The organism is Acidimicrobiia bacterium (assembly GCA_040902765.1).
Taxonomy (GTDB): Bacteria; Actinomycetota; Acidimicrobiia; order Spongiisociales; family UBA11373; genus DATKBG01.
Map to the genome: position 1 here is coordinate 1 of JBBDWO010000003.1, position 51,356 is coordinate 51,356.

52 protein-coding genes and 1 pseudogene are annotated in these 51,356 nt (G+C 68.1%); 18 read left to right on the forward strand and 35 right to left on the reverse strand.

The genetic code is table 11. The annotated features are described in order from the left end of the window. Positions 1-81 precede the first annotated feature (81 nt). From WEA29_01350 to WEA29_01380, 7 genes are all read left to right on the forward strand, one after another. On the forward strand, positions 82-1,083 hold the full coding sequence (locus tag WEA29_01350; protein MEX2322400.1) for a CapA family protein: 1,002 nt from the start codon (positions 82-84) through the stop codon (positions 1,081-1,083). Positions 1,084-1,297: 214 nt separating this feature from the next. Further along, positions 1,298-2,452, forward strand: a complete 1,155-nt coding sequence (locus WEA29_01355) for a peptidoglycan-binding protein (protein ID MEX2322401.1) — start codon at positions 1,298-1,300, stop codon at positions 2,450-2,452. Positions 2,453-2,494: 42 nt separating this feature from the next. Then, positions 2,495-2,950, forward strand: coding sequence for a hypothetical protein (locus tag WEA29_01360; protein MEX2322402.1), 456 nt, complete (start codon positions 2,495-2,497; stop codon positions 2,948-2,950). A 40-nt stretch (positions 2,951-2,990) separates the two neighbouring features. Then, the gene (locus tag WEA29_01365; protein ID MEX2322403.1) at positions 2,991-6,224 is read left to right on the forward strand and encodes a hypothetical protein; all 3,234 of its coding nucleotides are present in this window, start codon (positions 2,991-2,993) and stop codon (positions 6,222-6,224) included. 142 nt (positions 6,225-6,366) lie between these two features. Then, a complete protein-coding gene (locus WEA29_01370; GenBank protein MEX2322404.1) occupies positions 6,367-7,659 on the forward strand; it encodes an extracellular solute-binding protein in 1,293 nt (430 codons plus the stop codon). A 110-nt stretch (positions 7,660-7,769) separates the two neighbouring features. After that, positions 7,770-9,062: an ABC transporter permease subunit gene (locus WEA29_01375; GenBank protein ID MEX2322405.1), complete on the forward strand. Its 1,293-nt coding sequence runs from the start codon at positions 7,770-7,772 to the stop codon at positions 9,060-9,062. Beyond that, positions 9,059-9,928, forward strand: coding sequence for a carbohydrate ABC transporter permease (locus WEA29_01380; protein MEX2322406.1), 870 nt, complete (start codon positions 9,059-9,061; stop codon positions 9,926-9,928). Before WEA29_01375 ends, WEA29_01380 begins: the two co-directional genes overlap by 4 nt. Positions 9,929-10,040: 112 nt before the next feature. On the opposite strand, the gene ugpC is transcribed toward WEA29_01380, so the two are convergent. Beyond that, the gene (ugpC, locus tag WEA29_01385; GenBank protein MEX2322407.1) at positions 10,041-11,249 is read right to left on the reverse strand and encodes a sn-glycerol-3-phosphate ABC transporter ATP-binding protein UgpC; all 1,209 of its coding nucleotides are present in this window, start codon (positions 11,247-11,249) and stop codon (positions 10,041-10,043) included. Positions 11,250-11,465: 216 nt separating this feature from the next. On the opposite strand from ugpC, the gene WEA29_01390 reads away from it, so the two are divergent. Further along, positions 11,466-14,624: an HAD-IA family hydrolase gene (locus WEA29_01390; GenBank protein ID MEX2322408.1), complete on the forward strand. Its 3,159-nt coding sequence runs from the start codon at positions 11,466-11,468 to the stop codon at positions 14,622-14,624. A gap of 528 nt (positions 14,625-15,152) precedes the next feature. Here WEA29_01390 and WEA29_01395 read toward each other — a convergent pair. The 11 genes from WEA29_01395 to glyA form a co-directional block, all read right to left on the reverse strand. Beyond that, positions 15,153-15,482, reverse strand: a complete 330-nt coding sequence (locus WEA29_01395) for a F0F1 ATP synthase subunit epsilon (protein ID MEX2322409.1) — start codon at positions 15,480-15,482, stop codon at positions 15,153-15,155. A gap of 129 nt (positions 15,483-15,611) precedes the next feature. Continuing rightward, complete coding sequence (atpD, locus tag WEA29_01400; protein ID MEX2322410.1) at positions 15,612-17,033, reverse strand: F0F1 ATP synthase subunit beta; 1,422 nt, start codon at positions 17,031-17,033, stop codon at positions 15,612-15,614. Positions 17,034-17,052: 19 nt separating this feature from the next. Then, positions 17,053-17,934 carry a F0F1 ATP synthase subunit gamma gene (locus WEA29_01405; protein ID MEX2322411.1) on the reverse strand — a complete coding sequence of 294 codons (882 nt, stop codon included), beginning with the start codon at positions 17,932-17,934 and terminating at the stop codon, positions 17,053-17,055. A gap of 94 nt (positions 17,935-18,028) precedes the next feature. Next, entirely contained in the window at positions 18,029-19,543 is a 1,515-nt protein-coding gene (gene atpA / locus WEA29_01410) for a F0F1 ATP synthase subunit alpha (GenBank protein MEX2322412.1), read from the reverse strand. A gap of 8 nt (positions 19,544-19,551) precedes the next feature. Continuing rightward, positions 19,552-20,091: an ATP synthase F1 subunit delta gene (atpH, locus tag WEA29_01415; protein MEX2322413.1), complete on the reverse strand. Its 540-nt coding sequence runs from the start codon at positions 20,089-20,091 to the stop codon at positions 19,552-19,554. Positions 20,092-20,254: 163 nt separating this feature from the next. Further along, complete coding sequence (atpF, locus tag WEA29_01420) at positions 20,255-20,824, reverse strand: F0F1 ATP synthase subunit B (GenBank protein ID MEX2322414.1); 570 nt, start codon at positions 20,822-20,824, stop codon at positions 20,255-20,257. Positions 20,825-20,836: 12 nt separating this feature from the next. Then, positions 20,837-21,049 carry an ATP synthase F0 subunit C gene (atpE, locus tag WEA29_01425; protein MEX2322415.1) on the reverse strand — a complete coding sequence of 71 codons (213 nt, stop codon included), beginning with the start codon at positions 21,047-21,049 and terminating at the stop codon, positions 20,837-20,839. A 14-nt stretch (positions 21,050-21,063) separates the two neighbouring features. Further along, positions 21,064-21,879 carry a F0F1 ATP synthase subunit A gene (atpB, locus tag WEA29_01430; GenBank protein ID MEX2322416.1) on the reverse strand — a complete coding sequence of 272 codons (816 nt, stop codon included), beginning with the start codon at positions 21,877-21,879 and terminating at the stop codon, positions 21,064-21,066. After that, complete coding sequence (locus tag WEA29_01435) at positions 21,867-22,268, reverse strand: hypothetical protein (protein ID MEX2322417.1); 402 nt, start codon at positions 22,266-22,268, stop codon at positions 21,867-21,869. The genes atpB and WEA29_01435 overlap by 13 nt, the downstream gene beginning before the upstream one ends. Continuing rightward, on the reverse strand, positions 22,258-22,476 hold the full coding sequence (locus tag WEA29_01440) for an AtpZ/AtpI family protein (GenBank protein ID MEX2322418.1): 219 nt from the start codon (positions 22,474-22,476) through the stop codon (positions 22,258-22,260). Before WEA29_01440 ends, WEA29_01435 begins: the two co-directional genes overlap by 11 nt. A gap of 77 nt (positions 22,477-22,553) precedes the next feature. Next, the gene (gene glyA / locus WEA29_01445; GenBank protein MEX2322419.1) at positions 22,554-23,828 is read right to left on the reverse strand and encodes a serine hydroxymethyltransferase; all 1,275 of its coding nucleotides are present in this window, start codon (positions 23,826-23,828) and stop codon (positions 22,554-22,556) included. 351 nt (positions 23,829-24,179) lie between these two features. Here glyA and WEA29_01450 point away from each other — a divergent pair, with 351 nt between their 5' ends. Then, a complete protein-coding gene (locus WEA29_01450; protein MEX2322420.1) occupies positions 24,180-24,551 on the forward strand; it encodes a DUF559 domain-containing protein in 372 nt (123 codons plus the stop codon). Between the two features lie 168 nt (positions 24,552-24,719). Here WEA29_01450 and WEA29_01455 read toward each other — a convergent pair whose 3' ends face one another. From WEA29_01455 to prmC, 5 genes are all read right to left on the reverse strand, one after another. Then, positions 24,720-25,136: a type II toxin-antitoxin system HicA family toxin gene (locus tag WEA29_01455; protein MEX2322421.1), complete on the reverse strand. Its 417-nt coding sequence runs from the start codon at positions 25,134-25,136 to the stop codon at positions 24,720-24,722. A gap of 4 nt (positions 25,137-25,140) precedes the next feature. Then, positions 25,141-25,575 (reverse strand): prevent-host-death protein, encoded by a 435-nt coding sequence (locus WEA29_01460; GenBank protein MEX2322422.1) that lies wholly within the window; start codon positions 25,573-25,575, stop codon positions 25,141-25,143. Positions 25,576-25,622: 47 nt separating this feature from the next. Next, positions 25,623-26,324: a hypothetical protein gene (locus tag WEA29_01465; protein MEX2322423.1), complete on the reverse strand. Its 702-nt coding sequence runs from the start codon at positions 26,322-26,324 to the stop codon at positions 25,623-25,625. Further along, positions 26,321-26,899 (reverse strand): L-threonylcarbamoyladenylate synthase, encoded by a 579-nt coding sequence (locus WEA29_01470; protein ID MEX2322424.1) that lies wholly within the window; start codon positions 26,897-26,899, stop codon positions 26,321-26,323. The genes WEA29_01465 and WEA29_01470 overlap by 4 nt, the downstream gene beginning before the upstream one ends. A gap of 277 nt (positions 26,900-27,176) precedes the next feature. Then, positions 27,177-27,965 (reverse strand): peptide chain release factor N(5)-glutamine methyltransferase, encoded by a 789-nt coding sequence (gene prmC / locus WEA29_01475; GenBank protein ID MEX2322425.1) that lies wholly within the window; start codon positions 27,963-27,965, stop codon positions 27,177-27,179. Positions 27,966-28,026: 61 nt separating this feature from the next. On the opposite strand from prmC, the gene WEA29_01480 reads away from it, so the two are divergent. From WEA29_01480 to WEA29_01505, 6 genes are all read left to right on the forward strand, one after another. Then, positions 28,027-28,290: a ribbon-helix-helix protein, CopG family gene (locus WEA29_01480; GenBank protein ID MEX2322426.1), complete on the forward strand. Its 264-nt coding sequence runs from the start codon at positions 28,027-28,029 to the stop codon at positions 28,288-28,290. Positions 28,291-28,293: 3 nt separating this feature from the next. Then, positions 28,294-28,677 carry a PIN domain-containing protein gene (locus WEA29_01485; GenBank protein ID MEX2322427.1) on the forward strand — a complete coding sequence of 128 codons (384 nt, stop codon included), beginning with the start codon at positions 28,294-28,296 and terminating at the stop codon, positions 28,675-28,677. A gap of 80 nt (positions 28,678-28,757) precedes the next feature. Next, positions 28,758-28,991, forward strand: a complete 234-nt coding sequence (locus WEA29_01490; GenBank protein MEX2322428.1) for a hypothetical protein — start codon at positions 28,758-28,760, stop codon at positions 28,989-28,991. A gap of 49 nt (positions 28,992-29,040) precedes the next feature. Next, on the forward strand, positions 29,041-29,784 hold the full coding sequence (locus tag WEA29_01495; GenBank protein ID MEX2322429.1) for a type IV toxin-antitoxin system AbiEi family antitoxin domain-containing protein: 744 nt from the start codon (positions 29,041-29,043) through the stop codon (positions 29,782-29,784). Next, a complete protein-coding gene (locus WEA29_01500) occupies positions 29,781-30,524 on the forward strand; it encodes a nucleotidyl transferase AbiEii/AbiGii toxin family protein (protein MEX2322430.1) in 744 nt (247 codons plus the stop codon). The genes WEA29_01495 and WEA29_01500 overlap by 4 nt, the downstream gene beginning before the upstream one ends. 115 nt (positions 30,525-30,639) lie before the next feature. After that, on the forward strand, positions 30,640-31,350 hold the full coding sequence (locus WEA29_01505; protein MEX2322431.1) for a hypothetical protein: 711 nt from the start codon (positions 30,640-30,642) through the stop codon (positions 31,348-31,350). Between the two features lie 66 nt (positions 31,351-31,416). Here the strand turns inward: WEA29_01505 and WEA29_01510 are convergent, their stop codons facing one another. The 3 genes from WEA29_01510 to WEA29_01520 are packed head-to-tail and all read right to left on the reverse strand — an operon-like array spanning position 31,417 to position 33,323. Further along, complete coding sequence (locus WEA29_01510; GenBank protein ID MEX2322432.1) at positions 31,417-32,616, reverse strand: hypothetical protein; 1,200 nt, start codon at positions 32,614-32,616, stop codon at positions 31,417-31,419. Positions 32,617-32,638: 22 nt separating this feature from the next. Then, complete coding sequence (locus tag WEA29_01515) at positions 32,639-32,986, reverse strand: ADP-ribosylglycohydrolase family protein (GenBank protein ID MEX2322433.1); 348 nt, start codon at positions 32,984-32,986, stop codon at positions 32,639-32,641. Next, positions 32,919-33,323 carry a transposase gene (locus tag WEA29_01520; GenBank protein ID MEX2322434.1) on the reverse strand — a complete coding sequence of 135 codons (405 nt, stop codon included), beginning with the start codon at positions 33,321-33,323 and terminating at the stop codon, positions 32,919-32,921. Before WEA29_01520 ends, WEA29_01515 begins: the two co-directional genes overlap by 68 nt. Positions 33,324-33,428: 105 nt before the next feature. On the opposite strand from WEA29_01520, the gene WEA29_01525 reads away from it, so the two are divergent. Further along, on the forward strand, positions 33,429-34,073 hold the full coding sequence (locus tag WEA29_01525; GenBank protein MEX2322435.1) for a hypothetical protein: 645 nt from the start codon (positions 33,429-33,431) through the stop codon (positions 34,071-34,073). Between the two features lie 317 nt (positions 34,074-34,390). Here the strand turns inward: WEA29_01525 and WEA29_01530 are convergent, their stop codons facing one another. The 8 genes from WEA29_01530 to WEA29_01565 all read right to left on the reverse strand — a co-directional run bounded on the left by WEA29_01530 (position 34,391) and on the right by WEA29_01565 (position 42,997). Continuing rightward, positions 34,391-34,639, reverse strand: coding sequence for an EF-Tu/IF-2/RF-3 family GTPase (locus tag WEA29_01530; GenBank protein MEX2322436.1), 249 nt, complete (start codon positions 34,637-34,639; stop codon positions 34,391-34,393). Positions 34,640-34,987: 348 nt separating this feature from the next. Continuing rightward, positions 34,988-36,007 (reverse strand): oligopeptide/dipeptide ABC transporter ATP-binding protein, encoded by a 1,020-nt coding sequence (locus WEA29_01535; GenBank protein ID MEX2322437.1) that lies wholly within the window; start codon positions 36,005-36,007, stop codon positions 34,988-34,990. Then, positions 36,004-36,999, reverse strand: coding sequence for an ABC transporter ATP-binding protein (locus WEA29_01540; GenBank protein MEX2322438.1), 996 nt, complete (start codon positions 36,997-36,999; stop codon positions 36,004-36,006). The genes WEA29_01535 and WEA29_01540 overlap by 4 nt, the downstream gene beginning before the upstream one ends. Beyond that, positions 36,996-37,946 (reverse strand): ABC transporter permease, encoded by a 951-nt coding sequence (locus WEA29_01545; GenBank protein MEX2322439.1) that lies wholly within the window; start codon positions 37,944-37,946, stop codon positions 36,996-36,998. Before WEA29_01545 ends, WEA29_01540 begins: the two co-directional genes overlap by 4 nt. Before the next feature lie 4 nt (positions 37,947-37,950). Beyond that, on the reverse strand, positions 37,951-39,030 hold the full coding sequence (locus WEA29_01550) for an ABC transporter permease (GenBank protein MEX2322440.1): 1,080 nt from the start codon (positions 39,028-39,030) through the stop codon (positions 37,951-37,953). 126 nt (positions 39,031-39,156) lie between these two features. Further along, positions 39,157-40,836: an ABC transporter substrate-binding protein gene (locus tag WEA29_01555; GenBank protein ID MEX2322441.1), complete on the reverse strand. Its 1,680-nt coding sequence runs from the start codon at positions 40,834-40,836 to the stop codon at positions 39,157-39,159. Positions 40,837-40,972: 136 nt separating this feature from the next. Then, complete coding sequence (locus WEA29_01560; GenBank protein MEX2322442.1) at positions 40,973-42,730, reverse strand: ATP-binding protein; 1,758 nt, start codon at positions 42,728-42,730, stop codon at positions 40,973-40,975. A gap of 99 nt (positions 42,731-42,829) precedes the next feature. After that, positions 42,830-42,997: a hypothetical protein gene (locus tag WEA29_01565; protein MEX2322443.1), complete on the reverse strand. Its 168-nt coding sequence runs from the start codon at positions 42,995-42,997 to the stop codon at positions 42,830-42,832. 490 nt (positions 42,998-43,487) lie between these two features. On the opposite strand from WEA29_01565, the gene WEA29_01570 reads away from it, so the two are divergent. After that, positions 43,488-45,410, forward strand: coding sequence for a prolyl oligopeptidase family serine peptidase (locus WEA29_01570; GenBank protein ID MEX2322444.1), 1,923 nt, complete (start codon positions 43,488-43,490; stop codon positions 45,408-45,410). A gap of 1 nt (position 45,411) precedes the next feature. Here WEA29_01570 and WEA29_01575 read toward each other — a convergent pair whose 3' ends face one another. Together WEA29_01575 and WEA29_01580 are read right to left on the reverse strand one after the other, a co-directional pair. Beyond that, entirely contained in the window at positions 45,412-45,822 is a 411-nt protein-coding gene (locus WEA29_01575; GenBank protein ID MEX2322445.1) for a type II toxin-antitoxin system VapC family toxin, read from the reverse strand. Further along, positions 45,819-46,049, reverse strand: a complete 231-nt coding sequence (locus tag WEA29_01580; protein ID MEX2322446.1) for a hypothetical protein — start codon at positions 46,047-46,049, stop codon at positions 45,819-45,821. The genes WEA29_01575 and WEA29_01580 overlap by 4 nt, the downstream gene beginning before the upstream one ends. A 40-nt stretch (positions 46,050-46,089) precedes the next feature. Between WEA29_01580 and WEA29_01585 the strand changes: the two are divergent. Continuing rightward, positions 46,090-46,188 (forward strand): annotated as a pseudogene (locus WEA29_01585) (DUF2191 domain-containing protein). 394 nt (positions 46,189-46,582) lie between these two features. Here WEA29_01585 and prfA read toward each other — a convergent pair. From prfA to fsa, 5 genes are read right to left on the reverse strand one after another with little or no spacing between them, the layout of a single operon-like run. Then, positions 46,583-47,659, reverse strand: a complete 1,077-nt coding sequence (gene prfA / locus WEA29_01590) for a peptide chain release factor 1 (protein MEX2322447.1) — start codon at positions 47,657-47,659, stop codon at positions 46,583-46,585. After that, positions 47,659-48,594, reverse strand: a complete 936-nt coding sequence (locus tag WEA29_01595; protein MEX2322448.1) for a DUF1385 domain-containing protein — start codon at positions 48,592-48,594, stop codon at positions 47,659-47,661. The genes prfA and WEA29_01595 overlap by 1 nt, the downstream gene beginning before the upstream one ends. Next, positions 48,594-48,875 carry a type B 50S ribosomal protein L31 gene (locus WEA29_01600; GenBank protein ID MEX2322449.1) on the reverse strand — a complete coding sequence of 94 codons (282 nt, stop codon included), beginning with the start codon at positions 48,873-48,875 and terminating at the stop codon, positions 48,594-48,596. Before WEA29_01600 ends, WEA29_01595 begins: the two co-directional genes overlap by 1 nt. Positions 48,876-48,917: 42 nt before the next feature. Next, entirely contained in the window at positions 48,918-50,432 is a 1,515-nt protein-coding gene (gene rho / locus WEA29_01605) for a transcription termination factor Rho (protein MEX2322450.1), read from the reverse strand. 13 nt (positions 50,433-50,445) lie between these two features. Next, positions 50,446-51,114, reverse strand: coding sequence for a fructose-6-phosphate aldolase (fsa, locus tag WEA29_01610; GenBank protein ID MEX2322451.1), 669 nt, complete (start codon positions 51,112-51,114; stop codon positions 50,446-50,448). Positions 51,115-51,356 lie beyond the last annotated feature (242 nt).

Genomic DNA, 51,356 nt, shown 5'->3' on the forward strand with positions numbered 1-51,356 from the left:
AAGGATGTCTACGCACACCTGTAAAGGATGTCCCCGGTCCGCACACGGGGGAGGAAAGAGCACAGGTACCCTCTCCACTCCATGGGAGCACCCTCCCGTTCGCTCGTCGTGGTAGTCGCCGCAGCCGTCGCCGTCGCTCTGTTGGGTCCGCCGGCACTCGGCGACACGGGCCGCCAGCGACTCGTCATCCATGGGACCGGCGACGTCGACGTCAGCCCGACGCTGACCAATCGCTTCCGCGTCGAGGGCTACGAGGTGGCCTGGCAGCGCCTCGACGGACTCTTCCTTCGGGACCACTTGACCATCATCAACCTGGAGTGTGTCCCGTCGACGCTCGGCTTCCCGATCCCGAAGGAGACGAACCTGCGCTGCGACCTCGACGCTCTCCCGGCGATGCGCACCGCCGGCGTCGACGTGGTCAGTCAGGCGAACAACCATGCGGGCGACTACGGACCTAGCGCCCTGGTCGACGGGATCGCCAACCTGAGGGCAGCAGGCCTGGTCACGGTCGGGTCAGGGGCGAATCTCGTCGAGGCGATGGCTCCAGGCATCGTCGACGTGGGCGGATGGCGGATCGCCATCGTCGGCCTCACGACGGTGTCGGGATACGCGGTCGGCGAGCCGGGCGGAGCGTGGTTCGCCTCATCCGATCAGCCGGGCGTCGCCTACGCCTCCATGGAGAACATCGCCACGGCCGTCGGCGCCGCAAGGGAAGCGGCCGACATCGTCATCGTGACCGTCCACTGGGGGAACGAGGGCGTGGGGTATCCCGATCACGGCGATCGGTTGCGAGCCGGGGCCATGATCGCCGCCGGTGCCGATGTGATCCTCGGCCACCACTCACACCGTCTCCAGCCCTTGGAGGTCATCGGCGGCGTCCCGGTGTTCTGGAGCCTCGGGAACTTCGTGTGGCCCGACATGGGCCCGGCGAGCTCCACCACCGGAATCGCCGAGATCATCGTCGAACCAGACGGGACCATCCACGCGCGAATCATCCCCGCCTACATCGAGTCCCACGGCCAGCCGGTCCTCCGCGGCCACCCCGACTGGACCCTGCGAGCCGATCGCGCCCTCATCCGGTAGCCCACTGCCGTTCGCCCCGGCCGTACTCACTGCAGGCTGCACGCTGCACGCTGCACGCGTGGTGCGACGGAGTCGCACCACATAAATCGCTACCTGTGTCACCATCGGGTCAAGGACCGAGAGTCGTAGCCGTAGAGTTGATATTCGCGATCTACTCGCTAGGGTGCCCCACCCGATATGGCTCTCTCCGGGCCGAAGACCGGACGAAAGCAGGATGACGACCATGACCTCGCAGATCACCGGACGCCGCATCGCCAGCGCGGTGGTGGCGATCGCCCTCCTCGCGAGCACCGCGCCCGCCGCCCTCGCCAACCATCAGGGTCCTCGGGACGGCTCCCGCCACAAGTACGGCGACATGATCGCTTGGGATATGACCTTCCCCGTCGCCGGCGAGTACCACTACAGCGACTCCTTCTGGGCGAACCGCGGCGGCGGCCTCCACCACGCCCAGGACGTGATGGCCGCCAAGATGGTCCCGGTCGTCGCTGCCAACGCCGGCACCATCATCCGCATCAACGGCAGCAGCGTCTCCGGATCGACCGGCCCCTCCAACCGCTGCTGCACCCTGGCCATCCGCCACGACGACGGATGGGAGACCGTTTACATCCACCTCAACAACGACACCCCCGGCACCAACGACAACCAGGGCTGGGGCATTGCTCCGGGCCTCGCCGTCGGGCAGCGGGTCAGTGCCGGCCAGCACATCGCCTGGGTCGGCGACAGTGGTAACGCCGAGAACGGTTCGCCCCACCTGCACTTCGAGCTGTGGACCGACGAGAAGGTCGCCGTCAACCCGTTCAACGCGATGCGCACCGCCGAAGGTCGCGCCCCCGCCGCCGTCGCATGCACCGTCGCCAGCGCCGGGGATCTGAGCAGCCTGTTCAACGCGTCGAGCTCGCTCCGTGAGGGTGCCCGAGGCGACGCGGTGCTAGCACTCCAACGGTTCCTCAAGGCGATCGGTGCGCCCGTCGGCAGCGTCGACGGGGTCTACGGTCCGAACACTGCCAGCGCGGTGCGCCACTTCCAGACGGTGCGTGGCCTGACCGTGGACGGCATCGTCGGATCGCAGTCGAGGTCTGAGATCTCGGCGCTGAACTCGATCCTGCCCGCCACCTCGGCCCTGGCTACCACCTCGAGGACGCTCCGACCGGGCGATCGTGGTGCCGACGTCAAGAACCTCCAGCAGCTGCTCCACGTGGCCGGGAACAGCCCGGGCACTGCCGACGGCGTCTACGGACCGAAGACCGAAGCCGCGGTGAGCGCCTTCCAGCGGGAGCGCAACATAACCGCCGACGGCAAGGTGGGTCCGCAGACCCGAAGCGCCCTGTCGGCGTTCCTCGGCCTCGACGGCATCACCCCCTGCACCTAACGGACGGCAAGCGGCAGACGGCAGACGCATACAGTGGTTGACATGCGTGGCGTGCTCGCTCTGATGGCCTCGGCAGCCCTGCTGGTCGTGAGTTGCTCCGCTGATGGATCTCGCGCCTACCTGGAGACGGTCGCCGACATCAACGCCCGGATGGAGGCAGGTACCTTCGCCGCACTCCCCCGCGATGCCGAGCCGACCTGGAGAGCGATCACCGCCGTGGTCGCAGTGCGGGAGGCTGCCGTAGCTGAGCTGCGGGCCCTGGAGCCACCGGAGAGCCTGGAGATCGAGCACGAGGTGTACACCATATCGCTGCAGGTGCTGGTGGCAGAGAGCCGTCGGTTCCTCGACAGCACTGCCGACCTCGACGACACCGGGTTCCTCGTCGCCCTGGGTGAGTCGGTGGATCTCGAGGTGCTCGCCGGCGCCGTGGCCCGGGCGTGCTCGGCGCTCCAGTCGGCCGCCACCACCACGGGCCACGACACCTACGTTGGGTGCTGAGCCAGGGGGCGGGCTCACGCTCCCGACTACGCTCACGCCGGTGAGTGGGCACCCGAAGGTCCGGTACTCGCTTGACTCCGAGACGTCGACCTTCACCATCGACGGCTACAACCGGGCACCGGCGTTCTCGAATTTCCTCCCGGGTATCGCGGGTCCGATCGGTATCCCCGCGTGGACCTACTGGGTGAACCGCGGTCAGGCGATCATGGGTCTGGGTGTAGGAGACCGCGACAACCAGATCCTCGAGTTCTACTCCTTCAACAAGGCGTGCCTCCGCGTCGAGTCCGAGGGCTTCCGCACCTTCGTCCGGGTCGACGATGGCCCGATCTGGGAGCCTTTCCGCCGGGTCGACGACCCGGCGGTGTCGCAGCGCCTCGACATGAACCCGAGCGGGCTGTGCCTCGTCGACGAGAATCCGGCGGTCGGCCTGCGCTGTGAGGTCCGATACTTCGAGCTGACCGGCCACCGGACCGCCGGCCTGGTACGGCATGTGACGCTGACCGATCTCACCGGGCGGACCCGCAACGTCGATTGGATCGACGGCGTCCCGCGGATCCTTCCCAAAGGAATCGACCAGCACGGGATCAAGAGGTCCGCCCGCCACATCGAGGCCATGATCGAGGTCGTACGACACGAGGACGTGCCGCTGTTCCGGCTGCGGCAGAGTGCGAGCGACGACGCCGACATCGGCGCGGTCCAGGCGGGCAACGTGTACCTGGTGACCCCGCGGACCGAAGTGGTAACCGACCCGCTGGTCGTGTTCGGCGATCGCTTCTCGCTCGGGCCCGCGGCGCGGTTCGCCGCAGGCGGAGCCGCGGCCGTCCTCGGCGGCAACCAGGCCACCCGGGGCATCACGCCGTGCGCCCTGGCGGTCCATCGCGGGACCCTCGACGGCGCCGGGAGCATGCAGGCGACGTCGTTCATCGGGCGAGCCGAGGAGCTCGGCCACCTGACCGACCTCCGTGAGGACATGGACACGGCCGGATTCGCCGACCGTGCCGAGCAGGTGGCGCGCCGGGCCGTCGATGCCGTGGCCGACCATGCCTTCACGGTGTCGGCCGTTCCCGAGCTCGACGCGTACGTTCGCCAGACGTTTCTCGACAACGTACTGCGCGGTGGCCTCCCGGTCACCATCGACGCCGACCCGCCGCAGCGGATCAACCTCTACTGGCGCCAAAACGCCGACCTCGAGCGCGATTACCACGACTTCGTGCTCGAACCGACCTACCTGTCCCAGGGGATGGGGCACTACCGCAACGTCCTCCAGAATCGACGCAACGACCCGTGGTTCGCCGGGCTGTCCGATCAGGGCGACATCGACCTCCTAATCGGTCTGATCCAGCTCGACGGCTACAACCCCCTCGAGGTGCGCCACACCGCCTTTCATGTCGATGCCGAGGTGGCGACGCGATGGCTCGCCGACCACGGGGTCGATGAAGGCGGCCGACAGAGCGTCGCCGGCATCGTTTCGGGCGGCCCGGTGACGCCGGGTCGCCTTCTGATGAGCCTCGACGACGTCGGGATCGATGTCGCCGCCACATGGACGTCGATCCTCGCCGACCTGCTCCCCGCTTCGACACCCGCCGAGCCGGGTGGGCGCGAGGCGGGCTTCTGGATCGACCACTGGCACTACAACCTGGACCTGCTCGACGGGTATCTCGCCGTCTTCCCGGACCACCTGGAGCGGCTGCTGCTCGATCGACGCCACACCTACTACGACAACCCCGACGTGGTCCTGCCCCGGGCCCGACGGGTGGTGGCCCGCGACGGCAGGCTCCGACAGCTCCGCAGCGTTGCCCTCGACGCGGCCAAGGCGGCGATGATCGACGCCCGCGTCTCCGACTCGTACCGGGCCAGGGACCACCACGGCGCCGGCAAGGTGATCCGGTCGACTCTCCTCGAGAAGCTGCTGCTCCTCGCCGCCACCCGCCTGGCCAGCATCGACATGGGCGGCCGGGGCATCGACATGGAGGCCGGCAAGCCGGGATGGAACGACTCCCTCAACGGCCTCCCGGGGCTGTTCGGGTCGGGACTCTCCGAGTTGGTCGAATTGCATCGGCTACTGACCACCCTGCGCGACTGGCTCGGCGACGTCACCCTGCCGCCAGACGGGATCGAGTTGTTCACCGAGATCGCCGCCTTCGTCGAGAGTCTGTCGGCCCTCGTCGACGAGGTCGACGAGCCGCTCGAGTTCTGGGTCCGAGCCAACGGGCTCAAGGAGCGATATCGATCGGCTGTCATGCTCGGCGTCGACGGGGCGCGCCGATTCCTCCCGCCGGACCGGATGGCCGACTTCCTCGAGCGGGCCATCGCCCGGGTCCGCTCGGCGCTCGGGGGCGAGCACGGTGAGATCGCGGCCGCCGGCGTGCCCCACACCTACTTCGTCAACGAGGTCACCGCGTGGACCGAGACGGACGACGGACCCCAGCCGACCTCGGTCGAGGCCCGCCCGATGGGGCTCTTCCTGGAGGGTGCGGTCCACTGGCTCCGCGAGTTCCCCGAGGACGCGGCGACCATGTACGCCGCCGTTCGGTCGTCTGCCCTCTATGACAAGCCGCTCGGCATGTATCGGATCAGCACTCCCGGCCGACCCGAGGATGCCGAGGCCGGGCGGGCGGTTGCGGCGTACCCGCCCGGGTGGCTGGAGAACGGCTCTGTCTACACCCACATGGAGTACAAGTACCTGCTCGAGGTCCTCCGCAGCGGACTCCATCGCGAGTTCTGGGACGACGCCCGGCACGCCCTCATCCCGTTCCTCGACCCGGCGACCTACGGGCGCAGCCCGCTCGAAGGCGTGTCGTTCATCGTCTCCAGCCTCCATCCCGATCCGGCCGAGCACGGACGCGGGTATCAGCCACGACTGTCCGGCGTGACCGCCGAGTTCCTCCACATCTGGATGCTGGCCACCGTCGGCCGCAGGCCGTTCCGCCTGGTCGAAGGGAGCCTGCGATTCGGCGTCGAGCCGGCACTGCCCGGCGACCTGTTCACCACCGAGGCCATCACCCGTCGGGTCACCTCACGAGATGGGTCGATCAGCACCGTCAAGTTCCCCGCCGGAGTAGTCGCCACCCGCATCCTCGGTGACGTCTTCCTGGTCCTGAGCAACCCGGGCCGGGCTGACACCTACGGGAAGGGAGCGGCCCGGGTCGCCGGCTACCGCCTCGACCACCGCGACGGCAGCACGACAGAGATCGACGGACCCGAGGTCGGCGCACCACACGCCGAAGCGGTGCGCCGGCGCTCCGTGCACACGGTCACCGCCCGTCTCGTGTGACCACGGATCGCGCGCACAAGGGGCGTCCGCGGCGAAGGCGTCAGCCGAAACACCTAGGGTTGGGTCAAACAGACATAAAGGCGGGGACGGTCCAGATGCACGAAGCACGCAGGCACTCTTCGCCGAGAGGAGATGCGACGACATGAGACGCGGGACAATGGGACGATGGTTCGTCCTGACACTCGCCGTGGCGCTCGTAGCCGCCGCCTGTGGCGACGACGAGGGGACTGACCTGGAGGGCGCAACCATCGAGGTGATGGCCGCGTGGGCCACCGACTCGACGGAAGGCGCCAACTTCCAGCTCGTCATCGACGAGTTCGAGTCACAGACGGGGGTATCGGTCACTTACACGGGTATACCGCAGGACATGACCACAGTGCTGGCGACGCGGGTCGATGCGAACAACCCACCCGACGTGGTGTTCCTGCCCGCCCCTGGCCTGCTGGCCGACCTCGCCGATCGCGGAGCACTCATCGAGATCGAGGACGAGGTGGGCGACCTGGTCGACGAGAACTACGCGCCGGTGTGGCGCGAACTGGGCTCGTCGGGCGGCACGCTCTACGGCGTGTGGTTCAAGGGAGCCAACAAGTCGACGGTCTGGTACGACCCGGGGCTGTTCGGCGATGCCGGAGTGACCGCGCCAACAACGTGGGAAGAGTGGGTCCAGGTCTCCAGTGACCTCACCGACGCCGGAATCGGCGCCATCGCGGTCGGCGGCGGAGACGGCTGGACGCTATCGGACTGGTTCGAGAACGCCTACCTGCGGGTGGCGGGTCCCGAGATGTACGACTCGCTCCAGACGGGTGCTATCGCATGGACCGACCAGTCCGTGTACGACACCCTCGACTTCCTCGGTCAGATCCTCAACGACGACTTCATCGTCGGTGGGACGGCCCGCGGACTCCAGGATGGGTTCGTCGCATCGGTGAACACGGTGTTTGCCACCGGCGAGGCTGCCGTCGTGTACGAGGGCGACTTCGTGGCTGGCGTGATCATCGGAGAGACCGATGCAGAGCCCGGCACCGGATTCGACTTCTTCGACTGGCCAAGCATGGACGGCTCGCCGCCTGCGGTGATGGGCGGTGGCGACGTCGCCGTGGTCCTCAGGGAGAGCGGTGCGGCCTTCGAGTTCCTGCGCTTCCTGGCGCAGCCTGAGTCGGCGGCGATCTGGGCAGCTCAGGGCGGCTTCTCGTCGATGAACCGGAACCTCGATGTCTCGGTGTACCCCGACGACATCACTCGCCGGGCAGCGGCAGCGCTCGCCCAGGCCGAGGCATTCCGCTTCGACATGTCCGACCTGATGCCGTCCGCCTTCGGTTCGACCGTCGGCGCCGGCTTCTGGGGTGGCCTCCAGGCGTGGCTCGGAAATCCGGGCAACGTCGATGCCATCCTGGCTCAGATGGAATCGGAGGCGGCAGCAGCCCACGGGGGCTGACAACCGTCTGAAACCAACGAGTGACGCATTGGGGAGGGCCTCCGGGCCCTCCCCAATGCGCGACCGGGGTCTCTCCCGGTAGCATCGGATGGCCGACGGGAGGGAGGGAAGTGAAGGGCCAGAACCGGGGATGGGTCCTCCTCTTCCTGCTTCCAGCCCTCGTCGTGATCGGCGCCCTCGTCGTCTACCCGGTCCTCGCCACCATCTGGCGTAGCCTCTTCGACAGTATCGGGACCGAGTTCGTTGGGCTGGACAACTACCGCCGCATGCTCGAGTTGACCCGCATGCGGCGGGCGATCTTCAACTCGTTCATCTGGGTGGCTGTGTTCCCGATCGCCGTCACGACCATCGGCCTGGTGCTGGCAGTCCTCTCCGAGAAGGTCGGCTGGCGCACCGCATTCAGGCTGATCCTGTTCGTACCGGCGGCCATCGCCGCTCTCTCCTCCGGGATCATCTGGAGGATCATGTACCAGACCGAGCCGTCGCGCGGCGTGGTCAATGCGGTCATCAGCGTTCCGATGTCGCTGGTATCGAGCGAGGGTGCTTTCGCCGGCGCCGCGCCCTCCTATGACGGCGGCGAGGAGGAGGCCGACGGCTCGATGTCTTTCGCCGTCGACGTCGACGGTGAGGGCGGGGTCGCCTACCTGGGACTGGTGCGCATCCCGCTTTCGGCGCTCCCCGATGATGCCGTTGCAGCCCGCGATCCCCAGCTGCTCGGCCCGGGGACTCTCAGCGGCGTGGTGTGGCGCGACACCCGGGCCGGCGAGGACGTCCGGGGGGCCATCGATCCCGAGGAGATGGGGCTCCCGAGGGTCCCGGTGCGAATCATCGACCCTGAGGGCACCGTCGTCGACACCGTCGAATCGGGTGTCGACGGCACCTTCGAGGTGACCGGGCTCGACCCCGGGCGGTACCGCGCCGTCATCCCGACCAGCCAGTTCAGCAGTGCCTGGGGCGGGATCCCGTGGCTCGGATCCGACCTGATCACGCTCTCGGCGATCATCGCCGGGATCTGGATCTGGGGCGGATTCGCCCTGATCATCATCGGAGCCGGCCTCGCCGCCCTCCCTCGCGAGACCCTGGAGGCGGCGCGAGTGGACGGCGCCACCGAGTGGCAGGTGTTCCGCAGAGTGACCGTCCCTCAGCTCACGCCGGTCCTGGGCGTCGTTTTCGTGTCGCTGACCATCGGTGCCCTCAAGATGTTCGACCTCATCCTGGGCATCGCTCCCGGGTCGGTGCAGGCCGACGCCAACGTCATCGCCCTCGAGATGTGGCGTACTTCGTTCAGCGGACTCGGTGAACGAGGGCTCGGCTCGGCGATCGCCGTCTTTCTCTTCGTGATGATCATTCCCGTCCTCGCCTTCAACATCAGGCGCTTCCGACTCCAGGAGGGAGGCCGATGACCGCACCCCCCGAGACCGAACGGCGGTCCATCGTCTCGCGGTTCACCGCCCTGATCGCCAAGGGCTCGGTTCAGATCACGCTGATCGTGGTCGCCTTCTTCTGGCTGGTGCCGGGGCTGGGCCTGCTCATTACGAGCTTGCGCCCGGTGCAGCGATACGCCGAGTCCGGCTGGTGGACCGCAGTGACCACACCGGGTGAGCTGACGCTCCAGAACTACGCCAACCTCCTCTCCGACTCCGCTCTCATCTCCAGTTTCACCACCACCGTCGTCATCGCGGTGGCCAATACCGTCCTGGTCGTCATCCTGGCCGCCATGGCCGGGTATGCCCTCGCATGGATCCCGTTCAAGGGACGCGACGCGCTCTTCCTGGTCATAGTCGGGATGCTGGTCGTTCCTCTCCAGATGGCCCTGATCCCGGCGTTCCAGGTGTTCGGCCTCGTCGGCCTGCGGGGCATCCCGGCGGTCGTGTTCTTCCACACCGCGTTCGGTCTGCCGTTCGCCGTGTTCCTGATGAGGAACTACTTCGCCAGCCTTCCGAGCAGCCTGCTCGAGTCGGCTCGCATGGACGGCGCCAGCGAATGGCGGATCTTCACCCGGATCGTCCTGCCCCTCGGATTCCCCGCCCTCGCCTCGCTGACGATCTTCCAGTTCACCTGGACGTGGAACGACCTGCTGGTGGCGCTCGTTTTCGCCGGTGAACAGCGGCCGCTCACCCTGTTCCTGAGGGACCGGCTCAATCAGTTCAGCTCGGGCATCGACGTCATCGCCCCTGGTGTGTTCCTGTCGGCGATCGTGCCCCTGATCATCTTCTTCGCCTTCCAGAGGTACTTCGAGGCGGGTCTGCTCGGCGGCTCGGTCAAGTAGCCCGTCGCCGCCGGGCCACTAGGGGGTGCACGAATAGGTCGCTGGCTTCATCAGGTTTCGGCTTTGCCACAAGCCGAAACCTGATCCCCGGGCGAGCCTATTCGCGCACCCCCTAGGCCAGCCGGTCGCCGGTGGCCGGGTCGAAGAGGTGCACCTTCGACGTGTCGACGGCAAGGGTGATGCGGTCGCCGTCCTCGATCGCCACGTCGGCACTCACTCGAGCCGTGAAGCGGCTGGTGTCCCCCAGCGAGGCGGGTTCGGCCTCGGTGTCGGCCAATAGCTCCTCGATGTCCGGCGTGATCACCGGGGGCAGGTCGATGGTGAAGTGCACGAAGGACTCCGCCCCGAGCGCCTCGACCACGTCGACTTTGGCGTCGAGAGTGTTGCCATTGCTCGAAGCGGCGGCGACCCGGCTGTCCTCGAAGTCACCGGGTCGGATCCCGGCGACCACCTCGCGCCCCATGTACTCGGAGAGGCTGCGGTACCGGGCCACCGCATCGGCGTGCAGCGCCAGCCGACGGCGGCCGAACACCATGTCCACGCCCCCGTCACCGCTGCCCTCGAGGCGGGCCTTGACGAGGTTCATGGCCGGGCTGCCGATGAAACCGGCAACGAACAGGTTCTTCGGCTCGTTGAAGAGCCGCGAGGGCTTGTCCACCTGCTGGAGGGTCTCGGGGCGGCGCTCGCTGTAGGGCTTGAGCACGGCGACGCGCTCGCCCAGCGTCATCGCCTCGATCTGATCGTGGGTGACGTACACCGTGGTGGTCCCGAGGCGGTCGTGGAGCACCGCCAGCTCGGTCCTCATCAACACCCGGAGCTTGGCATCCAGGTTGGACAGGGGCTCGTCCATGAGGAACGCGGCCGGATCGCGCACAATCGCCCGGCCCATGGCGACCCGCTGCCGCTGACCCCCCGACAGCGCCCGCGGCTTGCGGTCGAGGAAGTCGCTGAGTTCCAGCAGGACGGCCGCGTCATTGACCCGGCGCTCGATCTCCTCCTTGGGGCGCTTGGCGAGCTTCAGCGCAAAGCCGATGTTGTCCCGCACCGACATATGCGGATACAGGGCGTAGTTCTGGAACACCATCGCGATGTCGCGGTCCTTCGGGGCGACGTCGTTGACCACTCGCCCACCGATCTCGATCTTGCCTTCGGTGACTTCTTCGAGGCCGGCGATCATCCGAAGGACCGTCGACTTGCCGCATCCCGATGGGCCGACGAAGACGATGAACTCTCCATCGGCGATGTCGAGATCGATGCCGAAGATGGCGCGGTGACCGCCGGGATAGACCTTGCCGACTCCCTCGAGGGTTATCTCGGCCATGCGCTCCACTCCCGACCGCTCGGCGACTCGCCAGCCATCCTACCCATCGGCTCCTCGGCGCCGCCGGGACGGGGGCGAGCCACTAGCGTATTCCGCTGTCCCCGAAGAGGTCCCACCTGCCGTGTCGCTGCGTCGAACCAGTTCCCGCCCGACTCGCTCGAGCTCCTTCGACCGCCGCCCGGGTGGGTCGCCGGTCTCACCGTCTCGGTGCCACCGATGACGGCGCGTTTGGTGATCGGCAAGCGGGACTTCGACGCCATCATCTTCGACATGGACGGGGTGGTCACCGACACCGCCCGAGTGCACTTCGCGGCATGGAAACGCCTCTTCGACGACTGGCTCGTCGGGGCGACGGGGCCAGGGGTCGATACCCGCCCGTTCACCGAAGACGACTACCACAAGCTCGTGGACGGTCGCTCCCGCCTCGACGGCATCGTTGCCTTCCTCGCCGACCGCGGCGCCCATCTGGAGTCGGGCACTCCCGCGGACGACCCCGGCGATGCGTCGGTGTGGGCACTCGCCAACCGGAAGAACGACCTGTTCCTCGACGCCCTAGCCGCCGAGCCCGCCGAGGCGCTCGCCTCGTCGGTCGACATCGCCAGGGCGGCCGAGCGAAGTGGGATCGACATCGCGCTGGTTACCGCGAGCCGCAACCGCGCCGCCGTGCTCGAGTCGGCCGGGCTCGGCTCACTGTTCGAGGTGGTCGTCGACGGCGTCGTGGCAGCCGAGCTCGGGCTGCCGGGGAGGCCTGATCCCGCCATGTTCCTGGAGGCAGCGCGCCGGCTCGGCGTGGAACCAGCCCGCGCCGTGATCTTCGAGGACGCCCTGCCGGGAGTCGCCGCCGCTCGTCGCGGCGGCTTCGGCCTGGTGATCGGTGTCGACCGGTCAGGAGAGCGGACCGAGGAGTTCATCAGCCACGGTGCCGACGACGTGGTCACCGACCTCGCCGAGGTGGCGGTCGACGGGGCCCCGGCGATGACCGAGCCGGCGACGCTCACCTTCGGCGCCTTCGCTCCCGCCGACGAGGGCCGCCGCGAGGCTCTGTCCACTCTCGCCAACGGGGTCTTCGGCACCCGGGGGGCGGCACCGGAAGCGCGCGCCGACGGTGTCCACTATCCGGGCACCTACGCCGCCGGCCTGTTCAACCGCCTGACGTCGATCGTCGACGGTGTGGCGCTGGAGCACGAGAGCATGGTGAACCTGCCCAACTGGCTCCCGCTCACCTTTCGGCCGTTCGACGGCGTCTGGCTCGGCGAGGACGGACTCCACCTGTCGGGGCGCAGCCAAGAACTCGACCTGCTGCACGGGGAGCTCCGGCGCGAGTTCGTGGTCGAGGATGCCGAAGGCCGCCGCACCACCGTCGTCGAGCGTCGGATCGTCTCCATCGCCCAACCCAATCTCGCCGGGCTCGTCTGGTACATCACCCCGGAGAACTGGTCCGGGTCCATCCAGGTCCGCTCGGCAGTCGACGGAACGGTCGAGAACCGCAACGTGCCCGACGAGATCGCGCTCGAGGGCCGCCACATCCGGGTCACCGACCGGGGCACCTCCTTCCCCGATGAGGCATGGCTGTGTGCCGAGACGGTGCAGTCGCGCCTCCGCATCGCCGTCGCCACCCGCACCCGACTGGCCGCAGACGGCGGGATCCAGGTCGAGCCCTCGGAGTGGCTTCCCCCCGACGGCGTCGGCCTGATCCTCACCTCACCCGTCGAGCAGGGCCGAACCGTCGTCGTCGAGAAGACGGCTGCCCTGGCGACGAGCCGTGACCCGGCTATTTCCGAGCCCCTCGATGCGAGCCGGGTCATGTTGGGCGACGCCCCTTCGTTCGACCGGCTCGCCCGTAGACATCATCTCGCCTGGCGCCAGCTGTGGCGCGACTGCCGGCTGCTCCTGGAGTCACCGGACCAGGAGGTGTCAGGGATCCTCGACCTCCACGTGTTCCACGTCCTTCAGACCCTTTCGCCCAATGTCATCGACCGCGATGTCGGCGTCCCGGCGAGGGGCCTGCACGGTGAGGCCTACCGCGGGCACCTGTTCTGGGACGAGCTCTTCATCTTCCCGTTCCTCGACCTTCGTTTGCCCGACCTGACCCGCGAGCTCCTGCTGTACCGCTACCGGCGCCTGGACGCCGCCCGGCGCAACGCCGCGGCCGAAGGGCACCGCGGCGCCATGTTCCCGTGGCAGAGCGGCAGCGACGGACGCGAGGAGACCCCCACGCAGCTGTGGAACCAGAAGAAGGGTGCGTGGATGCCCGACCGATCACGACGCCAGCGCCACGTCGGTCTCGCCGTCGCCCACAACGTCTGGCAGTACCTCGAGGTGACCGGCGACACCGACTTCCTCGTCGGCTACGGGGCCGAGATGCTCATCGAGATCGCCCGCTTCTTCGAGAGCCTCGCCGTCGACGATGCCGACGACGGCCGATTCCATATCCGGGGTGTGATGGGACCCGACGAATTCCAGGACGGATACCCGGGCGATCCGGGTGGCGGGATCGACGACAACGCCTACACCAACGTGCTCGTCTCCTGGCTCCTACGACGGGCAGCCGAGGCATGCGACCTCCTGCTGCGGAATCACGGGGAGTCGGTGCTGGAGCGGCTCGGAGTCGAGCAAGACGAGCTCGACCGGTGGGACGACGTCAACCGGCGCCTGTATGTGCCGTTCCTCGACAGCGGGATCATCGCCCAGTTCTCCGGCTTCGACGAGCTGGAGGAGCTCGACTGGGAGGCGTACCGGTCAAAGTACGGGAACATCGGCCGACTCGATCTGATCCTCGACGCCGAGGGCGATTCGATGAACCGGTACAAGGCGTCGAAGCAGGCTGACGCCTTGATGCTCTTCTACCTGTTCTCGGCGGACGAACTCACCGACCTGCTGGCGCACATGGGCTACGACTTCGACCCGGAGACCATCCCGGAGACCATCGACTATTACCTGGCCAGGACCACCAACGGGTCGTCATTGAGCCGGGTCGCCCATGCATGGGTTCTCGCCCGGGCAGACCGAGAAGCCTCGTGGGCTCTGTTCCGGGAAGCACTCCAGCTCGACGTCGCCGACACCCAGGGGGGAACCACCCGCGAGGGGATCCACATGGGGGCGATGGCCGGGACCATCGACATCGTGCAGCGCTGCTACACCGGGATCGAGACCATCGACGGCGTGCTCCGGTTCGACCCCCAGCTCCCCTCACCGCTCCCCCGCCTCACCTTCGCCATCCAATTCCGCGGCCACCGTCTCGACGTCGAGGTGACCCACCACAGACTGCGGATCCGATCCGGCGACAGCGACGCCCCACCGATCCGAGTGGCGCTCGCCTCCGAACTCCTGGACATGAAGCCCGGCACCACCATCGAACGCGACCTACCGCTGTAGCGGAAGAGCGAGTACCGCCGAAGGCCTCGCGACGCGTCAGCCCTCCCCCTCCGTCTCGGCCCTACCGGGCCGAGCCACCTCCCCCTTCGGGGGAGGAGAGTGTTTGGTTCTCTCCCCCCGAAGGGGGGAGTACCGCCGAAGGCGGGGAGGGGGGAGGGCGATCACTACGCAGGCCCCGCGACGCGTCAGCTCTCCCCCTCCCCCGCGGTTCCTCCCCCCGAAGGGGGGAGTACCGCCGAGAGCGGAGCGAGCGGCGGGGAGGGGGGAGGGCGATCACTACGCAGGCCTCGCGACGCGTCAGCCCTCCCCCTCCCCCGCGGTTCCTCCCCCCGAAGGGGGGAGTACCGCCGAAGGCGGGGAGGGGGGAGGGCGATCACTACGTGGGCCTCGCGACGCGCGCCTCGCGACGCGTCAGCCCTCCCCCTCCGTCTCGGCCCTACCGGGCCGATCCACCTCCCCCTTCGGGGGAGGGGACCGCGTAGGACGGATGACGGATGACCGTCGACGGATGACGGCCGCCGAAGGCGGCTACTCCTCCGCTACTTCCTGCTCCGCGAACTCCTGAGCCAGCGCGCGAGCCTCCTCGGCGTCGCCGGTGGAGAGTTCGGCGCGGTCGGTGAGCAGGGTCACCTCGTTGCGGAACACCTGGAGGAACCCGCCGTGCATGGCGAGGGTGATCTCGGTGCCGTCGGCGGCGTGGATGATCGACGATCCGGTGGCCAGCGCCGCCATGGTGGGCTCGTGGTCGGCGAGGATGCCGATCTCCCCCTCCGTGGTCCGGGTGATCAGCATCGTCGCCTCGCCGGACCACACCACCCGCTCGGGCGACACGACATCGAGCCTGAAGGGCTTAGCCACGGGACGACCTCCGGTCGTCGGCTGCCAGCTGCCAGCTGCCAGCCACCAACCAGACACTCGAGGGGCCAACGTTCAGCCGGTAGCCGGTAGCCGGTAGCCGGTAGCCGCATGAAGCGGGGTCGAGCCGCCTCATGCCGCCTCCAACTCTTTCTGCTTCGCCAGGACGTCGTCGATGCCGCCCTGCATGTAGAAGGCCTGCTCGGAGATGTGGTCGACTTCGCCGTCGACGATCATCTTGAACGAGCGGATCGTGTCCTCCAGCGGGACCGTCACCCCCGGGATGCCGGTGAACTGCTCGGCCACGTAGAACGGCTGGGACAGGAACCGCTGGATGCGGCGGGCCCGGCCCACCACCAGCTTGTCGTCCTCCGACAGCTCGTCCACACCGAGGATGGCGATGATGTCCTGGAGGTCCTTGTACCGCTGCAGGATCTGCTGCACCTGGCGGGCCGTGTTGTAGTGCTCCTCGCCGACGATCCGGGGGTCGAGGATGCGCGACGTGGAGTCGAGCGGGTCGACCGCCGGGTAGATGCCCATCTCGGAGATCTTCCGGGACAGCACCGTGGTGGCGTCGAGGTGGGCGAACGTGGTGTGCGGCGCCGGGTCGGACAGGTCGTCGGCGGGCACGTAGATGGCCTGGAGCGAAGTGATCGACTTGCCCTTCACCGACGTGATCCGCTCCTGCATGGCGCCCATCTCGTTGGCCAGGGTCGGCTGGTAGCCCACCGCCGACGGCATGCGGCCAAGCAGCGTGGAAACCTCGGAGCCGGCCTGAGTGAAGCGGAACACGTTGTCGATGAACAGCAGCACGTCCTGGCCAAGCTCGTCACGGAAGTACTCGGCCATGGTCAGCGCCGACAGCCCCACCCGTAGACGCACGCCGGGCGGCTCGTCCATCTGACCGAACACCAGGGCGGCCTTGTCGATGACACCGGACTCGTTCATCTCACGGAACAGGTCGTTGCCCTCACGGGTGCGCTCCCCCACCCCGGCGAACACCGACACACCACCGTGTTCGGTGGCGACGCGGTGGATCATCTCCTGGATGATGACGGTCTTGCCGACGCCGGCACCGCCGAACATGCCGATCTTGCCGCCCTGCACGTACGGCTCGAGCAGGTCGATGACCTTGATGCCGGTCTCGAACATCTCGCGCTGGGCGGTGATGTCCTCGAAGGCCGGGGCGGGCCGGTGGATCGGCCAGCGGGTGTCGTACTTCAGCTCCGACTCGTCGACGTCGAGCGGCTCGCCGAGCACGTTGAAGATGTGCCCCAGGACTCCGGGGCCGACCGGCACCGAGATGGGGGCACCGGTGTCGCGCACCGCGGTACCGCGCACCAGGCCGTCGGTGGCGTTCATGGCGATGGCCCGCACCCGACTGTCACCGAGGTGCTGGGCCACCTCGAAGGTGATGGTGTCGGTTTCGCCCTCGATGGTCAGTTCGCACTCGAGGGCGTTGTTGATCTCGGGCAGGGCGTCGGGTGGGAATTCCACGTCGACGACGGGACCCGCCACCTTGATGATCCTGCCGGTGGTTTGTGTTTCGCTCACTGACGACTCTCCTCTTCTCTCACCCTCGGGTCAGCGCCTCGGCGCCGCCGACGATCTCTGAAATCTCTGAGGTGACCTCCGCCTGCCTGGCCTGGTTGCCCTCGCGGCTCAGCAGCCGGACCAGCTCTTCCGCGTTCTCGGTGGCCGCCTTCATCGCCCGGCGTCGGGCGGCGTGCTCCGACGCCGAGGCGTCGAGCAGCATGCCGAAGGTGCTCGCCTCCACGTACCTGGGCAGCAGTCGGCTCAGGATGTTCTGCGCCGACGGCTCGTAGGTGTAGGCGATGGGGCTCTGCTCGTCATCGCCGGCGCGCTCCGGCGGTGCGATCGGCAGCAGAGGGGCCGACTCAGCCTTCTGGGTCAGCGCGGAGAGGTAGAAGGTGCTGAACACCTCCACCGCGTCCACCTTGCCCTCGGCGTAGTCGTTCATCAGTTGGTTGGCGATGGCCCGGGCGTCGCCGTATCCCGGGGTGTCGGTGACCCCCAGGAACGATCGCTCCATCTGATACCCGCGGTACCGGAAGTACCCCAGGGCCTTCTTGCCGACGGCGTACACCCTCAGGTCCACACCGCTGCGCTTCAGTTCGATGAGCCGTGTCTCGGCGAGGCGCATCACGTTGGAGTTGTAGGCCCCGGCGAGTCCACGGTCGGAGGTGACGACCAGCACCCCGACGGTGCGCACCTCCCGCTGCTCGAGCAGTGGGTGCGACGCGCCCCCCGAAGCGGCGGCGACGTTGCGCACCACCTCGTTCATTTTCTTGGTATACGGCTGAGCGGCAGCCACCCTCTGCCGCGCCTTGACGATCCGCGAAGCAGCGATCAGCTCCATGGCGCGCGTGATCTTCATCGTCGACTGGACGCTCTTGATCCGGCGTTGGATTTGGCGGAGTTCGGCTGAAGCCATGTCGGTTACCTGGTGTCGTTCCGTACGAGACGCTCAACGCTCAACGCTTCACGCAAGACGGGTTCTTGCGTTGAGCGTTGAGCGTTGAGCGTTCTCATTCCGCTGCGAAAGAATCGGCGTAACTCTTGATAGCGTCCTTCATCGCATCCCCTTCCGGCAGCTTGCCGGTGGAGAGCATCTCGTTGAGGAGGGCGCCGTGGCGGCTGCGTATGTATTCGACGAGTCCCTTCTCGAACTCGGCGACACGCTCGACCGGTACCTTGTCCATGAGGCCCTGGGTGACGGCGTAGATGGCGACCACCTGGTCCTCGACGGGCACCGGGGCGTACTGCGGCTGCTTGAGCACTTCGACGACGCGGGCGCCGCGGGCCAGCTGCGACTGCGACGCCGCATCCAGCTCGGATCCGAACTCGGCGAACGCCTCCAGCTCGCGGTACTGGGCGAGGTCGAGACGCAGCGTGCCCGACACGGTGCGCATCGCCCGCAGCTGGGCGTTGCCGCCGACCCGGGACACCGAGTTGCCGACGTCGATGGCGGGCCGCACCCCCGAGTAGAACAGGTCGTTCTCCAGGTAGATCTGGCCGTCGGTGATCGAGATCACGTTGGTGGGGATGTAGGCCGACACGTCGCCGTCCTTGGTCTCCACGATGGGCAGGCCGGTGAGCGAACCGCCGCCGAGCTCGTCGGACAACCTGGCGCAGCGCTCCAGCAAGCGGCTGTGCAGGTAGAAGACGTCGCCCGGGTAGGCCTCGCGGCCCGGGGGGCGGCGCAGCAGCAGGGAGATCTCGCGGTAGGCGACCGCCTGCTTGGACAGGTCGTCGAACACCACCAGGGCGTGCTCCCCGTTGTACATCCAGTGCTGGCCGATGGCGGAGCCGGTGTAAGCGGCATACATCTGGAGGGCCGGCGAGGCAGAAGCGGCGGCGTTGACCACCACTGTGAATTCCATGGCGCCGGCCGCTTCGAGCGAGTCGACCACCCCGGCCACGGTGGAGGCCTTCTGGCCGATGGCCACGTAGATGCACTTCACGCCCTGGCCGCGCTGGTTGATGATGGCGTCCACGGCAATGGCGGTCTTGCCGGTGCCGCGATCGCCGATGATCAGCTGGCGCTGACCGCGCCCGATCGGGGTCATCGCGTCGATGGCCTTGATGCCGGTCTGGAGGGGCTGGTTCACCGGCTGGCGCATGACCACGCTGGGTGCCTGGACTTCGAGCAAGCGCCGCTCGGTGGTCTCGATGGGACCCTTCCCGTCGATCGGGTTGCCCAGGGCGTCGATGACCCGGCCCAGCATGGCATCGCCGACCGGTACCGAGAGCACCCGGCCGGTCTGGCTGACCGGGTCGCCTTCCTGCACCTGTGCGGAGTCACCCATGATGACGGCGCCGATCGAATCCTCGTCGAGGTTGAGGGCCACGCCGACGAGGTCGCCGGGGAACTCGAGGATCTCCGAGGCCATGCAGTTGGGGAGCCCGGACACCCTGGCAACGCCGTCACCGACGGAAAGGACCTCGCCGACGGTGCTGGCGGAGAGGGACGGTTCCCATCCCTCGAGGTTGCGGCGCAGCGCCTCGGTGATGTCCCGCGGGTTGATGGTCAGTTCCGCCATGTCTCTCCTCAGCGCCTGTTCAGGGTCTCACGAAGTTCTTGGAATCGGCTGGTCACCGAGCCGTCGATGACGACGTCGCCCACCCGGGCGATGATGCCTCCGATGATCGAGGGATCGACCACCGTCTTCAGCTCGACGTCGCGCCCGGTGGCACGCCCGAGGGCGGTGGCGAGCCGGGCCTCGGTGGCGGCGTCGAGTTTGGTGGCGGAGCGCACCTCGGCGATCACCTTGTCGCGGGCGGCGGCGGCACGCTCGGCGAGCCGGTCGGCGATGGCCGGCAGGTCGCCGGCGCGTCCGGCACTCACCACGAAGTTGATCATGTTGATGGTCAGGGGGCACACCTTGTCGCCGAGGATGTCGGCGACGATGCCCTGCTTGCGCTCGACGGGGACGCGGCGGTCGGTGAGAGCGTCGCGTAGTTCGTTCGACGATTCGAACGACCGGGCGATCCGGAACAGCTCATCACCGACCCGCGCCAGTTCGTCTTCGGCCTTGGCGAACTCGAGGATCGCCGCCGCGTAGCCGTCGATGCGGGCATCGGCGGTCATCAGTGGCTCTCCCTGTGACGCTGGTGATGCTCAGGGCGAGGCAGCGTCGCCATCCGGCAAGGACGCACGACGAAGGCGCATCCGTGCGATGCGTCGAGGAGGAGGACGCCGCCGGGGGTGACGGGGCCCGTCCTGAGCGCGGCAAGCGTTGCAGGGTGAGCCACTAGCTGAGGCTCTCGAGGTCGGTCATGTACTTCTCGACCAGCGCCTTTTGGGCCTTGGCGTCGATGGAGCCGACGACCACTTTCTGCGCCAGGTCGAGCGATAGGCTGGCGACCTCGTCGCGCAGCCCGGCGGTGACCCGATCGCGTTCGGCGGCGGCGTCTTCACGCGCCTTGGCGACGATGGCGGCGCCATCGGCCTTCGCCTTGGCATCGATCTCCTGACGGAGGGCGTCGGCGGTCTGGCGGGCCTCATCGACGATGCGGGCGGCCTCCTCCTTGGCGGTCGCCAACTGCGCCTTGTAGTCCTGAAGGAGCTTCTCGGCCTCCTTCTTGGACTTCTCCGCCTCCGACAGCTGGCCGGTGATGGCCTGCTGGCGAGCCTCCAGCATGCGGTTGACCGCAGGGAGCGCCCACTTCCACACGAAGGCGAAGATGATGGCGAAGGCGATGAGCCCGGCGATCAGCTCGGCGGTGGGCGGCAGCAGCAGGTCGATGCCGGAGGGTTCGTGGTCGTCCACCGCCCCCTCGCCGAGGGCGAGGAGCGAGGGCGATGCAAAGACTCGAATCATGGTCGCACCTTCCTATGCGATGAAGAACAGGACGAACCCGATCAGGGCCAGCGCCTCGGTGAAGGCGATCCCCAGGAACATCGTGGTCCGAGCGACGCCGGCGGCCTCGGGCTGGCGGACCATGGCCTGGATGGCGTTGCCCACCACGATGCCGATGCCGATGCCGGGACCGATCGCCGCCAGCCCGTAGCCGATGAGCGCTATCGCTCCCTTGATCTCTTCCATTTTCTCTTTCCTCCTCAGTGCTCCGGATGCACCGATGTCTGGATGTACACCGCCGACAGCAGCGTGAAGATGTAAGCCTGCAGCACCGCTACGACGAACTCGAACACGAATATCCCCAGCCCGAAGACGAACCATGGGATGCCGATCACCGATCTGATCCCGATGTCGCCCACGCTGGCGAAGAACAGCCACCCCGAGCCCAGCAGCAGCGTGAGCATGAGGTGGCCGGCGACCAGGTTGGCGAAGAGTCGAACGGCCAGGGTTATGGGCCGCAGGATGAACGTGGAGACGAACTCGATGAGTCCGACGAACCAGCGAAGGCCCACCGGGACGCTCTTGGGCCAGATGATCCCCCACAGGTAGGAGAGGCCGTTCTTGGAGAACCCGACCGCCACGAAGATCAGATAGGTGAACACGGAGAGCATGAGGGGGATCGCCATACGCGAGGTGATCGGGAAGTTGATGAAGGGGGTCAACTCGAAGAGGTTGCCGACGAGGATGAAGAGGAATATGGACAGCAGGTAGGGGACGTACTTGCCGCCGTCGGGACCGATGGTGCCCTTGGCCACGTCGTCGCGCACGAAGCCGACCATGGCCTCCATGATCACCCCGAACTTGCCGGGGACGACCTTGGGCCGGCGGAACGCGACGTACAGGGAGGCGATGACGATCAGGGCCGCCAGGAAGATGAGGAAGACGGTCCGGGTGAAGGCGAGCGGCCCGATCGTGAAGAGCGCCTCGGTGTGCTCGAAGAGCTCGACCACGTTGTCCGGGCGGCAGATGATCTCCTTGGCGGTGTCGCATTCTGATGCCAGGATCAGGCTATCCACTCCAACTCCTTCTCTCCTCCCCGGGCGACCGCAGCCGCCTCCAGCGTCAACAGCACCAGGTAACTCACCACCGCGGCGATCCCGAACGCCACGCGATCGATGTCGAACACCCGCGCCACCATCAGCATGACGACCGTGATGAGCACGAGGCGCAGCAGGAAGCCGAGGAGCGCGGCCGCATGATAGAGGGACAGGGAGATGCGCGCCGCCGCCGACAGCACCACCCCGGAGACGAGGAAGTTGGCGACCACGATGGCTACCCCGACGCCGGCGGCGACGGCGCCGTCGGGGCCCCGCAGCGCCCAGGCGACCGCCACGGCCGCCGGGCCGACGACCACGGCGCGGCGCACCAGGTGACGGGCGAGCGTGGCCTCGACGTCAGCGCTCATCGTCTCGCGTCGCAATCTGCCACATCCTCCAGAAGCCGATCACCGATCCGCCGATGATCCCGATCACCACCAGGAGCGGGTACGTGCCCAGAGCCTTGTCGCCCAGAAACCCCAGCAGTAGCCCAGCCATGATGGACCCGAAGAAGGCCGTGGAGTCGACGGTGGCCGCGGTGTATTCGGCCACCCGGCGGTGGGCGGAGACCTTCATCTATGGGCTCCCCTCCGAGCCTCGCTTGTGATTTCCTTCACAATCTATCGCCGCGGGGTGTGTGTCGCAACCGGCGGTCATACGTGCCCCGGGAACCCCGGAGGATACGCCGGGAGCGCCGCAGCCATCTCGGCGACCCTACCCCGCACCCCGTCCAGGGTGGCCGCGTCGTCGCGGCCGCGCAGGGCGGTGGCGATGAGCCGACCAACCTCGGCCACCTCGGCTTCCTTCATCCCGCAGGTGGTGGCGGCGGGCAGCCCGATGCGCAGGCCGGTGGCCCGATACGGCGGCCGTGGGTCGAACGGGATGGTGTTGAAGTTGAGTGTGATCCCCACCGTCTGGAGGAGCCGGGCGGCGTCGCGCCCGGTCAGGTCCTCGTCGACGGAGCGCAGGTCGATGAGGAACAGGTGGTTGTCGGTGCCGCCCGACACCACCCGCAGCCCGTCGCCGGTGGCCGCCTCGGCCATGGCCCGGGCGTTGGCGACGATCTGAGCGGCGTAGTCGCGGTAGTCCTGGGTGGCGGCCTCGTGGAAGGCGACCGCCTTGGCGGCGATGTGGTTGTTGATCGGCCCGCCCTGGACGTTGGGGAACACCCCCTTGTCGATCTCGGCGGCGTACTCCTCGGTCGACAGGATGAGCCCGCCGCGGGGACCGCGCATCGCCTTGTGGGTGGTGGCGGTGACCACGTCGGCGTGCGGCGTCGGGTTGGGGTTGGCTCCCCCGGCGATCAGCCCGATGATGTGGGCGGCGTCGACCACGAACAGCGCCCCAACTTCGTCGGCCACCCGCCGGAACGCCGCCCAGTCGATGATCCGCGAGTAGGCGGAGAACCCGGCAACGATCATCCGGGGCCGCTCCTTGCGGGCCAGCTCGGCCACCTCCTCCATGTCGACGACCTCGGTGTCGGGGTCGACCCCGTAGGAGACGAAGTCGAAGAGCATCCCGGAGAAGTTGACCGGGGACCCATGGGTGAGGTGCCCGCCCTGGTCGAGCTTCATCCCCATGATCTTGTCGCCCGGCTTGAGCAGCCCGAAGTAGACCGCCATGTTCGCCTGGGCACCCGAGTGGGCCTGCACGTTGGCATGAGCGGCACCGAACAGGGCCTTGGCCCGCTCGATGGCGAGGGACTCGACCTCGTCGATGACGGCGCACCCCTCGTAGTACCGCTTGTCCGGATACCCCTCCGAGTACTTGTTGGTGAGGATCGATCCCGAGGCCTCCATGACGGCGCGGGACACGAAGTTCTCCGACGCGATCAGGTGAATGTTGCTGCGCTGCCGATCCGCATCCTTGTTGATCAGCCCCTCGACCTCAGGGTCGACTTCAGCCAGATGAGCGTCCGCCCGCGACATGAAGGCGAGGGTAGCGAGGGGGGAGGAGGGGCGAGGGGCGAGGGGCGAGGGGCGAGGGGCCAGGCCGCCCTCACCCATCGGTCAGCGACCTACGGTCGCTGCAGCCTCCTCCACGGGGAGGAGAGGCCTCGCGACGCGCACGCCCTCCCCCTCCGTCTCGGCCCTACCGGGCCGATCCACCTCCCCCTTCGGGGGAGGAGAGTCTGTGGGATGGCCTCGGGCTGCTTCAGGACTCTCTCCCCCCGAAGGGGGGAGTACCGCCGAAGGCGGGGAGGGGGGAGGGCTAACGCGTCGCGATCACTCCAAAGCGACCCCCTAGCAACACACCCAAGAACCCCGCACCCTGACAGCATGTCGAGGCCACCCCACGACCCGATCACCGGCCACCGCGCGAGAGCCCTCCGGAATCACCTGACGATCCCCGAAGCACGCCTCTGGGGCTGCATCCGACGCAATCAGCTGGGTGTGCGCTTCCGACGGCAGGTCCCCATCGGCCCGTGGATCGTCGACTTCGCCTGCCTCAACCCCAAGATCGTCATCGAGGTCGACGACCCTTCACACGACTGGCCAGACGAAGCCAACCGCACCCGCTACCTGGAGAGCCTCGGCTTCACCCTCCTGCGCTTCGACAACAAGGACGTCATCGAGATCGACGCCGTCGTGCGATCGATCGAAACCGCCATCGGCGCCCTCCAACGAGGCGAACCCCTCCCATGGGATTGACCCGACGCGTCGCGAGGCCCACGTAGCGATCGCCCTCCCCCCTCCCCGCCTTCGGCGGTACTCCCCCTACGGGGGGAGAGAGGGCCTACACACTCTCCTCCCCCGAAGGGGGAGGTGGCAGCGACCGCAGGTCGCTGACGGAGGGGGAGGGCTGACGCGTCGCGAGGCCTATCGATCACCCAACCAGTACTCCCGCAACCGCTGCACCGCCTCGTCCTTCGTCATGGCGCGGACCTCCTCCTCGGGCAGCCCCACGCGCTCAACCAACTGATAAACCACCTCCGCCGGAAGCCCACCGGGCCTCTCCGCTACAGGCTGCGATCGCGCCGGAGGCGTGCGGTCGCGCACGCATGCCCAAAACTCCTCCTCGCTGACCTTCAGCTGATCTTTGAGGATGTGACCCCACATCCCCTTGCCGTAGGTGTCCTTTGCCGACGGAGGATGCGAGATCCGGGTCCTCAGGATGTCGTCGCCGACAACCAGCTGGAACACGACGTGGTGACCGGATCGCTTCTGCACCCAGCCTTCGACCTGCACGAACCGGAGATGATCGGCCCGGGTGGGCACGGGCCAGTCGTCACCCACCGCGCTACGCCGACGGCTCGTCGGCAGCCCCGATCACCCACTCCCTGACCGCGTCGTCGCCAAGGTGGCTGACGAACCGGACCAGGTCGGCGTTGTCGCGGTGACTCGCTGCGGCGCGCAGTTCGGCGTCGTCCATCCAGTCCTCGGCATACTCCCGCAACGCGGCCACAAAGTCATCGAGCGCGTCACCGAACTCTCCGGCCTCCGCGGCCACGGGTGCTCCGGGAAGCACGATCGACCAGCCGTCGTCCTCGGCGTACACGACTGGTCGTGACAGGACACCGGGACGTCCCAACAGGTGAGTCAGCGACGCCACCGAAAGCACGGTGAACGATTCCGCCCCCCTGGCAAACTCGACGGCGAGCCCCTGCTCGGCGGCGTCGAGGATCTCCTTGAACGAGGACCGCGCTTCTGCCACGGTCGGATATCGGGTGCGCATGGGCCGAATGTACACGATGTACACCGCGTACACAACAGGACCGCGACCTAACCCTCCTCCGCCCAGTCGTCCGGCTCCCCCTCCGGCTCCTCCCGTGCCTTGATCGTCTCCATCATCTCGACGCCGCTGCGTCTGTTGCTGACGACGTCGGCAAAGTGGAGCAGGAAGTACGGGATGAGCGGCGCCACGGTGGCGGCCACGGCGGGGGCGACGATGTAGCCGAAGCCGACCACTGCGGTAGCGGTGATCACATAGAGCGACCGGGTCCGGGTGCTGCCGCCCGGCGCGGGCCGCAGGGCGAAGATGCCGACGGCGCCGTAGGCGGCGACCAGTGGCGTCGCCGGCTCGCGGAGGACCGCGCCGAGCACCATGAAGATGGCGATGGCGGCGGGACCGCCGAGGAAGATCGCCCGCATCGGCCGGTCCACCCGCGACACGATCGCCAGCACCCCGATGGAGAACAGCGACAGCATGGCGGCGAAGATCATGGCGAGCCGGGCACCGGCGTCGTTGCCGGCGTCGGACTCGATGATGGCGTTGAGGAGGGATGCGAAGGCGAACACGATGAAGAAGGTGGCGAAGGCGACCGCCGCCCACCGTCGCCGCGGCGTGATGATCGAAGCCACCCCTGGCCGCCCCGACGCCTCGGCCCGTTCCCGGGCGCGCTCGCGCCGACTCTTCTTGAGCGACTCGACGTACGCCTCCTTCTCCGGCTTGGGCGGCTCGCGTCGTCCTCGTTGTCTGCTCATCCGTCCTCCCACACGACCGGCCCGACCCGCAGTACTACGGCGTCGAGACCAGTGAGGTCGACGACGGTAGACGACATGCCACCCGGACTCACACCCGGCACATACACGGCCACACCCCGGCCGAGCATGTTCTGCGCCGCCCGGTCGTCGAGGGCAGGCGGCTCACCGCTGCGGTTGGCGCTGGTGACGGCGAGCGGACCACTGCGTCGCAACAGCTCCAACACGGTCGAGTGATCCGGGATCCGAACGGCGACGGTGCCCCGTTCCGTATCCCCCACCCACTCGGGCACCCCGTCGGCCTTAGAGAGGACCACGGTCAGCGCCCCCGGCCAGTGCCGGGACGCCCGGTCGGCGACCTCGTCGCCCACCACCGCCACTCGCCGCACGCCTTCCAGGTCGGCGGCAAGGATCGGGATCGCCTTGTCGTCCGGCCGCCCCTTCACCTCGAACAGCCGCCCCATCGCCACCTCGTCGAACGGATCCACCCCCACCCCATACACCGTGTCGGTCGGAAACCCCACCACCAACCCCCGCTGCAGAGCGCGCAGAACCTGTTCGAATGCGACGGCCACCATGTGGGTGAGCCTACCGAGAGTCAGTCGGCGGCCATCTTGGGCCGAGCATGGCCATCTGGCAGCACTACCTCACTCCAACTACCTAGGGATTGTTGACTGCGGTCCAAACAACCAGTTGCAAGAAGTGAATTCGTCCGCTCGTAGAAACAACGGCCCGCACCGACTCTCTCCCCCCGTAGGGGGGAGTACCGCCGAAGGCGGGGAGGGGGGAGGGCTGACCCGTCGCGAACACCCCGGCGCGCCTCCCCCTGGCGCCTGGAGCCTGGAGCCTGGAGCCTCAAAGACAACAGCTCGCCCCCTTGCGCGCCACCAGGATCCGATCGCGCCCCGCCAGGTCGGGACGGACCTCCCGGTCGAAGGCACCGAACAGCCGCAGCGCCTCGTCGGCCTGACCGTCGCCGATCTCGCAGAGAAGCCAGCCCCCCACGCCGAGCATCCAGTAACCGTCGTCGGCGATGCGCGCCAGCACCTCGGTCCCGAGCGGTCCGGCGAACAGCGCCCCGTGCGGCTCGTGGTCGGCGATCTCGGCCGGCAGCGGATCGTCGTCGGCGACGTACGGCGGGTTGGCGACGATGAGGTCGACCCGTTCCTGCAACTCGGCGATCGGTGCGAACAGGTCGCCGTGGAGCCACTCGACCTCCAACCCGGTGAAGTCGCCGTTCTCCTTGGCCAGCGACAGCGCGTCTTCGCTCATGTCGATGCCGATGACCCGCGCCTCGGGGAAGGCGTGCTTCAACGCCAGCGCCAGGCAGCCGGACCCGGTACCGACATCGACGATGACGGTGCCCGGCCCGGCGTCGCCGAGGGACCGCACCGCCTCCTCCCACAGCCGCTCGGTCTCGGGCCGCGGGATGAGTGCCCGCTCGTCGATCTTCAGGGTCAGCGGCCCGAAGTCGACGGTCCCCTCGAGGTACTGGAGGGGCTCGCCGGCCTCCCGCCGGGCGACGAGCGTGTCGAGTCGCCGTCGCTGGTCGGGCTCCAGGGCGGCGTCGAGCAGCGCGTCGCCACGGCTGCGCCCGGTGACGGCCCGCACCAGACGCACCCGCTCGTGGTCGGGAATCGCCATGGGGGAAGGGTACCGACGGCAGCCCCCTTGACATCCCCTCCGGTATGGCCATACTTCCGTCATGGGCAAGACCACGGTGAAGGCCACCTACTCGCTGGACGAGAAGACCATCCGTCAGCTGGAGTCGACGGCGAGGCGGCTCGGAACCTCCAAGTCCGAGACGATCCGCCGCGCCATCGCCCTGCTGGCGGGCTCAGAGCCCCAGGCCGCACAAGCACAGCTGGCGGCGCTCGACGGTCTCCAGGCGCTGGTTGCCCGCACGGACATCGACCTGGAGGCGTGGGCGGCCGATGTCCGTCGCGAGCGAGAGGCCTTCGGTCCCTGACCGATGCCGCCGGCAGCCATCCACCTCGACACCGACTTCCTCATCCGATCGCTGCGCCGCGACTCCACCGTGGACGAGCTCATGCGGTCGTGGCTCGAGGAGGACACCGCCCTGGCCATGAGCACCGTCGCCTGGACCGAGTTCTTGTGTGGACCGGTCACTGACTCGATGCTGGATCTCGCCGCCCGACTGGTTCCCGAACGCATACCCTTCGACGACCGCGACGCCACCCTGGCGGCACGGCTGTTCAACGCATCCGGCCGGCGGAGGGGGTCACTCGCCGATTGCATGATCGCCGCTACCGCCATCCGCCACGACGCTTCCCTCGCCACCCTCAACACCACGGACTTTCGACCCTTCGAAACGGCAGGCCTGCGCCTGACCTGACCGTCACCGCGCCAACTGTTCCACCCGGGCCGATCGACGCAACTCTTGACACCCCGCCACCACCCCGGGTACTCAGAGGCATGACCAACGCCGAGCTTCACCTCAACCCCACCACCGCCGCCCAGATCGAGGCCTTGAAGAAGCGCACCGGGCTCTCTGCCGAACGCATCGTCGAAGTGGCCCTCGAGCACCTCAACCGGGTCCTCACCTTCGACGAGGAACAGATGGCCCGGGACATGTACGAGCGGCGCCTCGCCATCAGAGAAGCCGAGGAAGAACGGTGGAGACGAAACATGGACGATGGCGCGCCGTGAGGTCATGAGCGCGCTGAAAGTAAGTCTTTGACTTACTATGAGCGCGCTCATGACACACGAAGCACCCCTCCCACGGCAACTCGCCTCCCGGCGATTGCGAGTCGTCAGACCGCGGGACGCCGCCCAGATCTACAAGGCTGCGAAGGTCGAGTTCGCCCGCCTGGCCGAGGCTGGACTCATCATCCGGCTCGCCCACGGCTACTACGCCATCCCACCCACTGAGGCTTACGGCGATCCCGGATGGACGCCGACGGTGGAGGACGTGGCGATGGGTATCGGCGTCGCCGACTACGGCCCGGAGGCGTCGGCCCTCAGTGGTGTCAGCGCCGCCCGCCACCACGGTGCCATGCCTCGCGCCCTGTCGGTCGGTGTCGTGTCGGTTCCGGTGAGGCGCAGTCCCCTGATCACGGCCGCAGGCCGTGTCGTCTTTTGGACCCGCCGCACCGACCACCTCGACACAGTCCGCGCCAAGACCGAACTCGCCTGGGGCTACACCACCTCGACCGAACAGACCCTGCTCGACCTGGCCAACCGCCCCCGGCTTGGGGGTGTCTCGCCCCGGTCGATCAGCGAGGCGATCTGGGCCCTGGCCGGCCGCGCCGATTGGGACCGAACCCACCGGCTCAGCGTCGATCAACAGCGCCCCAGCGCCTACGCCCGGGTGATCTGGGTCTGCGCCGGCTTGGCGCCGACTGACGCACCGCCAGCCGGTCCACGTCGAAGCCCGACGAAGACCCTTGGACTCTCATCGTGGGGCGAAGCGAGTCCCGCAGAATTCGGCCTGACCCCGTGATCGAACGCGACGAGGTCGTCCGCTGGGCGAGGGCCTGGGGTGTCGCCGAGGCGCAGGTGGTGAAGGACCATCTCATCTCGCACCTTCTTCATGGACTCGATGGCTTCTCCGGAGTGACGTTCTTCGGCGGCACCGCCATCAATCGCACCTTTGTGGCCGATCGCCGAGTGTCGGAGGACATCGATCTCTTCATCGACCCGCGCCATCCGACGGACCCAGACGCGGTGATCGCCGCCATCGCCGGCGGGACCCGACGAGAGTTCCCGGACCTTCGTCTCGAACCAGTGCGCCAGACCGCGGATGTCCGTACCTTCGCCGCCGTCGACTCCGACACCACCGTCCAGGTTCAAATCGTGGGACCTCGACACGAGCACAAGTACGTCGACGTCGCGCCCTGCCTGGTGCGACTCCGGTACTCCGACCTACCCGACGCGGTCGGCCTCGCGGTGCCGACTCTCCCGGCGTTCGGCGCAATGAAGCTGGCCGCCTGGGAAGAGCGTCACGCACCCCGCGACCTCTTCGATCTGGACTCGCTGGAGAAGCTCGGTGGTCTCGGTGACGACGCCATAGCGGCACTCCGGTCCCTGCGCGGCTCAGCGCCGGTCCGAGCCGAATATGAGCCCGCTCGATGCCCATCGCCGGATACATGGAACGCCGAGCTCGGTCACCAGACCACAGACCTGTCGGACCCCGCCGACATCCTCGAGCGAGTTCGAGACGCCTTGTTCCCCAACGTCTGAACCCCCCAACAAGAGGACCATCGGCCCTAGTGTCGAACCACGGCATCCGACACGATGCCTGAGCAGCTTGTGAAATATTTCACGAGCACTGACTAGGACACAAGGAGCAACCCCAATGGCCCACCGACTCAAGGTTCTCGGGATGGTGCTGATGGTCTTCGGTTTCGGCTTTCTGGTGGCGGCCGGCGTGGCCTTCTTCAAGGTCCAGGACGGCTACACGTCACTGCAGGCATTCAGCGAGACCCAGGGCGTCGAACTCAGCTACAACGACGACGGGCAACTGATCGACCGCGGCACCACGGAAGGTGCCGATGCGATCATGAGCCTGCTGGTCGACGACTGGAAGTACCCCGTGGTGCAGGGGGACATCGATCCCGACGATCCGCTGGTCAACACCGCCTCCGAGTACATGTATCAGATGGCGACGATCGTCTATCACACCCTGAACGGCACCCAGCGGGTGACCCTGGCCGAGGACGTCGAGTACGAGGGCACCGTCTACGAGGCGGGCGTGTACGAGTTCGAGGTGGACGGCCGCTACTGGAGCGACTTCAACCGCTCGCACCCGATCGAGGGTCGTGCCCGTGACCTGGCGTGGAGCGGAACCGCCCATGCCCTGGTCGCCGAGCTCGGCGTCGGCACGGTCACCCACTCGGCCCTGCAGATGGGCCTGGCCATCACCGGAGCCTTCGCCGCCCTCGGGTTCATGTTCCTGCTGCTGGGCGCCGGCTTCGTCTGGGTGAGCAAGGTTGACCTGATGGCACTGCTGCTGGCCCAGGGAATCGTCAAGAAGGAAGACGACCTGCCCCTCGCCACCACCGACTGATCGATCCCCTCCAGATCGGTCGACAGGAGGCCCTCCGCGAAAGCGGGGGGCCTCCGGCGTTGGGGGTCAGCCCGACGACACCGTCCGCCGAGCGGCCAGCACCCGGATCACCCGGATGGCGAAGTCGACGACGAACACCGCGGCGAGCCCCAGCGGCACCACCGCCGGCGCCCCGACGAGCACGGCCACCGGCACCGCAGTGGCCACGATCGCCCGCGGCGTCCCCCACCCGTGGAGGCGCCCGAAGTTGGCGGTGAGTGCATCGCCGCCACCACCGACGAGCACCGGCACCAGGTAGGAGAGGGACCCGAACAGCACCATCGCCACCCCGGCGACCCCCACCGCAACCCACGGCCCGTAGACCGTGTGGTCACCACCGATGAGGGTGACCGCCTGATGGCCCATCCAGGCGAGCAGCCACCCGGCGCCGGTGGCGATCATCAGCGCCGGGAACCCGGCCCGGGCCACCTTGCCGATCCCGAGCCTCCCGACGATCCCGCCGAGGATTGCCGCCCCGGCAACCGCAGCCAGGGCGACCCCCACCCCGACCGGCACCGGACCCGACACCATGCCCGACGCCATGGCGACGGCGGCGGCGGCGCTCCCCCACCAGGCGGACACCGCTTCCTTCCCTGACACCATGGGGTGGCGCACCGTGGTGGGCAGGATGGTGGGCAGCGTCCCGACGATGGTGAACCCGACGAGCCCTATCAGGTTGAGATGCATGTGGGCAGTGCGAATGTCGAGGTGTGCGGCACCGGCGGCCTCGGCACCGAGGATCCACCCGAGGGTCACCCCAACGAGACCGGAGCCGACGGCCAGCAGGTAGAAGCGGCTGGCGATGTCGAAGCGCCGTAGCAGGGAGCGCCGGATCACTCCGACCAGGATCCACCCGAGCAGCCCGAGCCCGCCGAGCACCAGGACGGCGCCGATAGCCACCAGCCACTCCAAGCCAAAGGTGACCCCCATGACGGCAGCAACGGCACCGACGGCGAGCACCCACCGCTGAGCACCGGCTGCCCGCCGGTCGGCCGGCACCGCCGCCGCCCAGGTGACGGTGAACAGTTGCGTGGCCCCACTGATGGCGAGCAGCACCGCCCCCACCATGAAGGTGTGCAGCGGACCCCACCACACCCCACCGCGGACCGCCACCACCACCGCCCACCCCATCGACCACGCGATGAACCCCCCGGCGAGCCGAAACGCCGCGGCGGCAACAGTGTGAGAGCGGGCGACCCGCCCCCTGCGGGGATCGGCAGGCTGCATGGGGGGTGGAGGGTAGGTCGGGCTAGGTGGTGGCGAGCGCCGACACGACCAACCGCTCCAGGTCCGCCGCTCGATACCCGGGCCAGCCGTGGAGCACCTCCACCCACTCGAGAGGGATGGCTGACGCTCCGAAGGATGCGCCGAGCAGTCCACCTGTGATTGCAGCCACGGTGTCTGTGTCGTTGCCGATCCGGACCGCAGCGATCAGACCGTCCCGAACCGGATCGGCGAACTCCGCCGAACGCGCTACCACCGACCACGCTGCCTGGAAGGCGGCGACCACCCATCCGTTCGGATTGAACTCACCGGGCGGTCGATCCTCGGCGTCGGCGATCAGGGCGCGCCACTGGTCGCGGCGATCGGCCGGCAGGCGCTCTAGCCCCGCCCAGCTCGTGCGACGAGATGCCGTTCTTGGAGTTGGCGATCATCCAGATCGCCGGGAGCCACTTGTCGAACCCGATGGGCGAGTCCTCAAAGATCGTCCCGACCTTCACAGAGAACTGCCGTTTGCAGCCCTTGCACTTCCAGATACGCCGAGTCGTGAGGAACGAATGCTCCAGCCCGTCGCAATGGGGGCAGACGGGCTTGGAGTCGGGCCAGCGGAGACCGGCGACGAACGCCAGGCAGACATCGGGGTCGGAGAAGTAGCGGACGGCTTCTACGAGGGTTTGAGGTTCCTGGCTGACGGACTTCTTCTTGGCTGGCATACCTGAAACGTATCAGCCGGGTGTGACAAGTATGTCATTGCCGGAGCAAGCCTTCATCGCCCTGTGGCGGTGGTGGGTCGACATCGACATCGAGGAGGAGAGCTGATGCCGCCCGATCTCCGGACCGAACCGAACCTGGCCATTATGCGGCTGTGCTTGAAGCATGGTGAGGCGTACGACGTGCGAGGCAACAGCGATGGCCACGCTCAGCAATGCCAGCTGTGTCACCTCGACTGGGACGACCATCCGTGGCCCGGCTACGACCGCAACGCCTGGGTGGACATCTGCCACTGCTGCTGCGCCGACGTGACCCCGGCGGGGTCGCGCTGGTCGACGTTCTACTGCAAAGACTGCCGTGTCCGGGTAACCAGGGGCCAGCAGGTGAATCGGATGTTCGACCCCCCGATGGGCCGCAACCTGATCATGAACGACGTGCTCGTCAGCGGACCGCGTGCGCTCGACGGGACCACCACATCCCGACTCGCCGACGCCACCCTCGACATGTCCAGCCGCATCCAACTCATATGGGAGATCCGTGAGCGGGACCTGGGCAGGGTGCTCCCGTACTTCGAGGCTCTCCACGACGGCGACACGCTGCTCGTCGACGTGCTCGAACGGGCTGGTCTGGTGCGGAACAAGCGGGAGGCCTTCCGGGAGTTCCGTGAGACGTGGATGCTGATGCGCAACATGACGGCGATGCTCAACTGGGAGCACACCCGCCCCAAGCCGAGGTATTGGGTGCGAGGCTAGGTCGGGCACGCGGCCCGCGGCCGGGCGGCCGCTGCGCGATCGCCCTCCCCCCTCCCCTGACGGCTGCGCCGTCAGGTACTCCCCCCTTCGGGGGGAGAGAGGGCTGGAACGGCCCGACGCCTCGCGACGCGTTAGCCCTCCCCCTCCCCTGACGGCTGCGCCGTCAGGTACTCCCCCCGAAGGGGGGAGAGAGGGATAGGAGCGCCCGGAGGGCGCTCACCGCTGGGGAGGGAGGGAGCGGCCGCAGGACTCTCGCCGCCCCTACCCCATGCCTGGCTTCGGCGGTACTTTCCGATGGCGGACGCAGGTGCTGCCGCCTACGCCTTGAACACCTCGTCGTTCTCGCGGGCGTGCTCGGTCACTTTGATGCCGATGCTGTCGCCGGCTCCGGCCTTGTCCACGTCCTCGTGGTCCACCTGCATGGACTCGACGGTCTGCGTGAAGTCGGAGGTGTTGCCGACGATGTGGATGGTGTCACCGACCTCGAGGTCGCCCTCGAGGTCGATGCCGGCAACGTTGATGTCGCCGTACCAGTGGGTGACGGTCCCAACCTTGGTTTCGCTCACTGCGCCTCCCTTCGATCTCAGGACCAGGGTATCGGGAGCACCGCGGTCGCCGCCAATGGCGCCCGAGACGTCAGGCTCCCCTCTCCGTCATCGGCCCCGCGACCAGGCGGCCGCTGCGCCATCGCCCTCCCCCCTCCCCTGACGGCTCCGCCGTCAGGTACTCCCCCCGTCGGGGGGAGAGAGGAGTTGGAGCGCCCGCAGGCGCTCACCGGTGGGTCATTGCAGTCATCGGCCCCGCGACCGGGCGGTCGCTGCGCGATCGCCCTCCCCCCTCCCCGCCTTCGTCAGGTACTCCCCCCGTCGGGGGGAGAGAGGGATAGGAGCGCCCGAAGCACGCCAAAGGCTCGCTCAGCGAACGGCAGGGCCCGTCGGGTCGAGGTGTTGGTGGGCGCCGGTGCGCAGGTGGCACGACGCCAGATGGTCCTCGGCGTCGCCGACCGGGAGCAGCACTGGCTCCTCGACGTCGCACACCCCCGCCACGGCGATCGGGCACCTGGGGTGAAAGCGGCATCCCGGCGGTGGGTCCAGCGGGCTGGGCACGTCGCCCTCGAGCACGATGCGGCGGCGGCGCAGCAACGGGTCCGGGATCGGGATGGCCGACAGCAGCGCCTCGGTGTAGGGGTGGGTGGGGTTGCGATACAGCGAGTCGCGATCGGTGATCTCCACGATCTTGCCCAGATACATCACCCCCACCCGGTCGCTGATGTGCTCCACCACCGCCAGGTTGTGGGCAATGAACAGCAGGGTGAGCTCCATCTCCTGCTGCAGGTCGCTGAGCAGGTTGAGCACCTGGGCCTGCACCGATACGTCGAGGGCCGACACCGGCTCGTCGGCGACGACGAAGTCCGGGTTGAGGATCAGCGCCCGGGCGATGCCGATGCGCTGGCGCTGGCCGCCGGAGAACTCGTGGGGGAAGCGGCGGGCGTGATACGCCTCGAGGCCCACCAGGCGCAGCATCTCCACCACCCGCTGATGGCGCTCGTCGGAATCGGTCACCCCGTGGATCTTCAGGCCCTCGGCGATGCTGGCACCCACCGGGGCCCGCGGATCCAGCGACGAGAACGGGTCCTGGAAGATGATCTGCATCCGGCTGCGCATCTCCTTCAGGGCGGCACCCTTCAGGTGGGAGATGTCGACCCCATCGAACTCGATCGACCCCGACGTCGGCTCCAGCAGCCGCACCAGCATCCGGCCCAGGGTCGTCTTTCCGCAGCCCGACTCGCCCACCAGGCCCAGCGTCTCGCCACGCACGATGTCGAGCGACACGTGGTCCACGGCGCGCACGTTGGCCACGGTCCGCCGGATGATGCCGCCCTTCACCGGGAAGTCCTTCACCAGGTCCTGGGCCCTGATCAGCGGCCCTGTCATCGCCGGTCCTCCGAATACAGCCAGCAGCGGGCGGTGTGGCCGTCGCCCACCGGGAGTAGGTCGGGCTCGATCTCGGTGCAGATGGTGAGGGCGTTGTCGACCCGGGCCTTGCAGCGGTCGGCGAACCGGCATCCCACGGGCAGGTCGATGAGGTGCGGTACGGTCCCGGGGATGGTGTCGAGCCGTTCGCGCACCTCGCCCAGCACCGGCACCGAACCGATCAGGCCCTGCGTGTACGGGTGCTTGGGATCCTCGAATAGAGTGACGGCGTCGGCCTCCTCGACGATCCGGCCCGCATACATCACCGCGATGCGGTCGGCCATCTCGGCGACGATCCCCAGGTCGTGGGTGATGAGGAGCACCGCCGTGTTCGACTCGCGCTGCAGGGTGCGGATCAGGTCGAGGATCTGCGCCTGGATGGTCACGTCCAGCGCCGTCGTCGGCTCGTCGGCGATGAGCAACTCCGGCTCGCAGGCCAGCGCCATGGCGATCATCACCCGCTGCGCCATGCCCCCGGAGAACTCGTGGGGGTGGGCGTCGACGCGCCGCCGCCCGTCGGGGATGCCGACCCGCTCGAGCATCTCGGTGGCCTTCTCCCGGCCGGCGGCGCGGCGCATGTCGCGGTGGATCTCGTACACCTCGGAGATCTGCGCCCCGACCCGCATCACCGGATTCAGCGCCGAGGCGGGCTGCTGGAAGATCATCGAGATCTGCTCGCCGCGCAGCTCCCCCAGCTGGCGACGCGACATGCCGAGCAGGTCGCGCCCGTCGAAGGTGATCTCCGAGCCCTCCTCGATGACCCCCGGCTTGGGGATCAGGCCCATCAACGACAGCGAGGTGACGCTCTTGCCGCACCCGGACTCGCCGACCAGGCCGAGGACCTCGCCGCGGCGCACCTCGAAGCTGATCCCGTCGACGGCGCGCACCTCGCCGTCGCGGGTGTGGAAGTACGTCCGCAGGTCGCGCACCGAGAGGAGGGGGGCGTCGCTCATTCCGACAGCGAGGGGTCGAGGGCGTCTCTGAGGCCGTCGCCGAGCAGGTTGAAGCCGAGCACGGTGATCATGATGGCCAGTCCGGGGAAGAACACGAGATGCGGAGAGGAGAACACCTGGGCCCGCTCCCGGGCCAGCATCGCTCCCCACTCCGCCGTCGGCTCCTGGGCGCCGAGCCCGAGGAACCCGAAGGCGGCGGCGTCGAGGATGGCGGTGGCGATGCCCAGGGTGCCGATCACCACGAGCGGCGTCAGCGCGTTGGGCACCACCCGCGACCACAGGATCCGCAGCTTCGACGCCCCCAGCGCTCGCGACGCCGAGACGAAGTCCAGCTCCTTGATCGACAGCACCGAGGCGCGCATCACCCTCGCGTAGGCGGGAATGGACACGATGGCGATGGCCAGCATCGTGTTGCGCAGGCCCGGCCCCAGGGCGGACACGATGGCGATGGCCAGCAGCAGCGACGGGAACCCCAGGACCACGTCCATGATCCGCATGACGATGTTGTCGGTCCACCCGCCCCAGAACCCAGCGATCGCGCCCAGGCTCGCCCCGATGGAGAAGGCGAACAACACGGTGGTGAGTCCGACCGACAGGCTCACCCGAGTGCCGTAGATGATTCGGCTGAACTGGTCGCGGGCGTTGCCGTCGAGCCCGAGCACGTGCTGGCGGATCTCGGGCTCGCACCCGAACAGGTGCACGCACGGCGGCGACCGGCGGCTCACGCCGTCCTGGCCGATGAGCACCTGATTGGGATCGTAGGGGGCGAGCAGCGGGGCCAGCACCGCGATCAGCACCAACGTGCCGATGATGCTCAGCCCGATCACGCCGGTCTTGCGGCGTAGCAGGCGGCGCAACGCCCCCCGCCACAGCCCGCTCGGGCGATCGAGCAGATGCTCGGCGTCGGGGACGGTGAGGCGATCGACGCGCCGTGTCAGTCGATCCATGCCATCACTCCAGCCGTATTCGGGGATCGAGGTACGCGTACGAGAGGTCGACGATCAGGTTGATGACCACGTAGCCGGTGGCGATGATCACGGTGAAGCCCTGGATGATCGGGAAGTCGCGGGCGGAGATGGCCTCGAACAGCATGGTCCCGGCCCCCGCCAGGCCGAAGACGGTCTCGGTGAGCACCGCCCCCGACAGCAGCGCCCCCATCTGCAGCCCGACGATGGTCACCACCGGGAGCATGGCGTTGCGCAGGGCGTGGCGCACGACGACCCGGCGCTCGGCGGCGCCCTTTGCCCGGGCGGTGCGGATGTAGTCGCGGCCCAGGGTGTCGAGCAGGCTGGAGCGGGTCATGCGGGCGATGATCGCCATCGGGATGGTGCTCAGCGCCACCGCCGGCAGGATCAGGTGCTGGATGGCGTTGCCGAACAGCTCCCAGTTGCCGGTGATGAAGGCGTTGAATATGAAGTGGTTGCCGATGAACTCGACCACGGTGTGGGGGAAGGTTCCGTCGGCGAGGCCCCACCCCCATTGCTCGTAGAACGGGACGGAGATCATCCCCGGGGACAGCCGGCCCGACGGGGGTAAGGCGAACCAGGTGTTGCGCAGCACCAGCCCGAAGAAGTAGGCGAGCAGCAGCCCCAGCCAGAACACCGGCATCGACACGCCGACGTTGGCGAACATCATCGTGCCCACGTCGACGGCCGAGTTGTGCCTCATCGCCGCCACGATCCCCAGCGGGATGCCGACCAGCAGGGCGATGAACAGCGCCGTCATCGACAGCTCGATGGTCATCGGGAGGCGCTCGATGAGGATCTGTGAGACCGGGCGGGAGAAGCGGATCGAATTGCCGAAGTCCCCCTTGAGCACGTCGCCGATGTAGATGCCGAGCTGCACCGGGACCGGCCGGTCCAGCCCCTTGTTCCGCTCGAATGCGGCACACGACTCGGCGGTGGCGCGCTCGCCCAGCATCGCCCGGCAGGGTTCGCCGGGGATCGCCCGGGCGAGGAGGAAGGTGGCGATCAGGATGCCCAGCAGCACGGGGACGGCGAGCAACAGCCGCCTCCCGACGTACGCCAGCATCTCACCTCCTCACGGCGCCGGGCCGGACGGACCCGGATGATCGGTCTCTCCCCGGAATGAGCGCCGGGGCCCGCCCCCTCGAGGGCGGGCCCCGGTCGGCTCGTCAGTCTGCGATGGGATCGATCCCTACGGGATCAACTGGTCCCACAGATAGGTGTAGTACTCGAACGCTCCGGTGTTGCCCACGTGGAGCGGATTACTCGCCTGGATGCCGAGCGCCCATGAGGCGACGACGTCGTTGGCGTCGAAATCCGACCCGTCGTGGAACTTGACACCCTGGCGCAGGGTGCAGGTCCACACCGTCGAGTCCTCGTTCGGCGTGCACTCGGTGGCCAGGGCCGGCACCACTTCGCCGGAGTCGATGGCGTAACCGAGCAACGCCTCCACCACCTGCTGGCAGGCGGCCAGGGACTCGCCGTCGGTCTCGTCGGAGCAGAACAGGCTGATCGGCTCGGCGTTCTGCATCCACACGAAGGTGTCCTTGCCCGGATCGACGAACTCGAACAGCGGGGCACCGAACGGCCGGAAGTGCGCGTTCTGCACACTGACCAGCGATGCCGACGCCGACGCGCCGTGAGCGACCGGCACCATCGGCACCAGCTCGCGGATGGCGTTGTTCGCCTGCTCGTAGAGCGGCCGGGCCGTCCCCACGTCACCGATCGTCGAGGCCTGCAGCAACGGCTCGTAGATCTCCGAATGAGTATCGCCGAACTGCGGGTTGGCCTCACCGAAGTGGAAGTCCAGGAAGTTGGTGATGTGCGGGTAGTCCGCACCCCAACCCAGGAGGTAGAAGCCGTCGAGGCGTCCGTTGGTCGACTCGTCGATGAACGCTCCCGACTCCATCACCTCCACCACCGCGGAGATGCCCAGGTTCTGCATCAGCTGATCCTGGATCTCGACCGCCACCGTGCCCGGCTCCGGCAAGTAGCCGCGGAACACGTCGCGGTAGTAGATGGCCGTGGTCCAGGTGTCGAGCGACAGGCCCTCCTCGGCCAGGCCCTCCTCGAGCAACGTCCGCGCCGCGGCGGCGTCGAACGGGTACCAGTCATCGCCCTCACACCCGTTCGGGATCGAGCACGGCGTGAAGTGCGAGGCAACCTCGGACCCGTCCGGGTAGAAGTTGTCGACGATCCGCTGACGGTCGATCCCCATGGCGATCGCCTGGCGCACCTTCAGGTTGTTGAACGGCGTGAACGTGTTCGTCATCGCCAGGTAGAAGGTGTTCGGGTTGGCCGACTCGATCAGGTTCAGGTTCGGATCAGCCCTCACCGTGTCGAAGGCGTCGGGGCTCACGTTCGTGATCTGATCGACCCGCCCGGCCTGCAACTCGAGGAGACGCGAGGCTCCCTCGGTGGCCCAGCGGAACACGAGCGTCTCGTACGGCGGCTTGGTGCCCCAGTAGTCGTCGTTGCGGCTGAAGATGATGCTGTCGCCTCGCTGCCACTGCTGGAGCACGAACGGGCCGGTGCCGATCGGGTTGTCCAACGGCGCGCCGCCGGTCGCCTCGAGATGCTCCTTCGGCTGGATGCCGAACGGAGTGAAGGCGGCGATCTGCGGGAACGCAGGCACCGGCTTGCACAGCTCGAACACCACCGTGTACTGGTCGGTCGCCGTGATCGACTTGATCTTGCCGCCGTAGTCACAGTCCTCGGCGGCGACACTGTCGCCCACGAATGGCTCTTCTGGGCTCGTCGTGGCCCCGGTAGTGGTGGTGGGTGCCCCCGTGGTGCCCGGCGTGTCGTCGCCGCAGGCGGCGGCGACGAGCGCCAGCACGAGCACGAGGATCAAACCCCTTGCGTACTGCATCGGATGGTTCCTCCTTTGTGTCCCTCACCGGTCACTCGAACCGGTGAGGGGCCACGAACATTAGCCACATGCGAGTAACCCGGCTGTAAGAAGGGCTGCGCGGCTCGGCTCCCGATCGACAGGGACGCGGCGGCGGCTACGCCGCCGACGCCGCCGGCACCGAAACCGGCAGCACGGTGACGAAGCGGGCGCCAATCCCGGCGGGCCCGTCTTCCACCCACACCTTGCCCTGGTGGCCGTGGACAAGCTCACGGACCAGGTACAGGCCGATGCCGGTGCCCTGGACTCCCTTGTTGCGGCCTCGCTGGAAGCGCTCGAACACCAGCTCGCGCTCCTCGGGTGGGATACCCGAACCCTGGTCCGACACCTCAACCCGCACCGTGTCGGCCTCGCCGCGGGCACTCACCGTCACCGACGATCCCTCGGGCGAGTACTTGGCGGCGTTCTGGATGAGGTTGATGAACACCTGGCGCAGGCACCCGGCGTCGGCCAACTCAAGGGTGAGGCCGTCGTCGATGGCGGCGTTGAAACGGCGGCCCGGGAAGAGGCGGCCCACCAGCTCGACGGCCTCCTGCACCACGGCCGACACATCCACCCGGTCGCGACGCAGTTCCAGCACCCCGGCCTCGATGTTGGACGCCATGAGCAGGTTGGAGATGAGCGTCTCCAGGTGAGCGGACTCGCGCTGGATCAGGCTCAAGAAGTCGCGACCTTCGGGATCGGTGACGTGGGCATCGAGCAGCGAACCGAACCCGATGATGGTGGTAAGCGGCGTGCGCAGCTCGTGGGACACGGCGGCGACGAAGGTGGTCTTGAGGGCGTCGAGCTCCTCCAGGCGTGCCTTGGCGGCACGCTCACCGGCGAGGGCACGGGTCAGGCCGATGGCCACCGCGCCCTGGGCGGCGACGCCACGGGCCAGACGGATCTGGCCGTCGGTGATGCGATGCGGCCGATTGCGGTCCAGCACCAACACCCCGAAGGTCTCACCCCAGGCGATCAGCGGTAGGTACAACGCGGCCTCGATGCCGAACGAAGTAGCCCACCATTCGGGGTTCAGGTCGGAGTCGACCTTGGGATCGTCGAAGGCCAGGACCGTGCCGGTCCGAAGAACCTGGTAGGCGGCGGGCAGGTCCGGGGCCGTCGACTTGAAAAGCTCCCACGCCTCCTGGTCGACGTGACCGTCGGCGAACTGGCTCATCTTCGGGTGCAGCTTCCCGTCGTCGCCGACCAGGAACACCGAACATCGGTCGAAACCGGCCACCCGGGCACAGTTCTGGGCCACCGAAGCCAGCACCGGGATCAGGTCGGTGGTGCGGCTCAGCACCTCCCCCACGTCCAGTAGCGCCTCGGCCTCCCGGGCACGCCGGCGCTCCCGCTCGAATGCGCGAGCGTTGGCCAGGCCCATCGCCAGGTACTCGGAAAACACGGCCAGGTCGTCGCGTCGGTTGCGCAGCTTCGCCGGGGTGCCTTCCACGATGAGGACGCCGATCGGTCGCCCGTCGCGACGCAGGGCGAACGCGAGGTACGGCTGCAGGTCGTACTTCTCGACGATCGGGAGTGGGATGCCCTCGAAACGGGGATCGTCCACCTCGACGATGTCCTCGCCGCCGCGGATCCGCTTGACCACGTCGAACTGCTCGGCGTCCAGGCGGCGCCACTCTTTGAACAGCGCCGGATCGGCGTCACCGGAGGCCAGCTCCGACACGAACGGCGCCAGGCGACCCTCGTCGTCGTCATCGGCGAGGAACAGAGACACCCGGTGCACCGAGAAGGCGGTGCCGGTGAAGCGCAGCATCTCTCCCACCAGGCGCGCCGTCGAACGCTCCGTCCCGGCACGGCGGACGAAGTCGAGGATTGCTCGCGGGAACGAGCCGGACTGGGAGTCAGAGTCCATAAGGAGACCATCGGCAGGGTGTTGCGGGGGGTTGAGGGGAGGCGCGAGGCGGGATTGGCGACTCGCGATTCACTGGGAGGCGGCGCCCCTGTCGGTTGGTCAGCGACGGGTTCGCGCCGCCAACACCTGCTCTTCCACAGAGACGTCGATGCCCATTCGGCGCTTGCGCTCCAGACGCGCCTCGGGGTCGGACGGCCCGCGGCCGACTCGTTCCAACCGTTGGCGGCCCTGCTCGGCTTGCTCGACCATCTGCCTGCCGAGGTCCACGTAGGGTTAGCCCTCCCCCCTCCCCTGACGGCTTCGCCGTCAGGTACTCCCCCCTTCGGGGGGAGAGAGACGGTTGGTCCCCTGCGCCCCGCGACGCGCGCACTCTCCTCCCCTGTAGGGGGAGGTGGCAGCGGCCGCAGGCCGCTGACGGAGGGGGAGGGCTGACGCGTCGCGAGGCCCACGAAGGGTTTGCCCTCCCCCCTCCCCTGACGGCTCCGCCGTCAAGTACTCTCCCCTCCGGGGGGAGGGACCGCAAGAAACCTCCCCCCTCCCCTGACGGCTTCGCCGTCAGGTACTCCCCCCTTCGGGGGGAGGGACCGCAGAAAGTAGGAACTCTCCTCCCCCGTAGGGGGAGGTGGATCGGCCCGATAGGGCCGAGACGGAGGGGGAGGGCTGACGCGTCGCGAGGGCCCACTTAGTGTTTGGGCTCCCCCCCTACGGGGGGAGGGACCGCAAATACCCTCCCGCCTCGCCGCCTACCCTCCCTCCCATGAAGACGGCGCCGTATGGGACCTGGGAGTCGCCGATCTCGGCGGAGCTGACCACGCAAGCCGGGTTGCGGTTCGCCGACCTGGTCGCGGTCGACGGGGACGACGTCTACTGGGTGGAGAGCCGGCCGCAGGAGGGTGGGCGCAGCGTCATCGTACGGCGGTCGCCGACCGGGGCCATCGACGATGTGGGCCCGGACGACTTCAACGCCCGCACCTCTGCCAACGAGTACGGCGGCGGGGCTTACACCGTCGCCGATAGGCTGGTCTACGCCTCCAACTTCGCCGACCAGCGGCTGTATCGGATAGACCAGGAGGGGACCGCCGAGGCGATCACGCCCGAACCGCCGGCACCGAGGGGCGACCGCTACGCCGACCTGACGGTGCGGGGCTCGTGGGCGATCGGGGTGCGGGAACGGCACAACGCCGATGGCGACGAACCCGCCAACGAACTGGTCCGCATCCCCCTCGACGGTGGCGAACCCGACATCGTCGCCTCCGGCCACGACTTCTACTCGTCGCCGCGCATCTCACCCGACGGCACCCGGCTCGCCTGGCTGGCGTGGGATCACCCCAACATGCCGTGGGATGCCACCGAACTGTGGGTCGGCGACCTCACCGCCGCCGGGCACATCGACAACGCCCGCCGCGTCGTCGGCGACCGCTCCGAGTCGCTGTTCCAGCCGGAGTGGAGCCCCGACGGGGTCCTCCATGTGATCTCGGACCGGTCGGGCTGGTGGAACCTGTACCGGGAGGGGGCGGACGACCTGGAGCCGATCCTGTCGATGGACGCCGAGTTCGGGGTGCCCCAGTGGCTGTTCGGCTTCAGCCGGTATGTGTTCCTCGCCGACGGCCGACTCGTCACCGCCTACGGGAGGGAAGGCGGCGACACGCTGGTGGTCATCGAGGGGGGCGAACCACGGCCCATCCGGCTGCCGTTCACCTCGGTGGGGACCTCGCTGGCCACCCGGGGCAGCACCGTCTACCTGATCGCCTCCGGACCGAACCGCCCGGCGTCGCTGGTGCGCGTCGGCGTCGACGACGGCACCGTCGAAGACATCCGAGTGCCAGAGGGGCCACCGATCGACTCCGCCTACGTCAGCATCCCGGAGCCGATCGCGTTCGCCTGCGACGAAGGCGTCGCCCATGCCCTCTACTACCCGCCCACCAACCCGGAGTACCAGGCGCCGGAGAGCGAGAAGCCGCCGGTGATCGTCGCCATCCACGGTGGCCCCACCTCGGCGGCGAAGGCGGCGTTGGACCCGGCGAAGCTGTTCTGGACCAGCCGGGGCTTCGGCATCGTCGACGTCGACTACGGCGGGTCCACCGGGTACGGGCGAGAGTACCGGCAGCGACTCGACGGGCAGTGGGGCGTGATCGACGTGCGCGACTGCGCCCTGGCGGTGGCCCACCTCGCCGACCAGGGCAAGGCCGACCCGGACCGGCTGCTCATCCACGGCGGCAGCGCCGGCGGCTACACCACCCTGCTCGCCCTGGCGCTGCGCGACGAGTTCGCCGCCGGCACCTCCTATTTCGGGGTCGCCGACCTGGAGGCGCTGGCCGTCCACACCCACAAGTTCGAGAGCCGCTACCTGGACCGCCTCGTCGGCCCCTACCCGGAGGCGAGGGACCTGTACCTGGAGCGCTCGCCGATCACCCACATCGACAAGATCGACAAGCCGGTGCTCATCCTCCAGGGCACCGACGACATGGTGGTCCCCCAGGCCCAGGCCGAGATGATGTGCGACGCCCTGCGAGCCCGGGGCACCCCCTACGCCTACCTGCTCTTCGAGGGTGAGGGCCACGGCTTCCGCCAGGCCCCCAACCAGATCCGGGCGCTCGAGGCCGAGTTGTCCTTCTACGGCCAGGTGCTCGGCTTCGAGCCGGCAGGCGATCTGGAGCCGGTGGAGATCGTCAGAGCCTGACTCACGCAGCAGTCGTCGCCACGACGTCGACGTTGGCTCCACAGCCGGGAACGTCGCTGAGTGCTGCGTCGCCGGTGAGAAGCGGGATGTCGAGCAGTTCGGCGAGTGCCAGGTAGACGCCGTCGTACACCGAGACGTTGTCGCGCAATTCGAAGGCCCGAGGTACGAGCCGACGGTGTGGGTACCGCTCCAGCGGCAAAGTCGCGAGCAGGCCGAGCATGTCACTCGCCTCGGTCAGGTCTATCTCGCGCCTCATCGCCAGTCTGCGAAGTCCCTGTCCGACCTCGGTGTCCACGAGATGCGGCGCACAGACGACATCGCCTCCCTCGAGGTGATCAGACAGCCTGTCGCCTGCCGGGCTGTGGGGACCGAGCAGGAAGTCAAGGACGACCGAGGCGTCGACGACGATCACCGGGAGTCACGCTCGGCTCGAATGACCTCGGCTGGCGTCTCCGACAGTGTTGGCCGCTGACGAGACCGAACCCGCTCGATCATCTCCTCGAGCGAGGGCGTAGCGGCCAGTCGCACGACCTCACGCTTGAGATAGTCGGACAGGGTCATCCCCGCCTTGGCGGCTCGCGCCTTGATCTCTCGATGCACGGCATCGGGCACGTTGCGTATCTGGATCATCTTCGCCATGGGCCGAAGGTATCACATGTGGAGCACATGTGATAGGTTGATCGACGCCTCCTACACGACCTACGACGAAATCCCGCTGGATACTCCCGACGCATGGGGCGACCTGGCCTCGTGGCGCGATGCCGCCGGGCGGTCATGACCTTGGCGGAGCGGGATGACGGGGAGTCGGAGAGGCCCACGTAGCGTTAGCCCTCCCCCCTCCCCTGACGGCTCCGCCGTCAGGTACTCCCCCCTTCGGGGGGAGGGACCGAAAGGGAGGCAGGCCCGTGCTTATGACGCCACCGCAATAACCCACATGCGGTCCCCTCCCCCGAAGGGGGAGGTGGATCGGCCCGAAGGGCCGAGACGGAGGGGGAGGGCTGACGCGTCGCGAGGCACAGGTAGTGATCATCGGGAGGAAGAGGCTGCAGCGGCAGAAAGCCGCTGACATCGGGCGGCCAGACGCGCCGGACGGTCGCTGCGCGCTAGCCCTCCCCCCTCCCCGCCTTCGGCGGTACTCCCCCCTTCGGGGGGAGAGAGTCTGAACCCTCGCCCTACTCGCCACTCAACCTCCGCGCCTCGTCCTCCAGGGTCAGGGCGTCGACGAAGTCGTCGAGGTCGCCTTCGAGGATGTCGGGGAGGCGTTTGATGGTCAGGCCGACGCGGTGGTCGGTGACCCGGTTCTCCTTGTAGTTGTAGGTGCGGATCTTCTCGGAGCGCTCGCCGGTGCCCACCTGGGCGCGGCGGTCGGCGGCCAGGGCCGACTGCCGCTTGTCGATCTCGATCTGGTTGAGGCGGGCTCGCAGCACCCGCAGCGCCTTCGCCTTGTTCTGCAGCTGGCTCTTCTCGTCCTGGCAGGTCACCACCAGGCCGGTCGGCTTGTGGGTGATGCGGACCGCCGAGTCGGTGGTGTTCACCGACTGTCCACCGGGTCCGGTACTCCGGAACACGTCGATGTCGAGGTCGTTGTCGTCGATGTGGACCTCCACCTCCTCCACCTCGGGCAGGACCGCCACGGTGGCGATCGAGGTGTGGATGCGGCCCTGCGACTCGGTTTTGGGGACCCGCTGCACCCGGTGCGGGCCGGCCTCGAACTTGAAGCGGGAGTAGGCGCCATCGCCCTTGACGGCAAAGGTGACCTCCTTGAAGCCACCGGACTCGCCCTCCGACGTGTTCATCGGCTCGGTGTTCCAGCCATGGCGCTCGGCGAACCGCGAGTACATGCGGTACAGGTCGCCGGCCCAGAGGGCGGCCTCATCGCCGCCGGCAGCGGCGCGGATCTCGACGATCACGTCTTTGGCGTCGTTGGGGTCCTTGGGCACCAGCATCACCCGCAGGCGCTTCTCCAGTCGCTCGGCGGCGGCGCGGCGCTCTTCGGCCATCTCACGGAGTTCGGCGGAGACCGCCTCGTCGGATTCGTCGCGGGCCAGTTCGGTGGCCTCGTCGGCGTCGGTGTGGGCGGAGCGCAGCTGATGCCACACCTCGACCAGGCCCTTCAGCTCAGAGTGCCTCCTGGCAACCTCGGAATAGCGGGCCTGGTCGCCGGCGATTTCGGGGTCACCCATCAGCGCCAGGGTCTCCTCGAACGCCGACACCATCTCGGCCATCCGGTCGGCCAGCTGTTGATCCATCAGCGCGACAGCTCGTACCCGAGCGCCCCCGGCACGATCGGGCCCCGCTGCTCCACGGCGGCACGCTCCTCGTCGTCCAGCGACGCCAGCAGCGACGCCACCGCCACCTCCACCTGGTCGGCGGCGGGCTCGCCGGTGGTGAGCCGCTGCAGCCAGATGCCCGGGCGGGCGGCGAATGCCATCCACCGCTTGTCGGCGGCGGCCTTCAACACCTCGTAGGCGATGCCGGCGATCACCGGGATGAGGAACACCCGGCTGGCGATCAGCCACGGCCACGACGGGCGGCCCAGCGCGCTGAACACGATGATGGCGATGAGCACCACGATCATCAGGAAGTTGGTGCCGCAGCGGGGATGGCGGGGGCTGTAGCGCTGGATGGCCCCGATGGTGAGCGGGTCACCGGCCTCGTAGGCGTGGATCGTCTTGTGCTCTGCGCCGTGGAACTCGAACACCCGCTTGATGTCCTTGGAGCGCCCGATCGCCCAGATGTAGCCGACGAACATGCCCAGGCGCAGCACCGAATCCAACACGTTGAACAGCAGCGTCGACTCGCCGAGCAGCCGCTCGATGCCGCGGGCGGCGAGCAGCGGCAGGATCATGAACACGCCCAGGAAGAACACCAGGGCGAAGGCCATCGCCACGGCGATGTGGCCCGACTTGAGCTCCTCGGCGCCCTCCTCCTGCTCGGCCTTGCGGGCTGACCACGACAGCGCCCGGAACCCGAGGCTGAGGGACTCGCCGAGCACCATGATCCCGCGGAAGAAGGGGATGCGGGCCAGGCGGGACCGCGACGACAGCCGGGGCAGCTCGTTGCGTTGGACTTCGATGATCCCGTCGGGTCGCCGCACCGCCACCGCCCAGGCGGTGGGGGCGCGCATCATCACGCCCTCGATGACTGCTTGTCCGCCGACGGTGGCACCGGGCGAACGACTCATCAGGACTCCGTCTCGGAGCCCTCTTTCGTCGTGAACGACTCGCGGCCATAGCGCTTACGGAAGCGCTCGACCCGTCCGCCGGTGTCGACGAGGATCTGCCGGCCCGTATAGAACGGGTGGCTGGCACTGGAGATCTCGACGCGCACCATCGGGTAGGTGTTGCCGTCCTCCCACTCGATGGTCTCGCTCGTCTCGATCGTCGACCGGGTGAGGAACTTGAAGTCCGACGACGAGTCGACGAACACGACCTCGCGGTACTGGGGATGGATGCCTTGCTTCACGGTTCTTTCGCTCCTGGGGGCGGTGATCGTAGCGACGCTGCGTCAGCCGCCGGTCGACTTGGCGATATCGGCGAGGAACTCGGCGTTGCTCTTGGTGGCCTTGAGCCGGTCGATGAGCAATTCCAGGCCCGCCGCCGGTTCCGGCAGGGCGAGCAGCACCCGGCGCAGCTTCCACACCTGGGCCAGCTCGTCGGGCGAGAACAGCAGCTCTTCCTTGCGGGTACCCGATGCCTCGATGTCGATGGCCGGGTAGACCCGCTTGTCGGCGAGGCGACGGTCCAGGCGCAACTCCATGTTGCCGGTGCCCTTGAACTCCTCGAGGATGACCTCCTCCATGCGGGAGCCGGTCTCGATGAGCGCCGAGCCCAGGATGGTGAGGCTGCCGCCCTCTTCGATGTTGCGGGCCGCACCGAAGAACCGCTTCGGCGGGTACAACGCCGTCGAGTCGACACCACCCGACAGGATCCGGCCCGAGGCCGGCGCCGCCAGGTTGTAGGCACGGGCGAGGCGGGTGATCGAGTCGAGCAGGATGACCACGTCCTGGCCCTGCTCCACGAGGCGCTTGGCCCGCTCGATGGCCAGTTCGGCCACCTGGGTGTGCTCCTCGGCGGGGCGGTCGAAGGTCGAGTAGATCACCTCGCCCTTCACCGACCGCTGCATGTCGGTCACTTCCTCCGGGCGCTCGTCCACCAGCACCACCATCACGTGGCACTCGGGGTTGTTGGTGGTGACCGAGTTGGCGATCTCCTTGAGCACGGTCGTCTTGCCGGCCTTGGGCGGCGACACGATCAGCCCGCGCTGGCCCTTCCCGATCGGCGAGATCAGGTCCATGATCCGGGCGAGCACATGGTTGGGCTGGCCCACTATCTCCAGGCGCAGCCGCTCGTCGGGGAACAGCGGGGTCAGGTCGCCGAACTTGGGTCGCCGCCGAGCCTCTTCCACGTCCATGCCGTTGACGGCGTCGATGCGGATCAGCGCCGGGAACTTCTCCTGGGTGCGGGGCGGACGGATCGGGCCGCTGATGATGTCGCCGCGGCGCAGGCCGAACTTGCGGACCTGAGTCGCCGACACATAGACGTCCTTCTCCCCCGGTAGGTAGCCGGTGACCCTCAGGAAGCCGTAGCTCTCGGGAAGGATGTCGAGGATCCCCTCGCGCACCTCTGCGTTGGAATCGTCCCAGTTCTGCTGCTGGCCGCCGCCGCCACTGCCACCACTGCCACCACTGCCACCACGGCCGCGGCGACGGTTGCGGTTGCGATTGCCGCTGTTGTCGTCGTCGGACGAGCGGTCGCGGGACTGGTCACGGGGCTGGCGGTCGGAGCCGCCTCCGCCGTCACTCTTCTCGTCGCCACCGTCCTCGTCATCGGCACTGCGGGGCTTGGCCGCGGGCAGATCCACCGGGGCGGGCTCTTCGCTGGCCTCGAACCCGTCGGAGTCGAGGATGGCGGCGATCAGCTTCGACTTCTGCAGCGACTCGTGGTCGGCGATGTCGAGCGACCCCGCGATGGTGCGCAGCTCGTCGAGCGTCTTTTCCTGGAGCTTGGCTCTACTGGTCATCGTTCCCCTTCGGTCAGCCCTTGCGGCGCTCGGCGAGCGCTGCCTGGTATGCCTCCCAGTCACGGTTGAATCGCTCGTTACCGATGTCGGTGAGCGGGTGGTTGAACAACTTCTTCATCACGTCGAACGGCATCGTGGCGGCATCGGCACCGACCCGGGCCGAGTCGACCACATGGGCCGGATGGCGGAGGCTCGCCGATAGCACCTCGGTGGCGTATCCCTGCGTGGCGTACAGGTCGACGATCTCGGCGAGGAGGCCGACCCCGTCGTTGCCAACGTCGTCGACCCGGCCCAGGAACGGCGACACGAAGGTGGCACCGATGTTGGCGGCCAGGATCGCCTGCGCCGATGAAAAGACCAAGGTGACGTTGATCGGATGACCCTGCCGGACCAGTTCGGCACCGGCGGCGACACCTTCGACCGTCATCGGGACCTTGACCACCACGTTGTCGGCAATCTTCCGCAGGGCCACGCCCTGGGCGACCATCTCCGAGCGGTCCTCGGCAACCACTTCGGCCGATACCGGACCATCGACCAGGTCGGTGATGGCCTTGATCAGATCGTTGAACTCGAGTCCCTCCTGTGCGGCGAGGGTCGGGTTGGTGGTGATGCCGTCGAGGATGCCCCAACCGACGGCGGTTTCGATGTCGGCCAGGTGGGCAGTGTCGAGAAAGAGCTTCAAAGCGTTGCTACCTCCGGCAGCGGAGAGATCCGGACCGATGCGCGGCGACGGCATACGTCGTTCGCCGGTTCGATCGAGAGGGTCGGGCTGAATGCCCAAGGGGCAGTCTAGACGGTCTGCGCCGCGGGGCAAGCTAAGAGGCGCGATTCGCAGTTCGCAATTCGCAATTCGCCTCTCTCCCCCCGAAGGGTGTTGATTCGCGCGAGAGGGTGGACGGTTCATGGTTGGTTCCGGGTGTTGGG

Excerpts from the sequence above, each read along its gene's own strand:
- WEA29_01485 (MEX2322427.1), top strand. The coding sequence starts at position 28,294 with ATGCCGCCGGCAGCCATCCACCTCGACACCGACTTCCTCATCCGATCG.
- atpF (MEX2322414.1), bottom strand. The coding sequence starts at position 20,824 with ATGATTCGAGTCTTTGCATCGCCCTCGCTCCTCGCCCTCGGCGAGGGG.
- WEA29_01520 (MEX2322434.1), bottom strand. The coding sequence starts at position 33,323 with ATGCCAGCCAAGAAGAAGTCCGTCAGCCAGGAACCTCAAACCCTCGTA.
- WEA29_01350 (MEX2322400.1), top strand. The coding sequence starts at position 82 with ATGGGAGCACCCTCCCGTTCGCTCGTCGTGGTAGTCGCCGCAGCCGTC.
- WEA29_01510 (MEX2322432.1), bottom strand. The coding sequence starts at position 32,616 with ATGCAGCCTGCCGATCCCCGCAGGGGGCGGGTCGCCCGCTCTCACACT.
- WEA29_01450 (MEX2322420.1), top strand. The coding sequence starts at position 24,180 with ATGTCGAGGCCACCCCACGACCCGATCACCGGCCACCGCGCGAGAGCC.
- WEA29_01360 (MEX2322402.1), top strand. The coding sequence starts at position 2,495 with ATGCGTGGCGTGCTCGCTCTGATGGCCTCGGCAGCCCTGCTGGTCGTG.
- prfA (MEX2322447.1), bottom strand. The coding sequence starts at position 47,659 with ATGGATCAACAGCTGGCCGACCGGATGGCCGAGATGGTGTCGGCGTTC.
- WEA29_01490 (MEX2322428.1), top strand. The coding sequence starts at position 28,758 with ATGACCAACGCCGAGCTTCACCTCAACCCCACCACCGCCGCCCAGATC.
- atpA (MEX2322412.1), bottom strand. The coding sequence starts at position 19,543 with ATGGCGGAACTGACCATCAACCCGCGGGACATCACCGAGGCGCTGCGC.
- WEA29_01560 (MEX2322442.1), bottom strand. The coding sequence starts at position 42,730 with ATGGACTCTGACTCCCAGTCCGGCTCGTTCCCGCGAGCAATCCTCGAC.
- atpH (MEX2322413.1), bottom strand. The coding sequence starts at position 20,091 with ATGACCGCCGATGCCCGCATCGACGGCTACGCGGCGGCGATCCTCGAG.
- prmC (MEX2322425.1), bottom strand. The coding sequence starts at position 27,965 with ATGGCGATTCCCGACCACGAGCGGGTGCGTCTGGTGCGGGCCGTCACC.
- WEA29_01390 (MEX2322408.1), top strand. The coding sequence starts at position 11,466 with ATGACGGCGCGTTTGGTGATCGGCAAGCGGGACTTCGACGCCATCATC.
- WEA29_01550 (MEX2322440.1), bottom strand. The coding sequence starts at position 39,030 with ATGCTGGCGTACGTCGGGAGGCGGCTGTTGCTCGCCGTCCCCGTGCTG.
- WEA29_01595 (MEX2322448.1), bottom strand. The coding sequence starts at position 48,594 with ATGAGTCGTTCGCCCGGTGCCACCGTCGGCGGACAAGCAGTCATCGAG.
- glyA (MEX2322419.1), bottom strand. The coding sequence starts at position 23,828 with ATGTCGCGGGCGGACGCTCATCTGGCTGAAGTCGACCCTGAGGTCGAG.
- ugpC (MEX2322407.1), bottom strand. The coding sequence starts at position 11,249 with ATGGCCGAGATAACCCTCGAGGGAGTCGGCAAGGTCTATCCCGGCGGT.
- WEA29_01495 (MEX2322429.1), top strand. The coding sequence starts at position 29,041 with ATGACACACGAAGCACCCCTCCCACGGCAACTCGCCTCCCGGCGATTG.
- WEA29_01355 (MEX2322401.1), top strand. The coding sequence starts at position 1,298 with ATGACGACCATGACCTCGCAGATCACCGGACGCCGCATCGCCAGCGCG.
- WEA29_01535 (MEX2322437.1), bottom strand. The coding sequence starts at position 36,007 with ATGACAGGGCCGCTGATCAGGGCCCAGGACCTGGTGAAGGACTTCCCG.
- atpE (MEX2322415.1), bottom strand. The coding sequence starts at position 21,049 with ATGGAAGAGATCAAGGGAGCGATAGCGCTCATCGGCTACGGGCTGGCG.
- WEA29_01470 (MEX2322424.1), bottom strand. The coding sequence starts at position 26,899 with ATGGTGGCCGTCGCATTCGAACAGGTTCTGCGCGCTCTGCAGCGGGGG.
- WEA29_01405 (MEX2322411.1), bottom strand. The coding sequence starts at position 17,934 with ATGGCTTCAGCCGAACTCCGCCAAATCCAACGCCGGATCAAGAGCGTC.
- WEA29_01525 (MEX2322435.1), top strand. The coding sequence starts at position 33,429 with ATGCCGCCCGATCTCCGGACCGAACCGAACCTGGCCATTATGCGGCTG.
- WEA29_01570 (MEX2322444.1), top strand. The coding sequence starts at position 43,488 with ATGAAGACGGCGCCGTATGGGACCTGGGAGTCGCCGATCTCGGCGGAG.
- WEA29_01370 (MEX2322404.1), top strand. The coding sequence starts at position 6,367 with ATGAGACGCGGGACAATGGGACGATGGTTCGTCCTGACACTCGCCGTG.
- WEA29_01580 (MEX2322446.1), bottom strand. The coding sequence starts at position 46,049 with ATGGCGAAGATGATCCAGATACGCAACGTGCCCGATGCCGTGCATCGA.
- WEA29_01505 (MEX2322431.1), top strand. The coding sequence starts at position 30,640 with ATGGCCCACCGACTCAAGGTTCTCGGGATGGTGCTGATGGTCTTCGGT.
- WEA29_01545 (MEX2322439.1), bottom strand. The coding sequence starts at position 37,946 with ATGGATCGACTGACACGGCGCGTCGATCGCCTCACCGTCCCCGACGCC.
- rho (MEX2322450.1), bottom strand. The coding sequence starts at position 50,432 with ATGACCAGTAGAGCCAAGCTCCAGGAAAAGACGCTCGACGAGCTGCGC.
- WEA29_01380 (MEX2322406.1), top strand. The coding sequence starts at position 9,059 with ATGACCGCACCCCCCGAGACCGAACGGCGGTCCATCGTCTCGCGGTTC.
- WEA29_01555 (MEX2322441.1), bottom strand. The coding sequence starts at position 40,836 with ATGCAGTACGCAAGGGGTTTGATCCTCGTGCTCGTGCTGGCGCTCGTC.
- WEA29_01440 (MEX2322418.1), bottom strand. The coding sequence starts at position 22,476 with ATGAAGGTCTCCGCCCACCGCCGGGTGGCCGAATACACCGCGGCCACC.
- WEA29_01460 (MEX2322422.1), bottom strand. The coding sequence starts at position 25,575 with ATGCGCACCCGATATCCGACCGTGGCAGAAGCGCGGTCCTCGTTCAAG.
- WEA29_01465 (MEX2322423.1), bottom strand. The coding sequence starts at position 26,324 with ATGAGCAGACAACGAGGACGACGCGAGCCGCCCAAGCCGGAGAAGGAG.
- WEA29_01540 (MEX2322438.1), bottom strand. The coding sequence starts at position 36,999 with ATGAGCGACGCCCCCCTCCTCTCGGTGCGCGACCTGCGGACGTACTTC.
- WEA29_01435 (MEX2322417.1), bottom strand. The coding sequence starts at position 22,268 with ATGAGCGCTGACGTCGAGGCCACGCTCGCCCGTCACCTGGTGCGCCGC.
- WEA29_01480 (MEX2322426.1), top strand. The coding sequence starts at position 28,027 with ATGGGCAAGACCACGGTGAAGGCCACCTACTCGCTGGACGAGAAGACC.